Origin of the sequence: Sphingomonas aliaeris, from assembly GCF_016743815.1 — a bacterium.
Taxonomy (GTDB): domain Bacteria; phylum Pseudomonadota; class Alphaproteobacteria; order Sphingomonadales; family Sphingomonadaceae; genus Sphingomonas; species Sphingomonas aliaeris.
Genome location: NZ_CP061035.1, coordinates 2933993 through 2986261, shown reverse-complemented (window position 1 = coordinate 2986261; position 52269 = coordinate 2933993). Strand labels below are relative to the sequence as shown.

At 62.8% G+C, this 52269-nt stretch carries 70 protein-coding genes, 1 tRNA gene and 1 pseudogene (1 of these 72 running past the window's edge); 32 read left to right on the top strand and 40 right to left on the bottom strand.

Annotation, left to right across the window (positions count from 1 at the left end; translation table 11 throughout):
- Window positions 1-609: 609 nt before the first annotated feature.
- Window positions 610-1104 carry a hypothetical protein gene (locus tag H5J25_RS14055; RefSeq protein WP_202091989.1) on the bottom strand — a complete coding sequence of 165 codons (495 nt, stop codon included), beginning with the start codon at window positions 1102-1104 and terminating at the stop codon, window positions 610-612.
- Window positions 1105-1223: 119 nt separating this feature from the next.
- The gene (locus H5J25_RS14050; RefSeq protein ID WP_202091987.1) at window positions 1224-2564 is read right to left on the bottom strand and encodes an Nramp family divalent metal transporter; all 1341 of its coding nucleotides are present in this window, start codon (window positions 2562-2564) and stop codon (window positions 1224-1226) included.
- Window positions 2565-2701: 137 nt separating this feature from the next.
- Between H5J25_RS14050 and H5J25_RS14045 the strand changes: the two genes are divergently transcribed.
- Complete coding sequence (locus H5J25_RS14045) at window positions 2702-3121, top strand: DUF2147 domain-containing protein (RefSeq protein WP_202091981.1); 420 nt, start codon at window positions 2702-2704, stop codon at window positions 3119-3121.
- A 29-nt stretch (window positions 3122-3150) separates the two neighbouring features.
- On the opposite strand, the gene H5J25_RS14040 is transcribed toward H5J25_RS14045, so the two are convergent.
- Window positions 3151-3774: a DNA-3-methyladenine glycosylase family protein gene (locus H5J25_RS14040; protein ID WP_202091979.1), complete on the bottom strand. Its 624-nt coding sequence runs from the start codon at window positions 3772-3774 to the stop codon at window positions 3151-3153.
- Window positions 3775-3843: 69 nt separating this feature from the next.
- On the opposite strand from H5J25_RS14040, the gene H5J25_RS14035 reads away from it, so the two are divergent.
- Window positions 3844-4161 carry a 2Fe-2S iron-sulfur cluster-binding protein gene (locus tag H5J25_RS14035; protein WP_202091977.1) on the top strand — a complete coding sequence of 106 codons (318 nt, stop codon included), beginning with the start codon at window positions 3844-3846 and terminating at the stop codon, window positions 4159-4161.
- A gap of 51 nt (window positions 4162-4212) precedes the next feature.
- Here H5J25_RS14035 and rlmB read toward each other — a convergent pair whose 3' ends face one another.
- Entirely contained in the window at window positions 4213-4962 is a 750-nt protein-coding gene (rlmB, locus tag H5J25_RS14030) for a 23S rRNA (guanosine(2251)-2'-O)-methyltransferase RlmB (protein WP_202091975.1), read from the bottom strand.
- A 199-nt stretch (window positions 4963-5161) separates the two neighbouring features.
- Here rlmB and H5J25_RS14025 point away from each other — a divergent pair.
- The 3 genes from H5J25_RS14025 to H5J25_RS21695 all read left to right on the top strand — a co-directional run bounded on the left by H5J25_RS14025 (window position 5162) and on the right by H5J25_RS21695 (window position 7003).
- A tRNA-Tyr gene (locus H5J25_RS14025) sits at window positions 5162-5247 on the top strand.
- 165 nt (window positions 5248-5412) lie between these two features.
- Window positions 5413-6696, top strand: coding sequence for a tyrosine-type recombinase/integrase (locus H5J25_RS14020; protein WP_225883129.1), 1284 nt, complete (start codon window positions 5413-5415; stop codon window positions 6694-6696).
- 64 nt (window positions 6697-6760) lie between these two features.
- Window positions 6761-7003: a DUF6894 family protein gene (locus H5J25_RS21695; protein ID WP_202091973.1), complete on the top strand. Its 243-nt coding sequence runs from the start codon at window positions 6761-6763 to the stop codon at window positions 7001-7003.
- On the opposite strand, the gene H5J25_RS14010 is transcribed toward H5J25_RS21695, so the two are convergent.
- The 3 genes from H5J25_RS14010 to H5J25_RS14000 are packed head-to-tail and all read right to left on the bottom strand — an operon-like array spanning window position 6926 to window position 8775.
- A complete protein-coding gene (locus H5J25_RS14010) occupies window positions 6926-7402 on the bottom strand; it encodes an HIRAN domain-containing protein (protein WP_225883128.1) in 477 nt (158 codons plus the stop codon). The two genes, H5J25_RS21695 and H5J25_RS14010, sit on opposite strands and share 78 nt — an antisense overlap.
- A 9-nt stretch (window positions 7403-7411) precedes the next feature.
- Complete coding sequence (locus tag H5J25_RS14005) at window positions 7412-7996, bottom strand: hypothetical protein (protein ID WP_202091971.1); 585 nt, start codon at window positions 7994-7996, stop codon at window positions 7412-7414.
- A 29-nt stretch (window positions 7997-8025) separates the two neighbouring features.
- Window positions 8026-8775, bottom strand: coding sequence for a hypothetical protein (locus H5J25_RS14000; protein ID WP_202091970.1), 750 nt, complete (start codon window positions 8773-8775; stop codon window positions 8026-8028).
- A 328-nt stretch (window positions 8776-9103) separates the two neighbouring features.
- On the opposite strand from H5J25_RS14000, the gene H5J25_RS13995 reads away from it, so the two are divergent.
- On the top strand, window positions 9104-9379 hold the full coding sequence (locus H5J25_RS13995; RefSeq protein ID WP_202091968.1) for a hypothetical protein: 276 nt from the start codon (window positions 9104-9106) through the stop codon (window positions 9377-9379).
- Here H5J25_RS13995 and H5J25_RS13990 read toward each other — a convergent pair.
- Window positions 9376-9522, bottom strand: coding sequence for a hypothetical protein (locus tag H5J25_RS13990; protein WP_202091967.1), 147 nt, complete (start codon window positions 9520-9522; stop codon window positions 9376-9378). The two genes, H5J25_RS13995 and H5J25_RS13990, sit on opposite strands and share 4 nt — an antisense overlap.
- A gap of 237 nt (window positions 9523-9759) precedes the next feature.
- Between H5J25_RS13990 and H5J25_RS20795 the strand changes: the two genes are divergently transcribed.
- From H5J25_RS20795 to H5J25_RS13970, 4 genes are all read left to right on the top strand, one after another.
- On the top strand, window positions 9760-10587 hold the full coding sequence (locus H5J25_RS20795) for a PEPxxWA-CTERM sorting domain-containing protein (protein WP_225883127.1): 828 nt from the start codon (window positions 9760-9762) through the stop codon (window positions 10585-10587).
- A 200-nt stretch (window positions 10588-10787) separates the two neighbouring features.
- Window positions 10788-10946, top strand: a complete 159-nt coding sequence (locus H5J25_RS13980; protein WP_202091965.1) for a hypothetical protein — start codon at window positions 10788-10790, stop codon at window positions 10944-10946.
- Complete coding sequence (locus tag H5J25_RS13975; RefSeq protein ID WP_202091963.1) at window positions 10943-11158, top strand: hypothetical protein; 216 nt, start codon at window positions 10943-10945, stop codon at window positions 11156-11158. Before H5J25_RS13980 ends, H5J25_RS13975 begins: the two co-directional genes overlap by 4 nt.
- A gap of 54 nt (window positions 11159-11212) precedes the next feature.
- Window positions 11213-11938, top strand: coding sequence for a Crp/Fnr family transcriptional regulator (locus H5J25_RS13970; RefSeq protein WP_225883126.1), 726 nt, complete (start codon window positions 11213-11215; stop codon window positions 11936-11938).
- A gap of 129 nt (window positions 11939-12067) precedes the next feature.
- On the opposite strand, the gene H5J25_RS13965 is transcribed toward H5J25_RS13970, so the two are convergent.
- The 10 genes from H5J25_RS13965 to H5J25_RS13920 all read right to left on the bottom strand — a co-directional run bounded on the left by H5J25_RS13965 (window position 12068) and on the right by H5J25_RS13920 (window position 23165).
- Window positions 12068-12610: a response regulator transcription factor gene (locus H5J25_RS13965; protein ID WP_202091958.1), complete on the bottom strand. Its 543-nt coding sequence runs from the start codon at window positions 12608-12610 to the stop codon at window positions 12068-12070.
- On the bottom strand, window positions 12607-12900 hold the full coding sequence (locus H5J25_RS13960; RefSeq protein WP_202091956.1) for a hypothetical protein: 294 nt from the start codon (window positions 12898-12900) through the stop codon (window positions 12607-12609). Before H5J25_RS13960 ends, H5J25_RS13965 begins: the two co-directional genes overlap by 4 nt.
- Window positions 12890-13312 (bottom strand): hypothetical protein, encoded by a 423-nt coding sequence (locus H5J25_RS13955; protein ID WP_202091954.1) that lies wholly within the window; start codon window positions 13310-13312, stop codon window positions 12890-12892. The genes H5J25_RS13960 and H5J25_RS13955 overlap by 11 nt, the downstream gene beginning before the upstream one ends.
- On the bottom strand, window positions 13309-13554 hold the full coding sequence (locus tag H5J25_RS13950; RefSeq protein ID WP_202091952.1) for a hypothetical protein: 246 nt from the start codon (window positions 13552-13554) through the stop codon (window positions 13309-13311). The genes H5J25_RS13955 and H5J25_RS13950 overlap by 4 nt, the downstream gene beginning before the upstream one ends.
- Window positions 13551-14048 (bottom strand): D-Ala-D-Ala carboxypeptidase family metallohydrolase, encoded by a 498-nt coding sequence (locus tag H5J25_RS13945; RefSeq protein ID WP_202091950.1) that lies wholly within the window; start codon window positions 14046-14048, stop codon window positions 13551-13553. The genes H5J25_RS13950 and H5J25_RS13945 overlap by 4 nt, the downstream gene beginning before the upstream one ends.
- Window positions 14045-14305, bottom strand: coding sequence for a hypothetical protein (locus tag H5J25_RS13940; RefSeq protein WP_202091948.1), 261 nt, complete (start codon window positions 14303-14305; stop codon window positions 14045-14047). The genes H5J25_RS13945 and H5J25_RS13940 overlap by 4 nt, the downstream gene beginning before the upstream one ends.
- Window positions 14306-14330: 25 nt before the next feature.
- Complete coding sequence (locus H5J25_RS13935) at window positions 14331-14885, bottom strand: hypothetical protein (protein WP_202091946.1); 555 nt, start codon at window positions 14883-14885, stop codon at window positions 14331-14333.
- Window positions 14886-14988: 103 nt separating this feature from the next.
- The gene (locus H5J25_RS13930; protein WP_202091945.1) at window positions 14989-15624 is read right to left on the bottom strand and encodes a hypothetical protein; all 636 of its coding nucleotides are present in this window, start codon (window positions 15622-15624) and stop codon (window positions 14989-14991) included.
- On the bottom strand, window positions 15621-19304 hold the full coding sequence (locus H5J25_RS13925) for a hypothetical protein (protein ID WP_202091943.1): 3684 nt from the start codon (window positions 19302-19304) through the stop codon (window positions 15621-15623). The genes H5J25_RS13930 and H5J25_RS13925 overlap by 4 nt, the downstream gene beginning before the upstream one ends.
- Window positions 19305-19700: 396 nt before the next feature.
- The gene (locus H5J25_RS13920; RefSeq protein WP_263973932.1) at window positions 19701-23165 is read right to left on the bottom strand and encodes a phage tail length tape measure family protein; all 3465 of its coding nucleotides are present in this window, start codon (window positions 23163-23165) and stop codon (window positions 19701-19703) included.
- A 3-nt stretch (window positions 23166-23168) separates the two neighbouring features.
- On the opposite strand from H5J25_RS13920, the gene H5J25_RS20790 reads away from it, so the two are divergent.
- A complete protein-coding gene (locus H5J25_RS20790; protein WP_225883551.1) occupies window positions 23169-24155 on the top strand; it encodes a hypothetical protein in 987 nt (328 codons plus the stop codon).
- Here H5J25_RS20790 and H5J25_RS13910 read toward each other — a convergent pair.
- From H5J25_RS13910 to H5J25_RS13835, 16 genes are all read right to left on the bottom strand, one after another.
- Complete coding sequence (locus H5J25_RS13910; RefSeq protein ID WP_225883125.1) at window positions 24152-24619, bottom strand: phage tail assembly chaperone; 468 nt, start codon at window positions 24617-24619, stop codon at window positions 24152-24154. The two genes, H5J25_RS20790 and H5J25_RS13910, sit on opposite strands and share 4 nt — an antisense overlap.
- Entirely contained in the window at window positions 24583-24990 is a 408-nt protein-coding gene (locus H5J25_RS13905) for a hypothetical protein (protein WP_202091933.1), read from the bottom strand. The genes H5J25_RS13910 and H5J25_RS13905 overlap by 37 nt, the downstream gene beginning before the upstream one ends.
- A gap of 115 nt (window positions 24991-25105) precedes the next feature.
- A complete protein-coding gene (locus H5J25_RS13900; RefSeq protein WP_202091931.1) occupies window positions 25106-25555 on the bottom strand; it encodes a hypothetical protein in 450 nt (149 codons plus the stop codon).
- A gap of 71 nt (window positions 25556-25626) precedes the next feature.
- Window positions 25627-25824, bottom strand: a complete 198-nt coding sequence (locus H5J25_RS13895) for a hypothetical protein (RefSeq protein WP_202091929.1) — start codon at window positions 25822-25824, stop codon at window positions 25627-25629.
- 11 nt (window positions 25825-25835) lie between these two features.
- Window positions 25836-26237 carry a hypothetical protein gene (locus tag H5J25_RS13890; protein WP_202091927.1) on the bottom strand — a complete coding sequence of 134 codons (402 nt, stop codon included), beginning with the start codon at window positions 26235-26237 and terminating at the stop codon, window positions 25836-25838.
- Window positions 26234-26764, bottom strand: coding sequence for an HK97 gp10 family phage protein (locus H5J25_RS13885; RefSeq protein ID WP_225883124.1), 531 nt, complete (start codon window positions 26762-26764; stop codon window positions 26234-26236). Before H5J25_RS13885 ends, H5J25_RS13890 begins: the two co-directional genes overlap by 4 nt.
- Complete coding sequence (locus H5J25_RS13880; RefSeq protein ID WP_202091923.1) at window positions 26764-27120, bottom strand: head-tail adaptor protein; 357 nt, start codon at window positions 27118-27120, stop codon at window positions 26764-26766. Before H5J25_RS13880 ends, H5J25_RS13885 begins: the two co-directional genes overlap by 1 nt.
- Window positions 27117-27647 carry a head-tail connector protein gene (locus tag H5J25_RS13875; RefSeq protein WP_202091921.1) on the bottom strand — a complete coding sequence of 177 codons (531 nt, stop codon included), beginning with the start codon at window positions 27645-27647 and terminating at the stop codon, window positions 27117-27119. Before H5J25_RS13875 ends, H5J25_RS13880 begins: the two co-directional genes overlap by 4 nt.
- Before the next feature lie 41 nt (window positions 27648-27688).
- Entirely contained in the window at window positions 27689-29650 is a 1962-nt protein-coding gene (locus H5J25_RS13870) for a hypothetical protein (protein ID WP_202091919.1), read from the bottom strand.
- 24 nt (window positions 29651-29674) lie between these two features.
- Complete coding sequence (locus tag H5J25_RS13865) at window positions 29675-30196, bottom strand: hypothetical protein (RefSeq protein WP_202091918.1); 522 nt, start codon at window positions 30194-30196, stop codon at window positions 29675-29677.
- A 67-nt stretch (window positions 30197-30263) separates the two neighbouring features.
- On the bottom strand, window positions 30264-31535 hold the full coding sequence (locus H5J25_RS13860) for a phage major capsid protein (RefSeq protein WP_202091915.1): 1272 nt from the start codon (window positions 31533-31535) through the stop codon (window positions 30264-30266).
- A 35-nt stretch (window positions 31536-31570) separates the two neighbouring features.
- Window positions 31571-33505 carry a phage portal protein gene (locus tag H5J25_RS13855; protein WP_202091913.1) on the bottom strand — a complete coding sequence of 645 codons (1935 nt, stop codon included), beginning with the start codon at window positions 33503-33505 and terminating at the stop codon, window positions 31571-31573.
- Window positions 33498-35198: a terminase large subunit gene (locus H5J25_RS13850; protein ID WP_202091911.1), complete on the bottom strand. Its 1701-nt coding sequence runs from the start codon at window positions 35196-35198 to the stop codon at window positions 33498-33500. The genes H5J25_RS13855 and H5J25_RS13850 overlap by 8 nt, the downstream gene beginning before the upstream one ends.
- Window position 35199: 1 nt before the next feature.
- Window positions 35200-35463 carry a hypothetical protein gene (locus H5J25_RS13845; RefSeq protein ID WP_202091909.1) on the bottom strand — a complete coding sequence of 88 codons (264 nt, stop codon included), beginning with the start codon at window positions 35461-35463 and terminating at the stop codon, window positions 35200-35202.
- Window positions 35464-35712: 249 nt separating this feature from the next.
- A complete protein-coding gene (locus H5J25_RS20785; protein ID WP_225883123.1) occupies window positions 35713-35925 on the bottom strand; it encodes an HNH endonuclease in 213 nt (70 codons plus the stop codon).
- A gap of 444 nt (window positions 35926-36369) precedes the next feature.
- Complete coding sequence (locus tag H5J25_RS13835) at window positions 36370-36570, bottom strand: hypothetical protein (RefSeq protein ID WP_202091907.1); 201 nt, start codon at window positions 36568-36570, stop codon at window positions 36370-36372.
- Between H5J25_RS13835 and H5J25_RS13830 the strand changes: the two genes are divergently transcribed.
- Window positions 36569-36832, top strand: coding sequence for a hypothetical protein (locus H5J25_RS13830; protein ID WP_202091905.1), 264 nt, complete (start codon window positions 36569-36571; stop codon window positions 36830-36832). The two genes, H5J25_RS13835 and H5J25_RS13830, sit on opposite strands and share 2 nt — an antisense overlap.
- Window positions 36833-37179: 347 nt before the next feature.
- Here the strand turns inward: H5J25_RS13830 and H5J25_RS13825 are convergent, their stop codons facing one another.
- From H5J25_RS13825 to H5J25_RS13810, 5 genes are all read right to left on the bottom strand, one after another.
- Complete coding sequence (locus H5J25_RS13825; protein ID WP_225883122.1) at window positions 37180-37971, bottom strand: hypothetical protein; 792 nt, start codon at window positions 37969-37971, stop codon at window positions 37180-37182.
- A gap of 112 nt (window positions 37972-38083) precedes the next feature.
- Entirely contained in the window at window positions 38084-38371 is a 288-nt protein-coding gene (locus tag H5J25_RS20780; protein ID WP_225883121.1) for a hypothetical protein, read from the bottom strand.
- Window positions 38368-39162 (bottom strand): YdaU family protein, encoded by a 795-nt coding sequence (locus H5J25_RS13820; protein ID WP_202091902.1) that lies wholly within the window; start codon window positions 39160-39162, stop codon window positions 38368-38370. The genes H5J25_RS20780 and H5J25_RS13820 overlap by 4 nt, the downstream gene beginning before the upstream one ends.
- Window positions 39155-40585, bottom strand: coding sequence for a replicative DNA helicase (locus H5J25_RS13815; protein ID WP_202091900.1), 1431 nt, complete (start codon window positions 40583-40585; stop codon window positions 39155-39157). The genes H5J25_RS13820 and H5J25_RS13815 overlap by 8 nt, the downstream gene beginning before the upstream one ends.
- A complete protein-coding gene (locus H5J25_RS13810; protein ID WP_202091898.1) occupies window positions 40582-41613 on the bottom strand; it encodes a CHC2 zinc finger domain-containing protein in 1032 nt (343 codons plus the stop codon). The genes H5J25_RS13815 and H5J25_RS13810 overlap by 4 nt, the downstream gene beginning before the upstream one ends.
- Before the next feature lie 333 nt (window positions 41614-41946).
- Here H5J25_RS13810 and H5J25_RS13805 point away from each other — a divergent pair, with 333 nt between their 5' ends.
- From H5J25_RS13805 to H5J25_RS13720, 18 genes are all read left to right on the top strand, one after another.
- Window positions 41947-42627 carry a S24 family peptidase gene (locus H5J25_RS13805; protein ID WP_202091896.1) on the top strand — a complete coding sequence of 227 codons (681 nt, stop codon included), beginning with the start codon at window positions 41947-41949 and terminating at the stop codon, window positions 42625-42627.
- Window positions 42628-42794: 167 nt separating this feature from the next.
- Window positions 42795-43115 (top strand): hypothetical protein, encoded by a 321-nt coding sequence (locus H5J25_RS13800; protein WP_202091895.1) that lies wholly within the window; start codon window positions 42795-42797, stop codon window positions 43113-43115.
- Window positions 43112-43372, top strand: a complete 261-nt coding sequence (locus H5J25_RS13795) for a hypothetical protein (RefSeq protein WP_202091893.1) — start codon at window positions 43112-43114, stop codon at window positions 43370-43372. Before H5J25_RS13800 ends, H5J25_RS13795 begins: the two co-directional genes overlap by 4 nt.
- Window positions 43372-44097 carry a hypothetical protein gene (locus H5J25_RS13790; RefSeq protein ID WP_202091890.1) on the top strand — a complete coding sequence of 242 codons (726 nt, stop codon included), beginning with the start codon at window positions 43372-43374 and terminating at the stop codon, window positions 44095-44097. Before H5J25_RS13795 ends, H5J25_RS13790 begins: the two co-directional genes overlap by 1 nt.
- Window positions 44097-45038, top strand: coding sequence for a hypothetical protein (locus tag H5J25_RS13785; protein ID WP_202091888.1), 942 nt, complete (start codon window positions 44097-44099; stop codon window positions 45036-45038). Before H5J25_RS13790 ends, H5J25_RS13785 begins: the two co-directional genes overlap by 1 nt.
- A 271-nt stretch (window positions 45039-45309) precedes the next feature.
- A complete protein-coding gene (locus tag H5J25_RS13780) occupies window positions 45310-46284 on the top strand; it encodes a hypothetical protein (protein WP_202091887.1) in 975 nt (324 codons plus the stop codon).
- The gene (locus H5J25_RS13775) at window positions 46281-46502 is read left to right on the top strand and encodes a hypothetical protein (protein ID WP_202091885.1); all 222 of its coding nucleotides are present in this window, start codon (window positions 46281-46283) and stop codon (window positions 46500-46502) included. The genes H5J25_RS13780 and H5J25_RS13775 overlap by 4 nt, the downstream gene beginning before the upstream one ends.
- On the top strand, window positions 46499-46951 hold the full coding sequence (locus H5J25_RS13770) for a hypothetical protein (RefSeq protein WP_202091883.1): 453 nt from the start codon (window positions 46499-46501) through the stop codon (window positions 46949-46951). Before H5J25_RS13775 ends, H5J25_RS13770 begins: the two co-directional genes overlap by 4 nt.
- Window positions 46945-47157 (top strand): hypothetical protein, encoded by a 213-nt coding sequence (locus H5J25_RS13765; protein WP_202091881.1) that lies wholly within the window; start codon window positions 46945-46947, stop codon window positions 47155-47157. Before H5J25_RS13770 ends, H5J25_RS13765 begins: the two co-directional genes overlap by 7 nt.
- Window positions 47154-47474, top strand: coding sequence for a hypothetical protein (locus tag H5J25_RS13760; protein WP_202091879.1), 321 nt, complete (start codon window positions 47154-47156; stop codon window positions 47472-47474). Before H5J25_RS13765 ends, H5J25_RS13760 begins: the two co-directional genes overlap by 4 nt.
- Window positions 47474-47725 carry a hypothetical protein gene (locus H5J25_RS13755; RefSeq protein WP_202091878.1) on the top strand — a complete coding sequence of 84 codons (252 nt, stop codon included), beginning with the start codon at window positions 47474-47476 and terminating at the stop codon, window positions 47723-47725. Before H5J25_RS13760 ends, H5J25_RS13755 begins: the two co-directional genes overlap by 1 nt.
- Window positions 47722-47931, top strand: coding sequence for a hypothetical protein (locus H5J25_RS13750; RefSeq protein WP_202091876.1), 210 nt, complete (start codon window positions 47722-47724; stop codon window positions 47929-47931). Before H5J25_RS13755 ends, H5J25_RS13750 begins: the two co-directional genes overlap by 4 nt.
- Window positions 47928-48164 carry a hypothetical protein gene (locus H5J25_RS13745; protein WP_202091874.1) on the top strand — a complete coding sequence of 79 codons (237 nt, stop codon included), beginning with the start codon at window positions 47928-47930 and terminating at the stop codon, window positions 48162-48164. Before H5J25_RS13750 ends, H5J25_RS13745 begins: the two co-directional genes overlap by 4 nt.
- Entirely contained in the window at window positions 48161-48439 is a 279-nt protein-coding gene (locus tag H5J25_RS13740) for a hypothetical protein (RefSeq protein WP_202091872.1), read from the top strand. Before H5J25_RS13745 ends, H5J25_RS13740 begins: the two co-directional genes overlap by 4 nt.
- Window positions 48436-48639: a hypothetical protein gene (locus H5J25_RS13735; RefSeq protein WP_225883120.1), complete on the top strand. Its 204-nt coding sequence runs from the start codon at window positions 48436-48438 to the stop codon at window positions 48637-48639. The genes H5J25_RS13740 and H5J25_RS13735 overlap by 4 nt, the downstream gene beginning before the upstream one ends.
- Window positions 48636-48869 carry a hypothetical protein gene (locus H5J25_RS13730; protein ID WP_202091868.1) on the top strand — a complete coding sequence of 78 codons (234 nt, stop codon included), beginning with the start codon at window positions 48636-48638 and terminating at the stop codon, window positions 48867-48869. Before H5J25_RS13735 ends, H5J25_RS13730 begins: the two co-directional genes overlap by 4 nt.
- Window positions 48866-49123 carry a hypothetical protein gene (locus H5J25_RS13725; protein ID WP_202091866.1) on the top strand — a complete coding sequence of 86 codons (258 nt, stop codon included), beginning with the start codon at window positions 48866-48868 and terminating at the stop codon, window positions 49121-49123. Before H5J25_RS13730 ends, H5J25_RS13725 begins: the two co-directional genes overlap by 4 nt.
- On the top strand, window positions 49120-49347 hold the full coding sequence (locus tag H5J25_RS13720) for a helix-turn-helix transcriptional regulator (RefSeq protein WP_202091864.1): 228 nt from the start codon (window positions 49120-49122) through the stop codon (window positions 49345-49347). Before H5J25_RS13725 ends, H5J25_RS13720 begins: the two co-directional genes overlap by 4 nt.
- Window positions 49348-49478: 131 nt before the next feature.
- On the opposite strand, the pseudogene H5J25_RS13715 reads toward H5J25_RS13720, so the two are convergent.
- Window positions 49479-51028 (bottom strand): annotated as a pseudogene (locus H5J25_RS13715) (cryptochrome/photolyase family protein).
- Between the two features lie 225 nt (window positions 51029-51253).
- Here H5J25_RS13715 and H5J25_RS13710 point away from each other — a divergent pair.
- The gene (locus H5J25_RS13710; protein WP_225883119.1) at window positions 51254-51736 is read left to right on the top strand and encodes a DUF4142 domain-containing protein; all 483 of its coding nucleotides are present in this window, start codon (window positions 51254-51256) and stop codon (window positions 51734-51736) included.
- 379 nt (window positions 51737-52115) lie between these two features.
- On the top strand, window positions 52116-52269 hold the 5' portion of the coding sequence (gene glf / locus H5J25_RS13705) for a UDP-galactopyranose mutase (RefSeq protein WP_202096377.1). Its footprint extends 2036 nt past the window's final position; the window shows 154 of its 2190 coding nt (coding positions 1-154); its start codon is at window positions 52116-52118; the stop codon falls past the right edge of the window.

The following is a 52269-nucleotide window of genomic DNA, read 5'->3' as shown; positions in this document are numbered from 1 at the left end:
CTGACTGGCCGATTGTGGTGGATATTCGTCGATCACTTTGTCCTGTGCTGACTAGTAAGCGGAAGGATATATCGCGTCGGGCGCGAGCGGCGTTGCGCCAATCTCTGTCCAAAGAAAGTCCACGCGAATTTCAGTCACCCTGCCGTCTTTCAAACCGGGTCCCCGAACAACGATTAGGCCTCCCTGGTGCCCCCAGCAACCGACATCCACCGAATCTACGCCCTGCAAAGGTGCAAGAATGTTCTTTATTGCTTGCCGGTCCGCGGGCGAACTGGAGCGGCCCATGCCCTGAACGGTGAAAGATTTGTTAGTCGAATCTTCAAAAGAATTAGCCGATATACGACCGACCTTCGGACACACGCTCGACACTCGAAGCGACCTTTCAGTTGGAAAAACCCAACCCTCATTGACTGTTGGCAAAGATGGCGGGACTGACGCCAAAGGAACCGACTGAAACAATATCGCCCACAGCATCGACCACTCCTTTGCTCCGTGGACTCGATTACGTGGCGGATCCGGTGGCCGACCGCAATTGGGCGTTTCCGGCCCGTTCGCTTTAAGCAGTGCCCTCGATCGCGCCAAACGTCCGATCGTGGCGGCAAGCAGACGCTAGAACGCCTTAATGAGGATCGCCGCGAGAAGCAGCGCGGTTGCCGCGAGAAGTGCTAAGCAGCCCGGCACAAACCAGTCGCGTGGGGCAGTCCAGGGCAACCCGATGTAAGCGATAAGTCCGTCGACGGTGGTCGGCAGTGAACCCGCCTCTTCCGCCGCGCTTAAAATCGCCCGCCCATCCTGTGCCACGCGCTTACGAGCCTCCAGAGCGGTTTCCGCGAGCGACATCAACCAAGTCACAACAATGGCGGGGCCTTCGGCACATTCCTCCCGAGAGGCGACTGTCACGAGGCCATTATCCTCAGCCGTAAGCACAAGCCGGACGCCGCTCGCGGTAAAGGCGTGACCTTCGCCATTCTTCACCCACCAGTATTCGAGGGCTTCGCAAGCATCTCCGATGCTACGGTAGAGCGAGACGTCGCCGGGAAGCCGCTCCTCCTTGCTCTCGTTGACGATCACGATCTCGTCCAGCCAGTTCCTCGGGTCGTCCATTCGTGCAGGCTAAGCGACTTTCGCGATGTCCGCTATTGGGCGCAAACGGTCGTTCGCTTTTATGGGTTCACGACCTGGAAGTGGACCGACCTTAAGGCATCCTGCTATTAAGCCTCCGATCAGGAAAAGAAGAACCCGATCAGCAGTTTGACGTTCAGCACGATGACGATCGCGGCGATCACACAGGCGGCGATCTTCAGCCACCACGGATTGGCGAAAACGCCCATCTGCCCGCGGTCGCCCGTGAAGCGGACCAGCGGCACGATCGCGAAGGGCAATTGCAGGCTCAGCACGACCTGGCTCAGCACCAGCAATTCGGTCGCGCCTTCCGCGCCTTTCATGCCGACGACGATCACGGCGGGAATGATCGCCAGCAACCGCGTGACCATCCGCCGCAGCCACAGAGGCAGGCGCAGGTTGAGGAACCCTTCCGCGACGATCTGACCCGCCAGCGTTCCCGTCACGGTCGAATTCTGGCCCGATGCGAGCAATGCGATTGCGAAGACCACGCTGGCCATTCCTGCGCCGAGCGTGGGCGAAAGGAGCCGATACGCCTGATCGATCTCCGCGACATCGGTCCGGCCGTTCACATGGAAGGCGGCAGCGGCGAGGATCAGGATCGCCGCATTGATGAACAGAGCGAGGAACAGGGCCACGGTGCTGTCGATCGTCGCATGGCGCACGGCGTCGCGCTTGCCCGCTTCGTCCCGGTCGAAGGCGCGCGTCTGCACGATCGAGGAATGAAGATACAGGTTATGCGGCATCACCGTCGCGCCGAGTATTCCGATCGCGATGTACAGCATGGCCGGATTGGTGACGATCTCGGCGCGCGGGATCAGCCCGGCGGCAATCCCGGCGATGCTGGGCTGTGCGATGGCGAGTTCGAATGCGAAGCAGCCTGCAATGACGATCAGCAATGCGACGATGAACGCTTCCAGCTTGCGGAAGCCGAAGCGTTGCAGCGCGAGGATCAGCATGACGTCGAACGCGGTCAGGCACACGCCGGCGATCAGCGGCATGCCGAACAGCAATTGCAACGCGATCGCGGTGCCGAGCACTTCGGCGAGATCGCAGGCGATGATCGCCAGTTCGCATAGCAGCCACAGCATGAAATTGACCGGACGGCTGTAATTGCGACGGCACGCCTGTGCGAGATCGTGTCCGGTGACGATGCCGAGTTTCGCGGACAAGGATTGCAGCACCATCGCCATGATGTTCGAAATCAGGATGACCGACAGTAATGTGTATCCGAATGCCGATCCCCCCGCGAGGTCGGTCGCCCAGTTGCCCGGATCCATATAGCCGACCGCGACCATATAGCCGGGGCCGGCAAACGCACCGATCTTGCCCCAGAACCGTCCCTTGCCGGTCGGCACGCGCACCGATCGATAGCTTTCGGCAAGCGAGGGGCGGTGACCTTGCGGATCCATGTAATCTGAGGCGGTTGGCGGCGGAGACATCGCCTTTCCCCTCTCGTAACCATCCCGTGCCGTCAATCGCGAACCGCAGTCGCGCGCGAAAGTGTCGTTATTTCGCCATCATGCGCTGCCAGGGATCGGCTGCGCCGCTGCGGGGTGCGGCGTTTTGGGGAAGTTCGATGCGCAGATTGGTCAGTGCGATAGCCTTGTCGTCGGTCGCGCTCGTCCCGGCAGCGCAGGCCGCGCAGCCGGTCGCCGGGCGGTGGATCACCCAGAACAAGAAGGCGATGATCCAGATCGAACCGTGCGGACACGGGATGATGTGCGGCCGTATCATCAAGCTGCTGCCGGCCGCCGATTACGGCAAGACGGTCGACGAGCGGAACAACGATCCGAAGCAGCGTCACCGCCCGCTGGTCGGCCTGCCGCTGCTGCTGAACTTCACCGATGGGGGTGAGAAGTGGCACGGCAATCTCTACGATCCGCAGTCGGGCGACACCTATACGGCGACGCTCGACCGCTATCCCGACGGCGCGTTGAAGATCCGCGGCTGCTTCTTTATCATCTGCAAGACGCAACGCTGGCCCAAGGCGGACTGAAGAGGGCTCAGGGTCGGAGGGCGGATCGGTCAGATCACCTTCATGTCGCTGCCATAATGGTGCCACGTGAACACCGCCGCCGCCCCGCGATGCGGACGCCACGCCTCCGCCACCTCGCGGGTCAATTTTTCCGATGGCCGTACGTCATGGCCCAGGATGCGCCCGATCTCGATCTGCACGGCGAGGTCGCCCGCGGGCCAGATATCCGGACGGCCTTCGGCGAAGAGCAGATACACTTCCGCCGACCAGCGCCCGATGCCCTTGACCGCGACCAGTGCCTTGATTGCGTCCTCGTCGTCCTGCGGGAGATTGGCGAGATCGAGCCGGCCGCTCGTCACTTCGTCCGCCAGACTGCGGGCATAGCCTGCCTTTTGTCGCGAGAGACCGGCGGCGCGGAGTTGTTCGTCGCTGAGCTGCGCGATGCTGGCGGGATCGGTCAGGTCGCCGGCGATGCCTTCCAGCTTGTTCCACACCGCCTGCGCCGATTGCGTGCTGACCTGCTGCCCCAGGATCGTGCGCAGCAAGGTGGCGAAGCCGCGCGGATTGATGCGCGGCAGCGGATATCCGACGCGTGCCAGCGCGGCGGCGAAGGCGGGTTCGGCGGCGCACAAGGCGTCGATCGACGTTCGCAACTGTTCGGCGTTCAGGCCCATGCGGGATATCCTTGATCGGTGCAGCATCGCACGGCATGGCGGATGGAGAAACGTTGCCGGGAGACTAGAATGCCTAAGCTTATCGTCGTGACGCGTGAAGGTGAAGAACGCGAGATCGATGGCCAGACGGGCCTGTCGGTGATGGAAGTGATCCGGGATGCCGGCATCGACGAGATTCTGGCGCTGTGCGGTGGGTGCTGTTCCTGCGCGACCTGCCATGTGCATATCGACCCGGAATTTGCGGCCAAACTGCCGAAGATGAGCGAAGACGAGAATGATCTGCTCGATTCGTCCAGCGAGCGCGACGCGAATTCGCGCCTGTCGTGCCAGGTGCAGATGACCGACGATCTGGACGGGCTGCGCGTCACGATCGCCGCGGAGGACTGACGGAGGGGGCGGGTTGGCCCGTGGCCCGCCCGCGCCGTCACCCCCGGATCTTCACGCCCGCGTCGTCACCGCATACAGTGCGATGGCGGCGGCGTTCGAGACGTTGAGGCTCTCCACCTTGTGCGAGATCGGCAGCTTGGCGAGTTCGTCGCAATGCGCGGCGGTGTTGTGCCGCATGCCTTCGCCTTCCGCGCCTAGCACCAAAGCGATGCGCGCCTGTTGACCGATCGCCTTGTCCAGCGTCTGCGTCGCTTCGCCAGCGAGGCCAACGCGCCAATAGCCCGCTTCCGCAATCTCATCGAGCGCGCGGGCGAGATTGACGACGCGGACCCACGGCACGACTTCCAGTGCGCCGGAGGCCGACCGTGCGATCGTCCCGGATTCGGGCGGCGCGTGGCGATCCGGCGTGATGATGCCAAGCGCGTCGAACGCCGCCGCCGAGCGCAGGATCGCGCCGACATTGTGCGGGTCGGTCACCTGATCGAGCACCAGCAGGGGCCGGTTGTCGTCCGCGCCCTGCTGCAACAGGTCGCCCAGCCAGATATCCTCCAGCGGATCGACTTCCGCCACCAGCCCCTGATGCGGGGCGTCGCCTGGCACCATGCGACCAAGATCCGCGACGTCGGCAAAGACGATCGGCACGACGGGCGGGATTTCGAGCTGGCTCATCGCTTCGCGCGTCGCCCAGATCTTGCGTACGACGCGTTCGGGATTGGCGAGCGCGGCGATGACCGCATGCCGCCCCCAGAAACGCGGGCGGCCATTGCCGGCTTGCGAGGGGCGGTGTCCTTTGCGGGCCATCGATCGATCTCTTCAACTATGCTGTTCTGTCACCGGCCTGCGGATACGGGCCGTCGGATCGCCGTCCTTAGGCTTTCGACCGCGGGAAAGGAAGGACGGCGCGTCTTTCCCACGGTTAAAGCGCCGATCGCACAGAACGGACGTTGACAGGGGCTCCCCGTCTTGGCAGGGGACCGCCTCGCTTTTTGGCGGCCCAACTGGACAGGTGGCCGAGTGGTTAAAGGCAGCAGACTGTAAATCTGCCCGTGCAAGCGTACGCTGGTTCGAATCCAGCCCTGTCCACCAAGGCTCCATCCGGCGGCTTCCGATATTGCTCGAGAACGTCTATATAACCCGCAGAAACGCGCGGGTTTGATCGTCCAGCATTGTCCGACACGATCCGGCCCAAGCGTACCCCCTGTCGGGGTATCGGCGGGGGTAGGCTCAGGACCGGGGGTAGCGGATACCCCCATGCGGGGTAGCATGCTGACGGATACGCAAGCGAAGAAGGCCAAGGGCGGCGAGAAGCCCTACAAGCTGGCCGATGCCGGCGGGCTGTTCCTACTGGTGTCGACCACCGGGAATCGGTCGTGGCGCATGAAGTACCGGTTCGCCGGGAAGGAGAAGCTGCTGACGTTCGGAATATACCCCGACGTGTCGCTGATCCAAGCGCGCGAGAAGCGAGAGAAGGCGAAGGCGATCCTGCGCGACGGTCGCGATCCTGCCGTTGAGAAAAAGCAGGAAGCGGCAGCGCGGACGCTCGGCGCCTGGAACACATTCGAAGCCTGCGCACGTGCGTGGCACGAACTGAACAGGCCGCGATGGAGTGCTGTGCACGCTGGCAACGTGATCGTCAGCCTCGAGAACGATCTCTTCCCGTCGATCGGCGCGATGCCGATCAAGGATATCACGGAGGCGTTGCTTCTGGAGGCGTTGCGGAAGGTCGAGCGGCGCGGGGCGATCGAGACTGCACACCGTATCCGCCAGCGCGCGTCCGACGTGTTCGCCTATGCGGCGGCGGGCGGGATGCGGTCCGGCGATCCGGCCGCGGTGGTCAAGTCGCTCCTGAAGCCGAAGCCGAAGGCGACGAAGCAGCCGGCGCTGACCAACCTGGTCGAATGCCGCCAGTTGATCGCAGACGTCGAAGCTGAGAACGCCAGCCCCATCACGAAGCTGGCGAACCGGCTGATCGCGCTGACCGCCGTCCGATCGGCCGTGCAGCGGCATTGCCGATGGACCGAACTGGAGGGGCTGGAAAGCGAGAACCCGATCTGGCGCGTTCCGCCGGGCACGATGAAGCTGGCCCTCCGTCTGAAGGACGATATCGAGTTCGAACATATCGTGCCGCTTTCCCGGCAGGCGGTCGAGGCAATCGAAGCCGTGCGCCCCCTGACGGGGCACCTGCCGTTCCTCTTTCCGAACGATCGCCACGCCCACCGGCCGATGTCCGAGAACGCCGTCCGTGCGCTGATCATCCGCGCGAACGGTGCCATCTATAAGCACCGGCATTGCGCGCATGGCTGGCGATCGTCGTTCTCGTCGGTGATGAACGAATGGCGTCGCCGCGAAGGCCGTCCCGACGACCGGGAAGTCATCAACCTGATGCTGGCGCACGTTGCCGAAGATAAGGTCGAGGGTGCCTACAACCGGGCGGCTCATATGGAGCGTCGTCGCGAGCTGGCGCAGGTCTGGGCCAACTTGATCCTGAACGATGCACCGCCTGCGGTAAGCCTGCTCGACGGCAAGCGAAATTGAAGCGGTTTTTCCGGCAGTTATAATAGGTTATGGTAGGGTCCGATAATCGCAGTATTTTCCGGGGATGCCAAACTATCAGTTCATCACCGTCGAGAACGGAGTGCCGACATCCGGCGCTGTATTTGAGATGCCGAATCACAAGCAAGCTGGCGAGACGCTAAAGCAGTTTGCGGGCGAGATGCTTAAAGAGCGCGACATAGACGTCTTCGATACGGATATCTCTGTCGAGCTAACTACCGAGGACGGGATGATTCTGTATTCGATCTCGATCTTCGGCGCGGTGGCGCCCTCGATGCCACGGTTCTAAAATCATGCCCCCCACTCCGACCCTTCCGGGTCGGGGGTAGAACCCGTCCGTCCAGGCCGGCGGCTGCTCGCGCTGGACGGGTAGGGTAGGGGCACCGCCGCCGAACCTGATGCGGACATAGGCGGCGGCGGTTAGCCCCTGAAACACCGCGACGAACTCTTCGCCGGCCGCCAGCTTCGATCCGATCCAAGGCGCGCGCTCCGCGGTCAGGTAGCCAATCTGGACGCCGCGCTCGGTGAAGACCGCCACCGCGTTGTCGTCATGCTTGTTCTTCGGCTCGCGGTGCAGGTGGATCGGATCGCCGGGAGCGCATAGCTCGACCTCGAACCGCCGGTTGCCACCGTCCGCATTCTCGTAGTTGATGCCGACCACGGCAAGGCTCAGTTCGCGATCGTCCATCCGATTTGCTCAAGGCTGGTGAATGCGCTCTGTCAAAAAGAACATCCCGTGCAGCGTGGTAACCAGCACGCTACTCGCGATCGCCGAATAGATAATGATACCGAGCGCACGAGCGATTGCCCATGCGCCCCCATAGCCGTCCGCGACGAGGCTCTCTTTCCATGACAGTAGAGTAGGCGTTGCTGCCGCTAGCGCGAGGGAAACGACACAGAGACCAAACGACAGGAGAACAAGATAGGCGAACAGGTAGGAGAGAAACTGCCGACGGCTAAGATCGATGGTGGATTTGCCGCCGCCGACCCGCACACCGATGCGTGCTGGCGGGTTAGGCATCACGGCGTCCATATTGAGGCCGCTGAACGTCGCAACGGCTGCCAGCCCGGCGAAAAAGAACCCCGGGAGCGTCGAGATCACGCTCAAGCTCGCGGCGACAAGCCCGTCTTTCCCTAACAGCGTGGGAGGGCTTGGAAGAAAGATCATCACCCCGCTGACCACCAGGGTGCAGACTAACGGTATCGTTCGCGTATACCAGTGCATGTCAGGATGCTTGATCGCCCGGTAGGCCAGGCCTCTGCTGAGCTCGTAGCCGATCATATTGCTACCTTATATGCTCCGTTCGGCGATTAGAAGCGGCAACACGCGCGTGACGAAATGGCGAACCACCTGTCGAGCCGACTGCGCCATCGGGGGTTGATATTTACCACGTCGAAAGACTGGAAATACATCTCATTGAGCGGCGAGCCGGTCGCAGTGTCGACCTCTAAGCTTACCGTTTTTTTCCGAGCAGGTAGTTTGATCCCGATCTGCGCGGAGGGATAGGTGCCCGCTTCCGCTGCCAAAGCTCGACGGACATCACCCCAGATGTTGGCGGTAAGGTGCCCCTGATCGATTTCGAGCCGAAGTGTGGCTTCCTTTTGCGTGATAAAAGGCACGCCACCTACCGGGGTGTGCGGCACAGCGCGCTTCAGTACAATTCCGGTCAACCTTCCGTTCTGAACATCGTCAGCCAGACGTTGCGAGGGGCGACCATCGATCTCCAATCGCGGCAAACATCTCTCCATCGCAACCTTGCCCGCACGGGTCCGCTGACCGCCCGGGTGGGGATAGCTAAACGATGTTGGGTCTTCATCGTATTCGTCGTGGATAAGTCGATTCAAAAACCGGCGGATCGTTGTCACACTGATGCCCGCCGCTTTTTCAATGATGCAGGTGTAGCGATTCGGAATCGCGGCTTCAGGTGCCAAGGAGAGGAAGATGTGGACTCCAGTTTCGCCGCCCTCGGCCGCGCCTTTCGCGTGCGCGGTGAATGTGTCGCTGAGGATATCGCTGTAAACTGACTCGGCCGAATGTTTGTCTGAGTGGCGGACCAGCAAGGTCGCAGTTTGGTCCCCGGCCCCGAGAACAATCGGGGCAAGCGTAAGATTTATATCACCCCCTCGATCGGCAATGTTGCGCGACCGGCGACCCGCCGCCGTTCAAGTATGTGGATGAGATCAATTAAATCTGGGAGGACCGCAGCCTTACGCGCGGTAGTTACATCAAAATTATAGACGAATACCTGCCGAAAATTTGCTTTCATAACGCCCCTGCGAATCACTCGCCGGGAGGCTACACACAAATGATGATATGGCGAGTCGCCGAAGCGACGCGCCCGCTTGAGCGCTCCTCGTAGATCGGATCCAGACGACTTATATTAGGCGGATGGTACGAGACATCTTTACGCGCCGCCTGTCGATCGACGAGATGATCGAACAGAACAAGGCGCCGCGCGAGCGGTTGGACGGGCTCGTGACGATGCACCGAGAGACCTATGCGGCCCTGTCCCGGCTGATCGACCGGGATGAGGGATACCTCCAGCGGTACGTCTCGCGGGGCGTGCCCAACAGCCTGCGACGGGAAGAGATCGCGCTGCTGTCGCGGTATTTCCGGGTGCCGCCTGAGGATCTGGGCGGCACGCCGACGAAGCCAGCCACCTAACCCGGCAGCGGGAAATTCGAGATCAGCAGCTCGCCGACGCGCTTACCCGATCCCGCCGCCGACGAGATCGTATAGGTCGTCTCGACGTCGACCTGGTGGAAGGCGGCGAACCGGATGCGAATAAATGCGGAAGCGACCGCCAAGCCTTATAGTACCAAAACGAACTCTTCGGCACCGTTATTCCAAGATCGTTTGTAAGACTGTCGCCAGGGCTTACACATCGCCAACCGGCCAACTAAAAAACGTCGGAGATACGCCGATGGCATAATAATTGCTTGTAAAGCAAATCGAAATAGGGGGAGGCAACTATGAGATTTTCTACATCGAATTTGCACGCGATCCGCGGGCTACTGACGCTATCTGTCGCATCGACCTTGTTCGTGAGCGAGGCATCAAGCGCTCAAAATTACGCCCAAACTGCGGTCAAAAATCAGATCGGTCACATCACTAACCGACAGGATATAATACAAAGTTCGGTGACGGGTACGATTTATAACTACGACGGAGTTATCACCTCGGACAGTGATTTCCGGCCTAGCCTCCTACTGGAGTCGAGAGTTGCCCAGGACGACTATGCGGTGTCATATGCAAATTTAGCGTCCGGTAAAATTGGGGCCTTTGTATCGACGTCGGGTAATGCAGATGGAAGCCAGAACGGCGGTAGTACCGCGTTCGCTTCGTATCAGGATCTCCTTACATTCAATGTTGCAGGAGCAGATGACGATACCGTCACCGAGCTAAAATACAGAATAACCCTTCATGGAGTTGCGACACTTGGTAGTGGGACGTTATTTGGGTTAAGAAATCAACTCGGGTTTTCGTCGTTCGTGTATAACGGAAGCCGTCCGAGCAATATCACTTATTATCAAACCAATTTTTCAGATTTAAAATATACCGTCGGTGTCGATTCCGCGTATTTCGATGTCACAAGCAATATCACTGGGAAAAGCTACACTCAAACCTTTCTGCTCGCTCTAGAGGTTTTAGCTGTACCTGGCAATATCGCGGATTATCTCCACACGGCATCGATCAAATTTGATTTGCCGCAGGAAGTTACGATGTCGTCATCATCGGGCATTTTTCTTACCGCGACTGATATAGGCAGTGTACCAGAAACTGCCACCTGGGGAATGATGATTGCCGGTTTCGGCATTATGGGAGCAGCGATGCGCACGCGTCGCCGCAGCGCGAAGGTCTCGTTCGCCTAAAGCTTTCCTGCGGGAAGCGCTAAGCCGCTGGCCGAAAGGCTGGCGGCTTTTTGCTTCCGGACGGGCGTTGAGTGAGGGCAGAAGCAGGCCTCGTGCACTTCGGCGCGGTTTGATATAGATAGGGCAATCGCTGCGACTCGCTAACGGCATGGCGGCGACTGAGAGACGCTGGAGCGCTCCCGCTGAACGGGAGTATAACTATGGCCGATACGATCGAAGTTGCTCGCTTGCGGGAATTGCAGAGACAGGCTCGAGAGCAGGGCGAGAAGAGCAACAGCATCACCGCGCGAATAGCCCATTACGCCAGAGCTGACGCCTATGCGGCCGAGATCGAAGCGATGCAGGTTGTCACAGCGTGACGGAAGAAACGCCAGCACCCAACCCGCGCGAGGGGGCAATACGGGGCATTTCCGACGCGCTGACGTTGACAGATCGCGTCGGCGACACGCTTTTGACCGCCATGTTGGCGGACTGCTTGGACGTAGCGATTAAGCATCGCTTCGACGTTCCATCGAACCAAGTCGGTCACTCTCTTGATCATCTTCCCGAGCCGAAGAGTGACGCGCTGTGAGACCCTCCGCTTTCGCCTATCGGGAGCATTGTCATGATATTTGACTCTAATTGGGTGCTTGAGCCGCTCGTCCGCAAGCTCGATCTAAGGAACAGGCTGCTAACGGTTGATAAGGACGCCATCCTCGGACTACCCTCAGTTGTGAAGAGTATCCGGCGCAATGACTTCGTTGTGAAAGAGGGCGAGAAAGTCTCGCAAGCCTGCTTTCTTATGTCCGGGTTCGCTATGCGTAACAGGCTTGTCGTAAATGGCCGGCGACAGATCCTGGCCATTCATATGAAAGGCGATCTGGTCGACCTACAGAACTCCTTCCTTGGAGTCGCCGATCATAGCGTTCAAACGCTGACAGATTGCGAAGTTGCGGTCATTCCTGCGGCGGCTATCAAAAAGCTTGCGTTTGACTTTCCTCGCGTCGGCCTTGCTCTGTGGATTGATACGCTCATAGACGGGGCGATTTTTCGCGAATGGATCGTCAATGTCGGTCGGCGAGATGCCGTTACGCGCATCGCGCATTTGTTATGTGAGTTATCCGTCAGGCTTGAACTTGCAGGGTTAGGCGAAGCTTTGCGTTACGAGCTGCCGTTGAGCCAGGAGCAGATCGGAGATGCGACCGGCCTGACGTCTGTGCATGTCAACCGCATGCTAAAGGAGCTGGTCGCGGAGGCTTTAATCAGTCGAAACGGCAGCCGGTCACTGGTGATAGACGACTGGCAGCGGCTGGCAAAACGGGCTGAGTTCGATCGAAATTACCTTGATCTGCGCACCCGCGCAAACGCCTAGCGGCGGGACCATCGAGCTAGCTCCCAAGATCGTCGCTCGTCATCTCATGAACGCCCTGCGCGACGACGCCTTCCGTCACGACCAGCGACGCGACGATGACAGAAGGTGTCACCCACGGCTTGCGCTCGGTCATGCCTCAGGCTCTTCGGCATGGGCCTTCTTTGCATTTTGCGCAAAGAACTCGGCCGTTCCCGCGATCGACCGGCCGAGAATGGCGAACGTCGCCATTCCGTCCACTGTCGAAAAGGCTTGCGGCTTGTTATCCGCCGATATCGACAGCACGACATAGGCCAGGGTGTCTTCGGGCAGCGCGTCAAGATGTTCGGACGCGCGTTGTTTCAGGTCGTTCATGTGTTCCTCCGTAATGGTGAGTTCGTAGCCAAAGCCCCGGATGGGCTTGATCTCGACGCCTTTGGGCAGTTGCCGGCGCAGGAGGCTGATCTGGACGCTGACCGTGGACGCGCCGCTGTCTGGGCCACTCCCGGCTATTGCGATCGCAAAGTGGCTGGCCCGGCCGCGAGAGCAGAGCAGGTGCAGGATGCGCAGCCGATACCCGACGATCGGGAGCAGCTTGCCGCGCCAGTAGGCGGCGTCGGGGTCGATCTGGACCGTCAGCGGACCGCGGCTAACCCGCTGCGCGCTATGCGCCCCGCACTCGCGGCAGACGGTCACGGCGTGCAGCCACTCAGGATCGCGACCAGTTCGACGCCCCAGCTGCGGAGCCGGACTGCCGACGCGGTCACAGTGTCGAGATCACGCCGTGCGTCGCCGGTCAGCTTGCCGCTGATCTTCGGCGGCTCGGCCGGGATCGCCGACCGCTTCACGCACGGCACCGGCACCGGCCGGTCGATCGTGACGGTCCGCACTTCGACGGCCGGGGAGCCGCCGCCGGGCGCGCTGCGCAGGCGGATAGGCAGGCCAGCGCGAGCGCGGCCGAAAGCAGTCGGATAGTCATAGGTCACCTCGCTGGTTCCAGAACACGTCGCTTGGCGGGCATTTGTCCGCGCCGGGCCGCACAGCCGCCGCAGACGCGTCGAGCGCCTTCGCTCGCACCTCCGCGGCCTTGCCTGCCTCCTGTGCCGCCGCCTGCGCCTTCAAAGCCGCCTGCTTCCGCTGATCGCCCAGTGACGCGAGATCGCTGACCATGCGCGACTGGATGTCGAGTTCGCGTTGGACCGAGCCGAGCGACTGCCGGGTGATGGCGTGAGCCTGTTCCTCGCTCTTCAGCTTCGCAGCCGTGGCATCCGCCTGGGCCTTCCACTGTCCGGCGCGGATATGTTCGCGGACGCCGTAGATCGTCGCGATCGTCAGCAGGATCGCCATCACGCCGCCGAGGATCTTCTGCGGCAGCGAAAGGAGCGAGAGGCCCATCATCGCGATGCCCCCGTTCCGTCGCCGACGTTCACGTCGCCGTTGTCCGTCGTCGCGACCGGCGATCGGGCGGACGGGAAACGGAGGACGCCGATCAATCCGCCGGTGACCGTGCCGAGGCCAAAGACCTCCATCTTCCCCATGACCTCGGGCACCCATGCGGCAATCAGCAACGCGACGATGATGACGAGAACCAAGGCGGTGAGGGTCGCGATGTACGCGACCAGCTGCTCGCGCGCGGTCATGCGTTGATGCCCGAAGTGTAAGTCGCGCCGTGCGTACCGAGCGTCATGGTCAGGACCGAATTGACGCCCTTCGAACCGCCGCGCTTGGCAGTGCCGCTCCACGAGACGTGAACCCATCCCGACCCGGCGACGCCCTTGCGGTAGTTTTCGAGAATCACCTGATCGAAGGGGAGCGTATCGCGGATCCACTTCGCCAAGTCCGCATTCGACACGCCTTCGATCTCGATGTCTGCGGCCTGGCCCTTGCGATGCTGCGACGACGGCTTCGATCCGACCGTCGCGTTGACCTGCTGCGACCGGAAGCCGCTATTGACCCGCACAGCCTTGCCGAAGTGCGCGCGCACCGGCTCCAGCACGTTGAGACAAAGCGCGGTCAGCGCCTTCACCTCGTCCGGGTTCGGCGCGTTCGGCAGTTTGTGCGAGGTGGCCGTCATTTCGGCCAGGGTGAAGTGCGGGGACAGCCGAATGCTGCCGCCGGCGGATGCCGTCGTCATGATTTTTTTCCTTTCATCGCTTTCGCTCGCGCTTCGGCGTCAACCACGAGGATCTGGCGAGCGAGCGCTACCCAATCAGACCACGGGCCTTCCGCGTTTTCGTTGTCATTCCGGGGGGACCAAGGGACGTAAAAGCTCGGCAACCATACCGACCGCTGGATGCCGCACCGCTTTGCCCCTTGGATGTATTCGGGGAGGTGGCCTTCGATGTCGTCGTCGGACACGGCAGTGCCGCCGCCGACTGGTGCCGTCGTCATGGTCGTTTCTCCGATGTCGATTGGTTCAGTCTGGCTTGGTGCCCGTTGCGATGATTTTCGCACCGGCCACGGCGCCCTTTTCCGCAGCCTCCGCCAACTCCTGCTCGGCACGCATCTTGCGGACCTCGGCAACGACCTCCGGGATATTGTCGGGGCGCTTTTCGGCCATCCACAGGAACGCAGAGAGGCATGCTTCCAGATTGCGGACTTTGTGCCGGCTGAGCATCTCCGCCGCTTCGTGCCGCGCGCGCTCTACCTCCAGCTTGGTCTCGTATAGCTCGCGCTGGCGTTCCATCTTGTTTTCGAGTTCGCGGCGATCGTCCGCGCGACCGCTCCGCTCGCGATCGAGCTGCTCTTCGACGCGCTCGACCCGAACCAGCAACGTATCGCGGAGGCTTTCTTCCTTCTGCGCAGCGGCGTTCCGCTCGCTTTCCTCAGCCTGCGTCTCCAACTCCTTCATCTTCGGGCGCTGGAGGGCGACGATCCGGCTAAGCTGGATCACCCCGCCGATTGCCAGGATGCAGAGAAGCCACCCGCTGGCTGTGCTTCGCGAGACGAGCGCGGCAATCGTCGCCTCCATTATGCGATCGTTCGCGCTGATCGGCGTACGTGCGCCGAATGCATAGGCCCGCAGGCCCGCGGAAGCAGGTTCATGGTCAATCCTTTCGGTAGATGTCAGCGGATCAGGCCGACCAGTTCCAGTTGATCGCGTCGAAGATCGCCTGCTTCGCACTGGCGGTGGTCGCCAGCTTGATCGACCGGATGGCCTCCAGCTCGGTCGCCTCCCAGTCCGACACCTTCGTCTCGACCACATCGATCCTCGCCTCGATTTCAGCGATGATAACGTCGATCGACACGCCGCGCTTGGCAGCCTGCGATCTCGAAAAACGAAATCGCTTCTGCTGCTGCGCCGCCGTCAGCGCCTGAAAACCGGGTAGGAACAGCGACAGCGCGGCCGATAGCGGTTGCACGACCGGGATGCCCAGCGCGCCGGTCAGCGACCGGAAGTCCAGCACCTCCTGCTGCTTGCGCGAGTATTTCTTCTGCTTCCCGTAATTTTGCGAATAGACGCCGCGCACCAGCGCTTCGTTGGTCGCCTTGATGCTGACGATCAGCCGCGCTTCCAATTTCGCCGCATCGATCTCGTACAGGTGCGTCGTGGGGTTCCATGCCATGTCGGGAGTGACCCCGCCCATATCCTGCTCGCTGATCGCCTGCGTGGCGGCGTTGAAGGTGATCCCGGACTTGGCGAGGCGCGGATCCTCGGCGTAGCTGCCGAGCAGCGCGCCCGTCGAGGCGGTGTAGCGATGAAAGATCATGGCTGGCTCACCGTAAAGGTGCCGGACCAGTCAGCTGAGATCGAACGCAACGAAAATTCGCGGCGCAGGAAGAAGCCGACGACATAGGTGGTGTTCGCCGCAAGCCCCGTCTGCGTTTGCTCAATGTAGAGGCTCCCCTCGTCCGGCCGCTCGAACTGGCCGGGCGACGACGACGAAAAGCCGGACACCGGCCCTTGCGAGAAGCCGGTGAACGGCGCGCTCGACTCTGTCGGCCGATATCCAACGTATGCGGCGATGCTGAAATTATATGGTTGGGTGCCGCCGCCGCCGCCAGAAGCGTTCGCGAAGTAGGAAAGCGCCAGATTCGCGGCAAGCTGGCCGCTCGCATTCGTGCTGATCGTCAGCGTGGCCACCGGGGAGGCTGGATAGGTCGTGGTCGTAGCCTGGAGTTGTCCAGTCGGCGCCGACGAGAGCGAGGTGGCGCTTGCCGGGGGCGGGGCGTCTTTCGGTCGGGTCCAGTTGAAAGACTGATCTTGCGGAGTGACGCCGTTGAACGATCCGCGGACCGTTGCTTCCCCGGCCCCGGTTACGTCGGTGATCGTTACCTTGCCCGATGCATCGACGGCGACCGAAGCGCTGTTTGACGCACTGGTGATACTCCAGGTGGCCGCGCTGGTATGATCCTCGGTGCCTGTCTTATAGTTTGCCTGCACAAATTGCGGCTGTTGCCCGGCCTTCACCACGCCATTGCTGTCCGCCGCGAACGTCAGCGACGCCTTGTTCAGCGACACGACGCTGGGGCTGACGCCGGCCGCGCCGTCCGTGCCGGAAATACGCTGCGGCGACGTCCAAGGAGTGAGCTGCACGCTTTCGCGGAAACGCGCCGACGACTGCCAGATGAAACCAGTTCCCGCAGGCGGACCGTCGCTCCAGCCCGATGGAGGGTTGCCGGTGTTTGTTGCGGGCGTGGGCGGCACGGTCGATGCCCGAATAAATACCTGCGACGGGCTGATACCGTCCTCGCCGGTGCCGTCTTCCCCGACCACCCGGATGGCGGGGCCGTAGGTCGCTCCATTGTCGTTCGACTGCCGCTGATACACGTCGCCTTCGGCATAAGTGTCGTGCCAGCCGTTCGTGCCGTTCACCGACCACTGCACGCGCAACAGCGGTGCGGACGCGCCGGGCTGGCCGTCCAAGCCCGAGATGCGCTGCGGCGCCGACCAAGCCGTCAGCTGGGTGGAGCCGCGGAACTGTGCCGACGATTGCCAGATATAGGCCGTGCCAGCAGGAGGGCCGTCCGACCATCCCGGTGGAGGATTGCCCGTGTTCGTCCCCGGCGTGCCCGGAACAGTCGCCGATCGAAGGAATATCTGGGACGGGCTGATGCCGTCGATGCCGCCTTCCGCCGCCTCGCCAACAACTCGGACCGCTGCCCCATAGGTGACGCCATTGTCATTCGACTGGCGCAGATACAGGTCGCCAGTTGCGAACGTGTCGTGCCAGCCGCCCGTGCCCGTCGTAGACCACTGCGTCCGCAATAGAGGTGCGCTCGCACCGTCCAACCCGGAAATCCGTTGCGGCGTCGACCAAGGCGTCAACTGGACCGTTCCGCGGAACTTCGCCGAGGACTGCCAGATGTATGTGGTCCCGTCTGGCGGTCCGTCCGACCATCCGGGCGGGGGATTGCCGGTATTCGTGGTCGGCGTCGTCGGTACGGTCGCCGAGCGGCGAAAGATCTGGGCCGGGCTTATGCCATCGGCGCCGACACCGTCCTCGCCATCCTCGCCGATCGCGCGGACGGCGGGACCATAGGTGACGCCGTTGTCGTTCGATTGCCGCAGGTAAAGATCGCCAGCCGTATAAGCGTCGTGCCAGGTGCCGGTGCCGTTGACCGACCATTGCGTGCGGAGCAGCGGCGCGTTGTCGCCGGCCCGACCATCGAGGCCGGAAATGCGCTGGGGCGTAGACCACGGCGTAAGCTGGACGCCGCTGCGGAACTTGGCGGACGACTGCCAGATGAGATCGGTGCCGGCGGGGGGACCGTCGCTCCAGCCCGGAGGCGGATCACCAGTATTGCTCGTCGGGGTCGCAGGGACGGTCGCCGCGCGACGGAATATCTGGGATTGGCTAACGCCATCGACGCCGGTTCCCGACTCCCCGACAACGCGGATTGCCGGACCATAGCTTGCGCCATCGTCGTTCGACTGGCGCTGATAAGCATCGCCATCGGCATAGTCCGCGTGCCAGCCTCCTACGCCGTCAATCGACCACTGCGTTCGAAGGAGCGGCGCTGACTGACCATCCCCCCCGGCCTGCGCAAAAACGCGCCAGTATTGGTTGCGCGTCGCCGGCAGGGAAGGTGGGGCGTTCCCGGTCGATGCTTCGTCCGCCGCATATTCCCACGTCGAACCCTCGTATTGCGCAAGGTCGCCCGCGCCATAGGATGTGGCGTTGTCGTAAGCGCCGCGCGGAACCAGAACGATCGCCGTGACAGGTAGAGGCGCTGCCTTGCTCAGCCCTTCGACAGACAGCGACAGCTTGCTGACGCCTTCCCCCCGCTCGATCGAGAAATCCTTGAAGAACCCGTAGATCGTCAGGAGATCGAGGCCGGCACCGCCGATCCAGAGCGACGGGCGCGCGCGCACCGCGGCGATCCGGTTCGCGACCTGATCGATTGCGCTCGTGCGGATCAGAGCGTTCGCGGTCATCCGCTTCGCCCAAGCGCGCTGAACGACCTGAACGTCGCCGAACTCGTCCTGCACCTTGCGGCTGTAATCGGTGATGCCGGCGGTCGGCGACGTCTCGGTGACGCCCAGCTTGACGACCTTGCCGACGAGCAACGTGCCGACCTCTACCGTTCCGCTGCCGGTCACAGTGACCGTCACCACGCCCGTGGTCGACGGCATATCAAGGAAGGTGACCGTGCCTTTGGTCGCCGCGCGCGTCTCGTCGTAGCCGGCCGCTTGCACCCGGACGGTCGCGGCGACGACGTCGATCAGCGCAATTGCATCCGCCGCGGTGACGTTCAGATTGACGACCAACGGCGAGGGGGTTGACGTAGCGGTACCGAGCGCTTGGTCGAACATCGCCCAGCGGTTGGTGGGGCCGATGTCGATCCATTCGCCGGTGAGCGCGGCGGGGTCATGGTTCAGGTTGCCGCCGTTTGCGCTTTCATAGACCCGGTGAGTCGCGGCCTTCAGGACGCGCGCAGCCTGCGGGTAGGACGTTCCTGCCGACCACTCCGCATATTCGGTTTCAGCCGCAGTGCTGCTCGCCAGCGCGCTGTCCGTCACCGTTACCGGCTGGAGTAGTTGCAGCGACGACGACATGCCCGGTGGGGCCGGATCGCCGCCGATGTCTGGGACGATTTCGGTCTGGGCAAGGCCTTCGATCGTCAGCGTGCAGAAGCTGAGCGGGACCAAGGCCGCGTCGATCGAGAAATCCTTATAGAACCCCTGAACGCTCAGCCATTCGGAGGCGCTATCGGCGATCCACAGTGCGGAGGTAGACCGGAGATCCGTCAGCCGCTGGTGCAGCGTATCGACGCCGGACGCGGGGACGGCGAGCCGCACGGAAAGGCGGCGGCTGAAGCTGCGCTCAACGACCGTGGTCACGCCGAACTCGTCGGTCACCCGCCGGCTAAAATCCGTGATGCCGATCGTCGGGGTCGCCTCGGTCGTGCCGAGTTCAAACTCGGCGCCATTAGCTACGACCCTCATGCCGCGTCAGCCTGGACTATCGAGATCGCATCGCCGCCGCTTTGCGTCGTAATATCGTCCATCTTGCGGGCAATCTTTTCGTTGCTTGCGGCAATGCGTCCGAGCGCCGCATTCGTTTCCTGCCGGCTCGTCGCCATCTCAGCGCGCAGATCTGCAACGGCGAGCGCGGTGTCGTCGTTGGCAGCGGCCGGCGTGGCGGCCTGCACCGCAGCCGCGTTCGCCAGCGCAGACGTCGCGGTGACCGGAGCGCTGCCCGACTTGGTCAGCGCGGTGATCGCGCCGTAGGTCGCCTCTAGGCTCGCCGCAGTCTGGGCGCGGATACGCTCCAGTTCCTGACGACTGGTCGCCGCGTTGCCTGCCGCGGTCAGCAGCGCTTGTGAGAGACCGGGCAGCGACTTAGCGGCATCCTGATCGCCGCCGCGGGCCGCGATGTTCGCAGCGTTGAACTGGCTCAGCATCTGGGCAAAGCCGCCGCCAGTCGCCGTGTCGTTCAGCCCCCGAATGCGCTTGATCTCGGTCATGATCGTATCGCCGACCGACTTCCACGCGTCCGCGAGCGCCTGAGCGGTCTTCGCCGCTTCCTGCGCGTCCTGCATGTCCCAGATCTGCTGTTGCAGAGCGCGGTTGCTGGGATCGACCTTCGCCAGATCGAGCGCACGAATAGCCGCGGTGTCGCCGCGCAGCTGGAGTAGCTGGCGCTGGAGATCGTTGCGCTCGCTCGCGATGTCGGCCGCGCTCTTGGCGCCCTCCATCGACGCTTGCAGATCTGCGAACGCAGGGGCGAGCTGGAGCAGCGTGGCATAGGTCGCCTGACCCGCCGCCGTGTTGAGGTTCTGGGCCTCGACGAGCGCCCGGAACCCGGCCAGCGACGAAGGCATCGACACGCCGAGGCTGGCGAACACCTTCGTGAACTGCGCCGTCTTCGCCGCGGCCTGCTCTTCCGAAGTGTAAAACGCCTCGAAATACGAGCCGACCGCGCTGGTGAAGTCGCTGATGCTGTCGAACTGGTCGGCAAGGCCCAGCTTGGCGTCGATGCTGAGTTGGGGTGCCGCGCCTGCCATTTGGTCGAGCGCCGTGGTGACGGCCTCGGCAGTGGATGCAACGCGGACGAGCGTTTCGAACAGGCCCTCGCCAACCTTCTGGAATTGCTGAAGGCCCGGGAAGGCGGCGTTTGCCATGCCGTCCGCCGCCTTGCCGAACACCGCCGACAGCTTTTCTTGGATCTCGGTGCCCGAGAGACCCTGCAGATCGATGCGGCCGATATCGACCACGAAGCTGCGCAAGCGGCTCTGGATATCGAGCGTCGATTCTGCCGAGCGGGACAGCCGCCGCGGCGATCGCGTCGTTGAACGAGCGCAGGATCAAAGAGAACTGATTTTCGAGGTTCGGATCGGCGCCGCTATATTGCGTCGAATAGCTGGTGCCCGTCGTGATCCCGAAAAACTTCTTCTTCTTCTGGATGTCGCTGTAATACGACGCATCGAAACCGCCATCGAGGATCGACCCGACCGACTGCGCGCCGCCGTACAGGCCGCTGCCGGTGACCGTCGTCTTCGATCCGAATAGGCCGCCAAGGATGCCGCCGATCAGCGGGATCTTGCTAAGCAGGCTGCCGAAGCCGTTCATCTTGAACCCTTCGGTCACACCAGCATTCGCGTTGATGTCACCGGACCGGGCCACCAGCGATGCGACGCCACCGATCTGGTTGTCGATCGACCGGAGCGACGCGGCCATCTGGCGCGAATAGCTGTTCTGGAGCAGGTCGACTTCGCGCAGCGCATCGATCGCGTTCTTGATCGATTCCGACTTCGCTTCAGGATCGCCGAGAACGCTGCCTGTACCGGTGTTAGATACAGGGCGACCGGATGCCCCGCCGGCCCCGCCGCCGCCGCCGACCACGGCGATACCGGCTGCAACAAGCGCGGCAGCCGTTGCCGCCATTGCGGCGATATTGGCCGGGAAAGGCAATTTTGATTGAGTGGCGATGCCCTCGGCGCCGGCCGCAGCAGACCGGGCCGTCGAGTTGGCGACGAAGCCAAGCGTCTCGGCGGCGTTCTGGATCATGGCCTGCAGCGACATCGCGAACTGTGCGACGCGGTAGACCTTCTCCGCGGCGGCGAGCGCCTGATACCCTTTCGAGCCTTCCTTGAAAAACCCCTTCGCGGCGCCGACCATGTCGCCATACGCGGCAACCTGCGCGCCAGACGATTGCAGGGCGTAACGCCTGTTCTCGATCGCCAATTTGATCTGATTGTTCCCGGCCTTCGTCACCTCGGCATTGTGGACCGCCTCGGCGCGCGTCCGCTGTGCCTGATAGTCGGCGAAGATCGCGGCGACCTCGCCGATCGCGCGGCCGGATGCCCCGAATGCGTCCGCCATACCGCGCGCCGCCGAGGCGACCTTGTTCGCGATGATGTCCCACTCGTCCGCCGTTTGGGTCAGGGATGCGTTGTAGGCGTCCTGCGCTTGGGCATTGATCACAGCCTGAGCCGCGACGTCGCCCATAGTCTTCACGTAATCAGCGGCGTCCTTACCTCCCCAGCCGATCCGGGCTGCTTCCTGCGTTGCCTTCATCGTCGCGAGCGCTCGCGCGCGGGCCTCGTCGGTCGCACCGATCAAGCGAAGCTCTTCCTTGGCGAGAGCCAGCGACTCATTCGCCCCGTCTCTCGCGGCGAGCAGGCTGGCTTGCTTCTGAGCGTCGGTCAGCGCCACACGGGCCGCACGCTGCTCGTCGAGCGCCCGCGTTGCCGCTGCGGTGGCATTGATGCCCTTTTGACCCGACACCTGCTGGGCGGCTTCCACTGCGGCAAGGAGGGACAGGTCGGCAATACGATCGCGCAGTAACTCGCCCGCCTGAGCCGCAGGCGTGATCCCGGCACGCACCGAGTCATTCACTTGTTGCTGGATGGCTGCTTCGTCGCGCATTGCCGCCGCACCCGCTGCCGCGCTTTTCACGCGTTCGGCGATAGACAGGCGGATTTGACGCTCCACCATCTCTTCGATGTCCGCGCGGCCCTTGATGGCTGCGGACTCCGCTTTGACGCGGGCCTCAGCAATTAGCGCAGCGGCACCCGACACGCCGTAGGCATCAGCCAATTCATAGAGGTTTCGGATTTGAGCTTCGACGGCCTCTGCCTCACGCAGCAACTGCTCGGCATGCTTGTCCGTCTTCTCCGGGCGATCGAGTTTGATCTCATTCGCCTGCTTCCGCAGATCCTTGAGCTTGTTCGACCCGATCTGCTTTTCGACATCGGTGCCGAAGCGCTTCAGGGCGCCGTTGGCTTCATTGAACGCGCCGGTATAGGCATCGCCTGCCGCTGCCAGCATGCCATCGATACCTTTACCGGAGAAGCCTGCTTGAACGACCGCACTGACCGCGCGGAATGTCCCCACGAACTCGGCATAGATACCGGCGAGCGTCAGACGGCCCAGCTTCGTCATAAAGTCTAGCGCGTCAGAAAAGTATTGTTTGACGTTGCCCATGTCGAACCCGACCCGCTGGGCGATGACCTGGAACGTGGCCTTGATCACATCGCCGGAGGTCACTGTCGTGTTCTCGAGCTTTTTGATCTCGTCTCGCGTCAGGCCGAGGCCGGCAATCATCGCCTTCGTATCGACGCCCTTCGATACGGCGCGATCGAACAGGAGGAAACCGCCGACCGCTGCGCCGACGAGCGCGATTATCGGCAGGAATGGGGCAGCCAGCGCCACTAGGCTGGCCGCCATGCCACGCAGCCCAACGCCGGACGACGCCGCGATCTGGCCGATCTGGGCGCCCTGTTGCGCGAACACGGTCATGGGCTTCTGTCCGCCCATCAGCGACACGATCACATCGTTGATCTGATAGCCGAGGTTCAGCATGTCGTGCCGCGCCAGCCGATTGGCGGTTCCTACCTTCCCCGTACCGACCTCAAGCCGGTTCATTTCGCCGTTCAGCGTGCGAATGCGAGCGGCAAGTTCCGTCAGCCCCTTATCTTCGGCAGCTACTGCGCGCAGCTCTGCGCGCATGTTGCGGATCTCGCTCGCGCTCTTGCCGAACACGTCCACCTGCCGCTGCATCTGGCGGACCATAGCCTCGCCCGATTTTTCGGCCTGATCGGTTTCGCGCTTGATCGCCTGCATCTCGCGGGTGAGGGCGTTACCGAACGAGCGGATTTCCGCGGTGGAGCCGCTAAGGCCGAACCCGCCGCCCAGCGCCTTCTCCATTTGCTGGGCTTCGCGGTAGACCGTAGCCGCCGTCTCGCCGACGATATCGTCGAGCGTGCGCAGCTGGCCGAACGCATCGCCGAAATTGATCGCAAATCCTACCTCAAGGGTAGGCGAGCCGTCGTCCATATGGGTGGCCTCCACGGCTGGCTGACCGCGGCAGGCGCGTCAGGTATCGAATTTGCTTTTGTGTCAGCGGCGCGTGCTAGAACCGTCCGGGTAAAGGGAGGCAGCACGATGATTCTCGCGATGACGATGGCGGCAGCGTTGGCACTGAACGGGGACGAAATCCCATCAGCGAAAGAGGTGATAGAGCCGTCGTTCCGGAAGCTATGGTCATCTCAGCACGTCGGCTTGATAGATCAAGGCGTAGGGCGGGCCGAAGCGCGCCAGGTGTTTTCTTGGGGAGTGCTTCAGACTCAGCTAGGACGCTGCGAAAAGGTGACCAGCGCAGCAGATTTGAAATTCTGGCGGGGTTATATGCGGACGTCTCGCACGCGATCGGTGCCGCTGCTGCGCAAGATGATCTCGTACGGCGACGCGAATTTCGCGCAAGGCCGCGCCGAAGGTATCGGCGAACTGTCGCCGGCCGCCTGTAGCGTGACCATCGCCTCCCTAATATTGGAGGTAAAGCGGGACGACTAGCCGAGCAGCTCTTCCAACCGCGACTGCTCGACCTCAAGGTTACGGGCAGTCCAAGTGCCGCGCCACGGCGGTGGGCAATTCTCGCTTTCTGCTCGACTGCCTTCCGATAGGTACGCGACGGACAGGCTCCGTATAAGCCGCACTTCCCACGGCATCAGATCGATGCCGGTCAGTCTCGTCCACGCGTCGATCGTCGACCAGCTGAGAGGCGCCACGCCCATCCCGGCCTGCTCGTTCAACCCGATCTCGACCAAACGATCGACGATATGCGGCAGCGGGTTGGGCGGCATCTGCGGCTTGATCTTGTCGGCTTTAAACCGAGCAAGTCGCGAAACCTGCGCCACCTCGGCGCCGATCTGAGCGCGCTTCGTGCGATCGTCCGGCTTGGGCGTGGCATTGAGCCACGCCATCTGCCGGACAACCAGTTTCAGATCGCGTTCGACTTGGGCAAAAAATTGCCCCAATCCTTGATCTTCTTGTTAATCTGCGCCGGGATGTAGCCGAGTTCAGGATCGGCATAGACGGCCTGAAACAGTTCCGAGCCGGTCTTGTCATCATAGGTCAGATTTTCGAACTCGATCGTGACCTCGGCCAGATCCTCGGCCAGTTCCTGCCGACGCTCGTCGGCGGTCGGAGCGGTCATCTTGCCGTCATTGTCGTTCATGCGCTTCAGGAAGCGCGCGCTCTGCCGAGCCTCGACGGCGCTGAACGGACGACTGCCGGGGCCGTGGATCTTGATCTGGACCTTCTTACCGTCGTCGTACAGCGGCTCGCCGGCTGCGTTATTGACGTGGATCGTGGCGGTCGGAGCGACCTTGAGAGATTTTGCGTCCATTGGAATTTACCTCGCGGGCTGTAGGGGTTGCACCGACACCACCACGCGCCCGCGACAGCGGGGCAGTGTCGGTACATAGGGGGTAGGCCGACGTCGCGGGCGCCGGAACCGGGTGTTAGGCGGCGGGGCCGCGCACGACCTTCGTGCAGATCTCGACGGTCGGCATCGCCATCACGACAGGGTCGGCGCCATCGACGGTTTCCGGCCAGCCGAATACACGGCCTTGAAAATACCGCTTCGCGCCCGACTGGTACGTGACGCAGAACGAGTAGAGGGTGTTGTTCTCGTTATCGGCCGCCGTCTTGAACAGCGTCTGGCCTGCGTCGGAATCGTCCAGCGCGAACGACGGCTGAAGCGAACCATAATCGGCGCTGCCCTTCAGCTTTTCCTTCGCGCCGTCCAACGGCTGGAACTCGGTCTTTGCGAAGGTCGCGCCGATCGTGCCGATCTTTTCGCAGTTTCCGCCTTTGGTGTAGGTCAGCGTCGCATAGCCGGCGACGTCCTTCGTGGCAGGGGTGGCGACACTGATGCCGATCGTCGAACCTGCGCCGGTCATTAGACCCATGATCATTCTCCTTGGTGATGAGCCGTCGCGGTCCGGCGGGAATCCGCCCGGCGGGTGCCGGGCGAAACTGGTTATGCGGGCTTGTCGCCCTGCGGTTTGTCGGTGGGCTTCTTCGAAGACGGTGCTTCGTCTTCCTTGATCAGCCCTGCGGCGCGATAGTTCGCGATGGTGCCGTCATCGGCATCGATCGGCGCGTCGGCGGCGAAGAAACGCTCGGTGCCGGCGTCGGTGAAATCACGCGCAGCGATAGGGGGATTGGCGGAACTCATGGTCTTCTCCTTCAGGTTGGATCGTCAAACGAGACGCGGAAATCCTGCGTTCTTTCGAACGAGTTGCCTGGGCCGCGCAGATTGGGGCCTTGGCCAGCTGTAAGGATCGCGACGTTCGCGCCCCCGCCGATCGCGCCGATCATGCCGGCGCAGCACTTGCGCACCAGTCGGATGATCTCGCGGCGTTCTTGAGAATTGTTCGCGCGGACCTTCACCGCCACGCGCTCTGTCACCCGGACACTCGAACCGCGCTCAAGCTGCTGTCGATCGACGGAACTGACGCTGGTCACCAGCAGGTTGGGGATAGTCGCGCTGTCCGGCAGTTCGTCGAGCATGATGTTCTGCGCCTCGACGAGCGCCGTGAGCGATGCGCATTCGCGAAGCATGGTGCCAACGATCTCGTCGCCGGTCATTCGTCATCACCGTTCTCGGCGGTCCCGACTATTCCAGCCGGCGTAACGCGGCTGTTGATATAGCCCTGCGCAGCGGCGATGGCCTCGCTTTCGTTCGCGTCGAGCGCGGGCCGTAAAAACGGGTGGGCGTCGGTGCCGGGGTGGTACACGGTCTTGGCGAACTTGCCGTTGATCGCGAGGGCCTTGGCGCCGCCGAGCCGGTTGATCCGCCTTACGCTTTTTCCGCCCCGCTGCTCGTCCGCCACGCTGATGTAATGCGGCAGTGTCCCGTATTCGAGCCAAGGCGCGATGTAGGAGCCGGGGCCTTTCACCTGGACCTTCGCAACGACGGTCGTGTCGCCGCGCTTGGCGGCGGTGCGAACTTTCACCGCGGCGCTGACTTCCGCCGAAATCGACCGTTGCTTGGCGTCGTCCGCGACGACGGTGGCTGCAGCGCGAGCCGCGCCGCGCAGAAGCTTGGTTTCGATCTCGGCAGGCAGTCCGGTGATGAACCGGGCGACCTCGGTGCGGCCTTTCAGCGAAGCCATCACGCACCGTTCCCGGCTAGGCTGAAGTCCTCGACCATAAACTCGATTTCTTCTTTGAAACCGATCTCAGCCGGACCAGATATGATCTGCATGATCCGGCTCCCCATGACGAACCGCATCGCGGTTGTTATATCGGTTCGATAGTTCATGCGGACGCGCGCCGGACGCGTTGCGAGATTGATGCCGCCGTCGAACCGTTCCCCGCGGCTCGGTAGAACGTCCTGCACTTCCGCCCACACGCCGCCGACAGCCGTCCAAGTTCCGGACCCGGCACCTGTCAGAGCCGTGTTCGGCACCGGCTTTTCGATTGCGAGGCGGCGATTGTACCGACTTGCGCGGCCTTTCCCGACGCTCATACGAGGGCCAGGACGAAGGTTTCGCACTGCTTGCGCGCGGTTGCTTCCGACTTTTTGAACAGGTCGCCGCCTTCGCGGTCCTGATCGTAAGCCGTGATCAGCATCAGCATGGCGCGCTTCAGATTGCCGGGGATATCATCCTCGTCCCCGTAACCGGCTCGGATGGTCACGCTGAACAGCTGCTCGCTATCAACGAACGGCCAAAACGATCCGGAAGGCGGCAGCACCCGCGCAGGCCGGCCGCTGATATCGAGCCGGCCGGTCGCCGAGACCGGCGTGTCGTCGGCGCCAATATACGCGACAGCCGGGACAGCATCCGCCTTGATCGGCCACGCCTTGAGCGTCACCGGGCCGAACCCGCGGAACTGTTCGGTCACATCCCGCTCTTCAAGGATATGACCGGTTTCCCGCTCGACCCATGCGACAGCGTCCGCGACCCAATCTTTCAGTTCGTCGTCGCGGCTATTGTCTTCCGGCTCGATCCGGAGTTGGCGCCGGACACGCGGGAGCAGACCGATAAGCGCCATAGATCACCTCGCTCGTCGGGGTTTTGGAGTTGGTTCGCCACTCACCAGCCCGCGATGGACTGGGAGGCGGTGATGACAGTGTTCGCCTGGATAGTCTGTCCCGCGATCAGGAGGTGGACGCCATCGTTGTTCCAAGGAGCATAGGGCGCAGTGTTCGGGCACGCAGCGTCTCCGCCCAGCGATGTGGCCCAGATGTTTGCGAAGCCGTCCACCCCGAGCTGTGCCCAGTTGGCGACGATCTCGGTGGCCCACCCGCTCGCTGGAGGCGTGTAAATGTCGGTATGGTCGATGGGACCGCATGCGATCTGCTTGCTGTTTCCGGACCCCCACGCAGCCTTGCGGGCGGTAAAATAGTCCTTCGTCTGCTGGGACAGCGTACCCGACGCCGGGCTGGTGAGAGAGCCAACTGGGAGCGCCCGCGAGTTGTAGAAGTTCTCGAATACATGCCGGATCGGCACGGCGTATCGGGTAAACAGCCCGTCCAGTTCAGAGGGGGCCTTCGTGAGATTGTTTGCGGCAGTGATGCCACCAATCGCGTAGCACCCCCACGCGCCCACAGGATAACCCAAGCCGGTGGCGACAAGCTGCTGGTATGTACTGTTGATCCCAGCGCCAATAGCCTGCGTTGCGCCAACACCCACCGAACGACTGTCCCCGTCGATTGCGAGGAACTTGCCGAATGTCTTGGCTGGGTGCGTCTGCGCGAAATACGTGTCCATGTACGCCTGGATCGCGCGTACTTCTGCGACACTTTTCTCCCCGGCGAATACGAACAGGCGATGAAGGCGCAGCTTGGCCAGTCCCGACCCAGCACCGTTAGAGAACAAGCCTATGTCCAGTGGCGTTGTGCTAGGCGTGGCGGCGTTGTCGGTGCTGGTTGGGATGTTAATATTGTCGCTACTGAATGGCTCACCGTAGACGAATGTGCGGCCCAGATTCGAGGTTGATCCTCCAAGCGTAGTGGCATTGGTGGCCGTATAGGCGATGGTCGTGTAGGCCGTAGCTGGGTGAGTGATAGTGCTGCGACCGCCGGTTACCATCCCGACCTGCGCGCCATCTGCCGTCATATACAGCCGATTGTTGCCGCCCGCCCCAAAGAAGCAAGACTGAGAAGCGGCCTGCACCTGATCGACCACCGCGAATACCGTGTACTTCCGAGTATCCAAAGTCGTCTTGAGGATGCCCATATCGGCCGCGAGGCAGCGCATACCGGAGGCGTTGCCGGTGACGAATTTCTTGCCGTTGTAGCCGCCAGTGGTTCCCAGCTTCGGGTTCGTGTTGAATGCGGTAAAGGCAATACCGCTCTTTGCGTCGGTCCACGTCGGGACGTTGGAATTGTCGGCGCCGGTAAGCGTCTCAGGGTCGAGGTCGAGGACCATGTTGTCGAAGGCGGCGGGAAGGCCCGATGCTGCCGATACGGTGGCCGCGATCAGGTTTGACGCAACGGCACCGGCGAACTCTTGATACGTCAGCGCACCCGATGCCGTAGAAACGTAGGTCAGCGCGGTGCTGACAACTGTTCCAGCCAAGCGCCACTCGCGTCGGTCGATCGAGCCGTTTGCGACTGTTCCGGGTGTCGCGGTAAACGTCTGGCCCGCGCTGGCGCTTGCGGGCGCAACGGTCGGCTGTGCTGAAAACGTGGGCGTAGCGACCGCCGCAACGGTGACAGACCGGATCGTAGAGCCGACAGACCCCGCGAACTCCTGATATGTGAGCGTACCGGCGGCGCTGGGCGTAGCTGTTAGCGATGTGCTGATCGTCGTGCCGCCTAGCTTCCAAACGCGCGAGGTGACAGAACCGTTTGCGACGATCCCGGCCGTGGCGGTGAAAGTCTGTCCGACCGTGCCGGTTGATGCGCTGAGCGTTGGCTGCTGCGTGAACGAGGCCACAGGATTGCCGGTCTGGCCGGGGTAAGGGCCAACCGGGGCGCCCGGCGGGAAGATCGCCTTGCTCGGGTTGACGACGACGTAGCCGCGGGAACGGCCTGCTGGTTTACGTGCCATGATCGTTCCTCGCGGCTGGTCGGTTTACTTGGGCTTCGCGGCGTGCGGCTTCGCTGCTGCCTTCAGCGCATCGCGCTCGGTCGTCAGCGTGTCGCGTTCGGCGGTCAGTGCCGTCACCGTTTCGAGCGCAGTGGCGAGTTCGCCGCGCGCGGAATCGCGAGACTGAACCTCGTCGTTCATCTGGCGGTGCGCCTCGTCGCGTTCCTGCGTCAGGGCAGCGATCGTCGCCTGAGCGGTCGTCAGGTCGGCCCGTGCTGCGTCAAGGTCGCCCTTCAGCCCCTCGATTTCGGCGCCGAACGTAGCCTTGCTGTCTGCCAGCGAGGCGAGCGTGTTGTCCGCATCGACCTTCGTCGCTGGCTCGGCCTTGGCGCGGGCCTCAGCGCTGTCGCGCCATGCCTGTTCGGCCGCCTCGTCGTACGGCCCGAGGACCTTGTCGTTGAACAGGTGCTGGGCGTTGCCCGGCTCGTCGATCTCGCGCGGCTCGCCAACTTCATAGAGGTGGTTTGCGTCGCCGATATGCTGAGAAAGCGTCGTGAATTTCGTCATCATACTCTCCGAAAAAACGGGCGGCCGGTTAAGGCCGCCCGGAGGTTACCGCAGGGGTGGGCGGAGGTTAGAAGGTGCCCTTGATCAGCGCGGCTGCGCGCTTCACGGCCAGCGCGACGCGCTCTTCGCATCGCATGGTCAGGAGGTTCTTTTCGAAGTCGTCCGCGTTTTCGGACGAGATCAGAACTTCCGGCGTCAGGCGATCGTACAGGGTTGCGGCCTGCTTGAAGGCGCCGACGAGGAAGTTGCCCACCGTCATCGACTGCGTCTCGGCGATCGGCTTACCCCACAGGGTCGGGCCGGCCATCTGCAGCGGGTTGGCAAAGATATACCCGCCCGCGGCATCCTTGGTCAGTTCGATGTTCGCCCAATCGACCGGGCTGAGAACCGCGCCGTCCGGCGGGTACAGCGCGAGGAACGCCTGAAGATACGCCATACGCAGCTTGTCGATGCTGGTCAGCGGTGCGGTCGCTCCGGTCGGGAGGGCATACGGCGTCGCCTGCGGCATCAGGCCGTACAGGTTCTCGCCGGTGCCGTCGCCGAGCAGGATCTGCGCGTCCTCGACCAGCTTCAGGCCATACCGCATTTCGGCATCGACTTCGGCCTGGAGCCGGGGAGCGTCATCCATCGTCTGACGGGTCAGCTTCGCCAGATGGGCGATCGTCTTCACGTTGGCAGTGGCCTTCGTCCAGCCGTAGTTGCTGTACGGCTTGGTCGTGCCCTCAGCGACCGGGGCCGCGGCGTTCGTGCGCACGCTCTGCTTCGGATATTCGACCGAGCCGGTGGTGATCGGCATCACGGTGAGCAGATCGCGCAACACGACGTCAGGCCGGCGAGGAATGCCGACCACTTCGGTCTCGCGCTGGCTCATGATCAGGCCACCGCCGGAACCGCTGGCGGTCGTGATCGCCTTCAGTTCGATCCGGAGCGAGTTGCGCTCCTTGCTCGCCAGTTCCTTGATGCCATCGGCTTCGGCGACCTGCTGGCCGTAGCTCTTGGTTTCGCTGCCGCCTTCGCCGGCCGGACGTGCCAGCTTCTGATCAAGGTCGTCGAGACGACCCTTGACCTCGTTAAAGCCGGTCATCGCCTGATCGGCGAGTTCCTTGGCGCTCTTGGTCATGTCCTCGCCAGCGCGTGCGCGACCGATGGCGTCCTCGGCGATGGCCTTCACCTCGTCGAACTTCTTGTCGAACAGCGCCTTCGTTTCGCTCGCCAGCTCGGTCGCGGACTTGCCTTCGTGACCGTCCGGGCCGCGCATGTAGCGGCCACGCGACCGCTCGACAGCCGACATCGGCCCGAGCAGCGCCATCGCGCTGCCCATCAATCCAAATTTACGCATTTCATTCTCCGGGGATATTGGGGGGTAGTGTGAGGTCAGGCGCGAAACTGCGCCGCCATTGCCGACCAGAAGTCGGCGTCGGGTTCACTGCCGGGCTCACCCCGGAGCAGAGAGGACAGGCCTTTGCCCGCGATCGCGGAGGCCTGCGTCTTCGAGAACCCTGCCTCGCGCAGGAAATCCTCAAATTGCGGGAGGGTCGGCATTCCGCCGTCCTCGATAAGCGACTTGATCTGGCGCACGACGGCGCGGTCGTTCATGCCGACCGGCACCAGCGACACCTCGTGCAGCGCCAGTTCGTGCAACTGGCGGACCTTGCCCTCGAACTTGTGCCGGATCGTCTTGTAGCCGATCGACAGGCCCGGCAGCGCGCCGGCCTCGGCCAGCGCGTGCGCCTCGCGCCCGGCGGCCGACTTCATGGCGAAGCGACCCTCGACATTCAGCGATTGCGGGTTTTCGTCGAACTTCGCCCACGATCCGACCGGCTGCTTGTGATCGTGAAACAGGAGCATCGGGACGCTGGTGCGCCCGGCGATCGCCTTCGTCAGCGCGCCGGGCATGATCACGTCGCCGCCGTGATCGATGTTGCCATAGCCGGCCGCTACACCGGAGATGTAGCCCGCCTCGTCGATCGCTTTGATTTCGAAGCCGTAACCTAGTTCACTCATTGTGGTTCTCCAGCGGTGGCCCGCCGTTGTCACCGATGCCGCGACCGGAGAGGGGTTGATCCTGCATTTGGCGATAGATGACGTCGCCGCCGGGGACGGGGGCAGCCCTTCCAGCGCCCGAACCTCGTTGACCGTCATGAACTGCTTCATCAGGTCGTAGTATTTGGCGCGGCCGAGACTGTCGGCGCGCAGGAAGCCTTCAAGGTTAAACTTGATCGATATGCCGTTCCGGCGATCGCCTCGGGTCAGCAGCTGCTTTTCGAGCGCGCCTTCGATGCGCTTCAGCCGCTTGTGCATCTTGAACTTCACGAGCGAGAGCGTCTGATCGCCAATGCTGCTGCCGAGCTTCGTGTTTCCGGACGTGATACCGACGAGGTGCGGATCGACTTCGAAGATCTGGCAAACGATCTCCATGCCGAGGCGGCGCGCTTCGATCATTTCGGCATCGACCGGGCTGATCGATAGCGGCGTCCACTTCAGGTTGTTGTCCAAAAGCATCGGCCGACCAGCGTTATGGGCGCCGACGAACTTGTCCTGGAGCAGGGTTTCAAACGTTTCGCGCTGCTCCCTGTCGAGGCGCTGGTCCGTAGAAAGAACGCCGCTCGACCGCACCCCGTTCGAAAAGATCGTAGAGGCGGACGATTCCGTGGCCTGCGCCGAGCCAAGCGCGCGGCGATACAAGGAGAGGGTGGATAGCCCGCCCAGCGCGTCGCCGCCGCGACCGCGGATATGAAGCATCTCGCTTTGCGTGCGGACGTTGCTCCGGCCGTTCGCCCACCAGCGGTACTCGATTACGCCGTCGAGCCGGCGCTTTGCGGTGATGATCGTCGGATCGACGGGCGTAAGGGAGACGAGGGCGCCGTCTTCGCGGCGATCGAGCGTCGCATAGGCGTTCCCATGCCATTCGAGGGAATCGATCAGGTATTCCCAGAAGTCGAACGCGCTCTGGTCATAGTTCGGGCTGTCGTGGAGCAGCCAGTAAAGCGGATGATCCGGCGCCGCCGTGTCAACGCCGTTCGGACCTTTGCGCAGGACGTGCAGCGGAAGCCCCGCAATGTTACCCGACCAGAACGAGACGCATGCGCCGGCCGCCGATAGGCCGACTGCGGCACCGGCCGAACCGGTGGTGGCGTCGCTATAGGTCTGGATGGAAACGCGGTTCGTCTCGAAATCATTCCGGTTCGCAGCGACGGCTTCGCCAGGGAAACCGCTGACGACGATGCCTTTGCCCGGTCCGACACGCTCCGCGCGCCACTTGTTTTCGTTTGCCGCGGCTCGGCTCGACAGCCGATAGCCGTCAACCATAGCTGGCGATCCAAGCATCAACGTTGCCGGCGGTGGCTTCGGGATTTCGCGACATCAGCATCACCCCGTTGAAAAGTGCGATCAGAGGATCGATCTTCGCCTTGCCGGCGACCTGCTTGGTGATCAGGACGGCATTGCCGCGCTGTTCGGCTTTGGCGTTGCCGACGCACCAGTTCATGAGTTCCTGATCGGCGTGGATCAGGGTGCCGTCTTTCAGCTTTCGCTCCGATCCCCACACAGCGGGGGACAGCCGGAAGCCCTGCGTGATTGCCAGCATCTGCTTTTCCGTGAAGCCGCGTCCGACCAGCTCGTCGACGATCGCGGCGATGCCCGCAGGATCGAGCCCGATCGCGTATTCGTCTGGGAATAGCCCGGCGTCGTTCACCCGCTCCAGTATGTCTGCGAGTTCGATTAGATCCTGCGTTGCCGTTTCACACTTCGTCAGCGTGCCCTCGGCTATAAAATCCTCAAGCCGCGAAACGATGTCTTTGCGGCGCTCGAATACGTCCAGCTGCGCCCAAGCATGCGACCACGTCAGCCACTGCTTCGTGATCCGGTGCCTTCCGATCAGCGTCAGACCAAGCAGATCGTCCAGTCCGCCGCCATCGACTCCAGCGCACGCGACCTCGACGATCTCCAGAAACTGTTTAAGCGATCCGTCCCAGACTTCCGGCACAGCCGTCGCGCCCAGCCAGTAGAGTGCCCCGGCCCAAGCGTCGTGCCGAAGCCCGACACCGATCTCCACGTTCAAATGTTTCGCGTAGAACACGGCCTTAGGGCCGTCTGCTTCGTGATCTGCCTCGGCCGCTTTCTCTTCCAGCCACTCTTGCGTGACGGATCGGCCGATGTTCGGGTTCGTGACGTAGAAGTTTGCGGGTTTCAGATGGTCACCGGCCGCGACCATCTCGTCCGGATATTCGTAGAGGACCGGCAGCTTGCGGCGATCCTCGATGATGCCGTCGCGGACGTCCCGGAAATAGTTCAGCTTCTGCTTGAAGACGCCGGCCGGGGGTTTGTCCGACTGCGTCGTCAGATAGATCGTGTAGCCCTCCGGTCGGCTGACCTGTCCGCCGGTCGCTTCCTTCAGCATTGAGTCGGCGCCGTTCATTTCGCCGAACAGCCAAAGCTCGTCGATGAGTACCCGGCTGGCCTTCTTGCCCGCGACCGTGTTGCTGTCCGCCGCGACGACCTTCAGCGTTGATTTCATCTCGCGGTGCGTGATGAGCCTGAGATGTTCCTGCGGTTTAAGCAGATCGCTTAGCTCTTCGTCCGCAGCGATCATGCCCATCGCAGGACCGAAGCTGTTGGACGCGACTTCCTTCGTCGGTGCCAGGATCAGATTTTCGTAATAGGCGCGGAACCCGCACGCCAGTTCGGTCAGCATGATGCCCGCGGCCAGCGTCGACTTGGTGTTCTTCTTGCTGATCAGCAGCATGTATTCGTTGATGAGCTGCCGGTTCGTCTCCGGATCGAACGCCCCGAAGACCGCCGCGGCGAAGTCGAGCAGCCATTCGTCGCTGGCTTCGCCGAACGTCGGCTGGCCGGGCAGGTCCACAATCTTCAGAGAACTGAACACGGCCATCTTCGCTTCGGCAGATGCCGGGAACAGCGGCGAGAACGGGATCAGCGAGCGCCGATCGCTAATGCGACGTTTCCAGTCGAGGCAGGCCGTCGACCAGACGGGCGCGGTCAACTTACTGCTTCACGACGCTCAGCGACGGCGTGCCCACCGGTCGAAACCGGTTGCCTCCCGCAACTTCGCGCGCTCGATCCTGCGCGGCAGCTTTCTTGCCGGCCTTTTCCTCGCCCGGCTTACCGTGGACGTAAGGCGCTGCGGCCTGCGCCATTTGCGCGCGGAATTTCAAATCGTGCGACGGGTCGTTCATTGCTGCCAGCATGAACTCCAGCGGCGACAGCTGGGCGGCGTCGGCCGCGTCTGCAATCTGCGCTTTCGTCATCGTCTTCGGCTTCGGATCAGCCGTTTTCCGCGGCCGGCCTGCGCCGGGACGGGCACCACCTCGGGCCATAAATCATCCTTTGAATTTCGGCCGATTTATTCAAACGACCGAAAATTATCTGCGCGTGGCACGGATGCGGTATTAGAAGGGCGGCGGTGCCCGGATTTCCGATACCCCCCCGGTCGGGGGCGGATCGGGTCGGGTCGGGGCTCCGGTCGCCTCGGCGGGAGGGGGCAGGGGGTGCCGCCGCTACAGGCGCCCGGCGATCTCGGCCCGCTGCTTCGGTCCGTCATGGCAGGGCTTGCACAGGGTCTTGATGCCGTCCTCGTCCCAGAAGATCACCGGATCGCCGTGGTGGGGCTTGTCGTGGTCGGCGACTAGCAGGGAGGTATTGCCCTCGACGCGCCCGCATCCCGGCCACTGGCAGGTGTACCCGTCCCGCTCGAATACCCGCAGGCGCACCGCGCGCCACCGGGGCGTGCTGTACCATGCGCGCCAAGGGTTCGCTTGGAAGCGCCCCTTATCCCCGGTGGTAAACGACGTCAGCCTTGGGGGCAGCGATGCGAGGCGGTTAGGTAGGGCGGTCAGCTTGACGATGGTGTCACCCCGCTACGCCGCCGGGCCGCAGCCCTGCGGCGCTGCCTCGTCATCGCGCCCGGATGCGGTGGGTGCGGTGGCGGTCGAAGATCCAGCGTACCAAGCAGGCCGTGATAGACCCTGCCCGGGACGCCATAGAGGAACTCGTCGTCGGTCATATCGTGCCGATCGTGACGCCTGCGCGCTCCAGCAGCTTGGCTATGCGGGCGCGTCGGTCGGGCTGGCCTCGGCTTCCTATCCATGCCCGTGCCAGCGCAGGTACGCGAACGCGGTTCGTGCTGGTCAGACGCCGGTTGAGCGTCGCCAGCATCATAGGCGAAAGCGACCGGCCGACCGTTTCGGCCCGGTTTGAATATCCGACTGGATGGCCTTCCAGTCCGCGTCGAGTTGCTCCCGCCACCGGCGGTGCCGCTGCGTCATCACGTACAGCGCGATCGGGGTGATGATGATCGACAGGATCAGGATGGCGACGACGATCCATCCGATCACCGTCCAAGGCGCGACGTTCATGGGCCACCTCATGATCTGGATCATTGCCGCATCGACGGAATGGGTTGATCGGCCCGGCAAGGGGGAATCGAAAATGACGCGACCAAAGAGCCGGGTGAAGGATGACTGGGACGACGAGCGTGTCGACCTTCGTATCCAGCTGCATATGCTCGAGCAGCGCGGGGTTCACGCCGGGCCACAGCATCTCGAACTGACCACGCGCATCAAAGAGTTGTCGCGTCTGATCAGCGAAAGCGTCGGGATCAGAGAGGCGCGCGGCTAAGGGAATGTCGGCCCGCCATGGTGGGATAGGCGGGCCGAGGGAGTTGTACGCTTGCCGATTTCTATCGGCTCCAGCCTATGTCGCACAATGACGTAGGAAACACAGCCCAGCAAAAATGGCCCACCTTTGGGGGATGGGCCAGTTGGCGGTGGGTCCGCACCGTCCCTGTAACGCAACCGGCTTCCCGCGAAATGACTGAGGATAATTAACGGCGGATATCTGCCATCCGCCGAAGCGGGATGGACAAAAAGAAACCCGCACGAGGCGGGTTAGGGAAGTTCGAGGAACTGCGTTGGACGCAATTGTTCCAAGGGTTTTTTGGCACTTTTCGTGGCCACCTGCAAGTCCTATTCGCTGAGTGCCGCCACCTTTTCTCGAACGATCCGGGCGATGTCCGCCCACGGCTTCAGGTGCCCCTTCTCGTCGAGGAAGTCGGCGTCGATCGCTGGCAGCAGATAGGGCTCGTCCGTGGCCTCGCGCCCAAACTCTTGGGCTCGGCTCTGATCATAGCTCGGCTCGCTGTCATTTCCGAATGGATGCGGGGTAAGCCGGACTGGTGCTTCGTCGAGACGGTTCATGGCATCGACCATGCCCTGGTCGATCGCACTGAACGCCGCCGCCACGGACATAGGCCACCGGGCAATTGCCTCCAGCAGCAGCCGCTTCGCCTTCCGGTTATGGACCCGGTGACGTACCGCGGCGACCGTGTAGCCGATCGCGTCGCCCACGATCATGTCGAGGACCAGCGTCTTCGGGGCCGGCAGCATCTCGCGCCATATCCCGTAGGCGTGATGCATGCGGACGCGGTGGATCCGCTCCCCGACATCGCCGCCACGCGTCGACTGGTCGACCCGGGCTTCGAAGCTGGCGACCTTCACCACGACGTCCGACGCAATGCTGCGATGGACGTTCGCTATCTGCGCCGTCCATTCGAGTTGCTCCGCATTTATCGTCCCGTTCGCACAGAGCTGGGCAAGCGCGCCTTCATGCGTGTTCGATGCATGCTCGAGCGTCTCGGGCGTGCCCTGCTTATGCGCCCACTTAACGGACAGGGATTGTGCCGCCTGCGCCTCAGCTATGAGCTTTGCCTGTTCCCGCCTCCATACGCTGGCCGTCATGCCTTTCGGCTTCTTGAACACCGGCGGTTCAGGCAAGCGGCCCAGGACGCGCGTTTCGAACCGGTCCCGCTCGCGCTTCCGCGCAGCGTCAATCCTGCTCAGGCGAAGGTTGACCCTATCGACTGCGCCAGGATTAGCGGCAGCGAAATCGGCCAATGCTTGCCGTGCGCGGGCGATCCGCTGCGCCTGCGTTTCTTTCGATGTCATTCCGCAGCCCCCCAGACTGATCCCGAAGCCTTGCCACCTCGGCGCTGCCCGTTGCCGTTTGTTTCCCGTTATCGAGACGGATGATGCAGGGTGACGCCGCCGTAGCCATGTCCATGTCGATGGCGCCCGTCAGGCCGTGGATCGGCCAGCCCGGGGCGTCGACGCGCACCCGCACGCCCTTGTCGTAACGCCGCTCTTGCCGCCGCCAGGTCATACCGGCTCCGCTTTCAGCTGCTCGGCAGGCGGGCCGGGCATATCCATCTGGCGATACCGTTCCGCCCGCGCATGACTGATTTGGCGGGCCTCGTTTTCGGGTTCCTGCAGCGTGTTCAGGCGCTTCGTGATCCATTCGATCGGTTCGGACACGCCCCGGCTCTTCGCCGCCAGCACCGCGGACATCGCCTTCTCGTCGCCGAACTGCCGCCGCCACTTCCCGACGATCGAGCGCGACTGCTTATCGTTGGAACCGGCGTCCTTCAGCAGGGCGCTTGCGGTGTCGAACAGCAGCTTCACTGGATCGATTTCCGGCGCTGCGGCGCCCGTATCGTTAGATACGGAAGTGGGTGTGGGTATGGGTGGTACGCGTTCGCTGCCGATTTCGCTTGCTGGTTTGCTATCGGTTTGCTCGCCGTTTGCTACTAGGGTTGCTTGCCCTCGATCCTTGTTTTTCAATGAGTTAGCGATCCCACCGGCTTTCCCGTTGGCCTGCGCCTTGGCACTCCGCTTGGCGACGTACTCTTTCTCTTTGGATAGCCTTGCCTGCGTCCAATAACCGCCTTCGATCTCGAAAAAGGGTGCCAGGACAATGCGAACCCGCTTCCATTGCTTGATTGAACAACGCGCATATCGAGCAAGCCGTACGTCGTCGTCGGGCAGCTGAGTATCAGGCGATCGCCACGCGCTGATGAGCAGCAGCAAGTATGCGCCATGCTCTGTGACATCGAGGTGCATGGTGTCGCCAAGATAGGCGTCCGTCCAAAGGGGGAGCGCGGGAAAGTCAGCCACGTGGAGGCTCCTCAGAATTGCGATAGAAATCGGCGCTTCGCACCGCGGCATTGGCGCCGAAGAACCAGCCCATAGCCTTGCCTGACGGGCCATGACGGCGCTTCGGGACAAGGAACTCGACCTTGTTCCGAACGGCGTCCATATCCTTGCGCCATGCCTCATACTTGCCGCCGAACTGGTCTTCGGGTTCGGTGCGTCGGAGGTATTCTTCCTCGCGATAAACGAACAGGATCGCGTCGGCGTCCTGCTCGATCTGTCCGCTGTCGCGCAGGTCCGCCGGGATAGGGCGCTTGTCGGGCCGCTTTTCCACGTCGCGGCTGAGCTGGGCGACGGCCATGACCACGAGGTTCTCAGCTTTGGCGAACTCCTTCAACGCGCGGCTGACCTCGCTCGCATGCTCGTAGGGACTCATCCCCCGTCTGCTGTGTGCCATCATCTGAAGGTAATCGACGATGACGAGGTCGAGGGTCTGCCCCGCCGCGGCCAGCTTCCGTTTATGGCTTCGTGCTTGCCGGATCAGGGAGAGATAGGTGAGACCAGGCGTGTCGTTGATCTCGAGGGGCATAGCGTCGAAGCGCGTTTTGGCTGCCCGTACGGCGTCAATTTCGGCGCCCCTGACTGTGCCGTCTCGCACGCGCTCGTAAAGCACGCCGCCGCGCACCGAGAAGCACAGGTCGGACAGCATACGACGGGTTAGCTGATCCGCGCTCATCTCCAGCGAGAAGATCAGCACACCGCTACCCTGACCCGCCGCGCCGATCGCGTAGGACGTGACGAGTGACGTCTTGCCCATGCCAGGGCGCCCGCCGACGACGATCAGGTCGCTGGGCCGCAGGACGCCGAGAGCATCATCCAGCGAGCCGATCAGGCCGGACCTTACCCCGACAATCGGGCGGCCGAAGCTGTCGATCACGACTTGAGCGTAAGTCCCGACCGAAGCCTGACGGGTTTCGATCTGCTCAGCGATCTCTGCCACCGCTTCGTCGGCGTTGGAAACCAGCTCTTCCTTGGTCACCTCCAGATTTGCGGCAGAGGCGATAACGTCGTGCAGCCCGGCGATCAGTCTGCGACGGCTCGAAAGCATCGTGATCTGGTTGAAATGGGCTTTCGTTCGGGCGCGCGGCCCGGCGTTCAGCGCCGCCGCCGACAGCACCGCGAACGTGCGTGACCAGTCGTCTTCCTCACGGAAGAAGGGTGCGAGCGTAATCGCATCGACCGCCCCGACCGGGGCCTGCTCCAATATCCGGCTGAATATCCGGCCGTACAGCGGCACCGAGAAGTCGGCACCGCGCAGCCGGTCAGCAACGTGGTCTATCAGCCGATTGTCGGCAAGAAGATCGCCTAGCAGGCTAAGTTCGGCCTCGACGTTGTATAGGGTGGACCCGCTGGCGGCGTCCAATTGCTCCGAAAACGGGCTGCTCATGACTTGATACCACGCAGCATGTCGTTCCAATCTTTATAGCCATCCGCCGGCCACATGGCGCGGACTGCCAATCCGCGTTCGCCGAGGGCGGTGATCGCCGTTTCAACCGCGAGCCGCCCGGCGGCGTTATTGTCTCCGGCAAGCACGACGCGCCGGATGCGCGCCGGCATTTGCAGCTGGGGCATCAGAGCGGTTCCGCACGCGACCCACGTCGACCGGTCGGGAAACTCTTGCGCCAACGTAAGTCCGTCTTCCGGACCTTCGCAGACAACGATCTCGTCCCCGATCGGCGCGGTCATGCCGCGTGTCCTGAACGCCGAGCCGACGATCGCCCCGAAACTCAACTTCGCTTTCGCCGTGCTGCCGTCAGGTCGGAGCCGCTCGAACTTCCGCTTGCCCCCGTCCGCCAGGAACACGCATTGCACGCCGACGACGACGTCGTCCGCGTTCTGCAGGGCGCAGACCATCGCTGGGTAATCGCGTCCGATTTCGCCAGTCTCGTCATTCCGGTACCGGGCAGTCATCACGAATCGGACACTGTCCGGAAGCGGCCCGGTGATCCCACGCTGACGGGCGTAAACTTCGGCGGCGGTCCCCTCGGGCGGGACGGAGCTGTCCCATATCTCCCGCGCGACAGCGATGCGGCGTGACAATGCCTCAGCGTCTTCCCGTTTTCGCTTCGCCTGTTCCTCGGGGCTGACCAGCGGGAACGCGTCGCCAGCCAACGCCTGATAGGCGTCGCGGAACGACATGCCGTCGCGCTTCATCAGGAACGACATTGCGTCACCGCCGACGCCGCAGCCCCAACAGTGATAGGTGCCCTTCGTGTCGTTCACCTCAAAACTCGGGCTCTTCTCGGAATGAAAGGGGCATAGGCCGACCATCTCGCGACCGCCGCGCCGCTTAAGTTTCGTGTGTCGCCCGATCACGTCGGACAGATTATGTCGTGCCTTCGCTTCATCGACGAGCCGCCGAAACTCGGCCTCGTCAACGCCGCGGCGCCGAGGTGTATGACGCGGGGTTGCCACGGCCTATGCTTCGGCCAAGCAGGGGCTTTGTCGTGCCGCCGGCAGCGACTCCGTATTCGGATCGAAGGTCCGCATAAATTTCCGGACGCGGTCGGCCGTCTCTGGCCAGACGCGCCGCCCCAGCCGTAGCTTCCTGACGAAGTGTCGGTCGCGGGTCGCACGGATGCTGAAGGTCGTGGGCTTCATGCCCGTAAGCCTGAGAAAGGCTTCGATTTCGTCTCGTAATGGGTCAAGCATCCCGAATTTATAGGGTGTGCCGTAACACATTGGCAAGGCTAAAGGTGTGATACATCACCTGCTAGCGCGACGGACGGCAAAATGAGAAACGGGATCATGACTTCAGAAGCTGCAATTGAGACCCTTCGCTTTCGACTTTCCAAGGCGATCGAGTATCGCGGCGTTAGCGCGAAAGCGCTGGCGCGCACCGCGGGGCTGGGCGAAACGGTCGTTCGCGACATCCTCCAGGGGATGACGAAAGACGTAAAGCTCGGGACCGTGGAGAAGCTGGCTCGTGCCCTCGGGCTTTCGCTTGCGGATCTGCTCCCATCGGCCCTTCAAGCGACCGGCGCACTCGAGGCTGAACGCGAGACCGCATATGGCGACGACACTGCCGACATCGTCTCGCTTGATCTGTCGCTCTCTATGGGGCCGGGCACGCTGATCGAGGAATTTGTCGAAAGCGAGCCGGTGCGAATGAGCCTTTGGCTTATCCAATCGATCACGCGAACGCCGTCCGATAGGCTGCGTCTCGTCAAAGGGATCGGAGATAGCATGGAGCCGACCCTGCGTGCTGGGGACCGCGTCCTGATCGACATCAGCGAGCGGGCGCTGTCCCGTATCAACGGGATCTACTGGATCGACTTTGGAGGGTCGCACGGGATCAAGCGTCTTCGTCCTGCAGGCAGCGGACGCGTTGTCGTATCGTCGGACAACCCGGTAGCCGGCGATTTCGAAGTCGCCGCCGACGAGATACGGATTGAGGGTCGCGTGATCTGGTACGGCCGCGAATTATAGAAAAGTGTGCCACGGCACATTAACCGTGTTGACAGTGTTTTACAGCACACCGTAAAAGAGCGCATCAGCTGATCTGATGCGACCCGCTATAGTGCGACGCCGCGGTCCCAGCTGGTAAGCCGGGAGGCGGTTTGCCTCCCTTGTTATCACAGCAGGGAGGTTGACCAATGGTCACCCAGACACGGCGCGCGCCACGAGTGGTGCGCGAACATACGAACATGGCTGCCGCCAGCGCGGCCATCCTCACCCGACTGAAGGAAGAAGCGCGGGCCGAACGTCGCGCCAAGCTGAGCCGCGTCCTCGCTGCGATCGAGCCTTGGTATGATTGGGGCACCGTCGAAACCTTCAGCTTGAAGCTGCTCAGCGATAAGTCCGCAGGCCGGTTCGGCGACGAGAGCATGGGCGAGGTCCGCTTCTTCACCTTCCAGTGGTTGGGGCTGCATCTTCATTTTGAGATCGGGCGTACCCCGAAGACGGTGCGGTCGTGAGCGCCGCCATCCAGCCTGCGCCCGCCACGATCAACGATGCCTTCACCGCATTCGATGATCTGGCGGCCCGCCTTGAGCGGATCGAAATCCTGCTGGAATCGAACAACGACGATCTCGGGGAGGCCGTTCACCAGCGGCCAGCGTCAATCGAATACCGCGTCTGGTGCATCTTCACCCTCGCGGGAGAAACGCTGGCCGGCGTACGCCGCGACCTTCACGCGGTACAAAACCGCCTGATCGAGCTGGGGGCGTTCTGATGAACATCACCAGCATCCCGGCATTCGATCCGGACAGCCCCGACGTCGATATCCTTTCCGCATACGAACGGATCCGCGCCAATAAGGAATGGGCATATCGCTACGATGACGTGCCGGAAGATCTCTGGCCGGTCGCCGAAATGGATAAGCGCGACGAGGCCCAAGCTGCCGACGAGGCGATAATTGAAACCGCGTTTCCGGTGACGACGGGCGGGGCGCTTCCTCGACTGCTGCTCGGGTTGACGAAGCAGCATCCGGATCGCTGGCTTGACCGGGCACTCGCCGAGGGCGGCGTGTTGGCGCTTGTTGCCAACCGAGGCGACCTAGACGGTCACGCTCAACAGCTACTGGCGGCTGCCGTCGACCTTATCCGGATAGATTGGGCACAAGCCCTTTTCCACGCTGAGCGCTCAACGGGGACCTACGCCAGCCTGTTTCATCTCAACGACTTAGTCGACACGGAAGAGTTCCGGCAAAAGGAAGGCGGTGGCGTATCACAATTCGTTGCCGATCTTTCGGTAGCGAGTGACCAGCTGCGCGACGTCGTCACCGATGACTTTCCGCTTCGAAGGTTGATCCGCACCCTCGCGCCTGACGAAGCCGCGTACCTCCGAAAATTCGAAATCGCCGCCGCCGAAGGGCTGCTGGACGAGGCCGCGCCTTGGCTCGCTCGCGACACGAAATTCCTTCTTGGCGCGACCGCGCGCCCATCGGGAGAGATCTGATGCAAATCCACACGACAGCCGAGTTCGCTGAAAAGCGCGCCGCCTATGACCAAGCCTACGCTGCCTTTGACCGTCTCGCGGTCGAGGGGCGGGAGTGGGACGCAACCTCCAAGGAATGGGCGCCTGAATGCAAGGCCGAGGACGATGCAATGGAGGCTTTGCTGATGCACCCGGCGGCGACCCCTACAGAGGTAAAAGAGAAGCTGGCGTTCATGCTCGATCGCAATATCGACGCCGGCTGGTCTGACCACCATCCGCGCTACATGGCCCAGATCCAGCGGGATTTGATTGAACTGCAGCGGCCCTGCGTAAGCCCCTCGGTCAAGGCCCTCTTTGAGAATTGGCGTCAGGCGCGACTTACCTTTGAAGCGGTCGCCGCTGCTGAGCCGGTAGATCCTATCGCCGAGACGGATCTCTGTCTCGCGGATGCGGGCGCATACATCGCAATGATTTCGGCACCCTGCGCCACGCCGGGCGACCTTATTGTGAAGCTCTACGGCGAAATGCTGGGCGAGCATGGCCCCACGGACTTCCTATTCGAAGTCGATCAATCTGATCTCACAACAGCGTGCGGATCGTGTGACGGAGCGGCCCAGGTCGCTTTCGTTCGCGACCTTCTGAACTGCGACCTTGGTCGGTGCTTGTTCATGATGGGGCGGGTGGATTTCGACGCTGAAGATTGGATTGCGGCGACGAGGCGAGCGCACATGCGCGTGCATCTTGTGATCCAACCGGATGGTGCTCGCGTATTGATCACAAGCGAGCCGGAAGACAATCTCGCCGACTATGACCACGAGCGTTTCGCCGCCTGCCAAGCATTAATTGCCGGAGGCCTTGGCCCAATCGGGTACGATCGCCGCGTGGCGATCGGCGCGGCGATCGAGGTGAACCACCCCGAGATGCTGATCGATACTCGGCAGGCGCTGGGGCTGGCGGCATGACCGAACAGTGCAACAAATGCCGGTTCTGGAAAGAAGACCCTCGGTATAGCGATCCCAACGACGAGGATTGGGGTTTCGGGCTTTGCCGCCGCCGCCCGCCGATCTTGGCCGACGCCATGCTCTCCGCGACCATGCCGAGGCCAGCCTACGGGGAACAGGTCGATTGCAGCATCGACGCGCTTGGCTTGATGCCCGCCAGCTTGTGGCCAGCGACCCATAGCCAAGACTGCTGCGGCGACTTTGGGCACCGGCGCGGGGAGGCACCTGGCGTATGACACAGGCGCTCAACTTCACGACCAAGGCGATCGAGTGCCTGGAGGGGATTAATTCCCCGCACCCGGGCGTGCAGCAGGGGTTCCGCTATATCGCGGAGAAGCTGCGCGAAGCGCAGGTTTTCGTACTCCCTGATTACGGCACACTGCTCGATCGTTCGAAAGCTCCAGTCGAGCTGCCGGGAGAAATGTACCACCCGCCTTTTCCGGTCGTCGCGCTCGAATACACCGCGCGAGGGGATCGAGGACGATGGAACGGGCAATACACGGCCCTGAAATCGTCCCGTCGCATTGCGCTGGCGTTCGATTGGCAGAACGATCTTCCGCCGATCGCTCGGATGATGGCTCCCCAGCAAGCCACGCCGGGCTTCGTCGTGATGTCGATCTTCTATAACGATGAGGACCAGATGTGGATTCCGGTCAGCGCCGGGATACGGTTCGACTACGACCAAATGAACTTCCGCAATGACCTTCCGTCGTTCCCGTTTCGCGACGCCATGATCGCCTCAGGTCGAATGAACAAGGCGGCGGTCAAGTCGGGAGCGCCGGCAGGCACCTTGGTGCCAATTCTGCCGGAGGCGATCATCCTGGCCGGCCAAGTCCACGGCGTCCCGGTAACGATGGATGCAATCTCTGCGGACCTGATGGACGAGGTGAACGCATACTTTGATCTGTGTGCAGCGCTTGGATGCCGCAACGTACAGAGCGACCGCCACGCCCCGCCCGACAAGCTGAACCGTCAGCGCATGAAGGCTGGGAAGCCGCTGCTCTCCGACTTCCTGACCTTGTCGCTGGATGGCGATCAGGGCGGCGGGGGGACGTTCGAGGCAGCAGGGTCACGACGCTCGCACCTGCGACGCGGACATATCCGCCGGCTTTCCGCTGACCGTATCACTTGGGTGAACCAGACGATGGTCACCGGGCAGGGCGGCTTCAAATCAAAAAGCTACGTCATGAAGGGAGCCGGGCAATGATCCGACTGGCCGCAGACAATACTCCCGTCGAAGCCGCATGGGCCGCGTTCGATCACGCCGCGATCGTGTTCAACCGGCTGTACCGGGACGACAACCTGATCACTGATAGCGCCGAGGCGCGCGGACGGCGCATGAAGCAGGCCGAAGAGGTTCTTCGACTGTGGAACGCATGGCGCGCTCTCTACCTCGGCGATGATAGCCCGAGGCCGGCGGCATGAGCGCGAACGAATTTCGTCTGCGCCCGCGCCACCGGTGGCCGGATCACGCCGAACGTCTGGCGCTGTATCGCGCCGGCTGGTCGGATGGGGCAATCGCGCGGAAGCAGGGATGCAAGCGCTCGGCGGTGCTGCAATGGCGGAAATACCGCGGATTGCCGACCCTGAACGCGGCCGAGCCGATCGGCGCCAACAGCACCCGCCGGGAATTGTACGATCTCGGTCTTTCCGACCGGAAGATTGCGCTGTTCGAGGACGTGACGCACCAGACGATCGCGGAGTGGCGGAAGCGCCACGGCCTGCCCGCGAAGTGCAAACACGGCCCGAACTATGGCCGTCGCCTGATCTGCTTGGACGCGACCCTGCGCGACAGCCTGATGTCCGTCCACGAGACGATCGGAGATCCGTCGTGGTCGGGCTGGCTGGAAGAGATGGGAGCGACGGTATGGTGACCGAAGCAACCGCCGCCGATTTCCTATGGCTGGGTGATTTGCGCGCCCATCGCGCCCGGTTGATGCGATCGCCGCAAGGCATGCTGCTCGACGAGCCACAATGCGCCCGGCGATGCCCGCAATGCTGCCTCGGCTGCGCGATGGCGAACGCCATGATCACCAAGCTGGAGCAGTCGCTCGGCGAAGATGGGGGGACGGTACATTGACCGACCTATTCAGATATCCGCATGCGCCCGGCGCGCAGGATCGCGACACGTCGCGGGATGCGGCCGACGCCGCCGCCGTCACGGCACCCATGCTCCGCGCGCAGGCGTTGGCCGTCGTCGAGCGGTCCAACGGCCTGACCGCGGACGAGGTCGCCGGACGGCTCGGGCTATCGATCCTTTCGATCCGCCCGCGCCTGACCGAGCTGTCCCGGCTGGGGAAGGTTCGCGACAGCGGCCAGCGCCGGAAGAACGCCAGCGGCAAGCGCGCGATTGTCTGGGCACCGGTGAACCCGGCTCGGTTGAAAGGGCAGCGGTGATGGGACGCACGATCGAAGTTGACGTCGATATCCACGACTTCCCTGACGCGGACATTCTGTCAGCCGCAGACCGTATCCGGGGCAAGCTCGGACAGATCACCGGCGACGCGGAAGGGCAGGACATGCGCGAATTGATACGCGCGATCATCAGCGGCGATCAACGCGAAGCGCTCACCGTGCTGGAGCGTGCCGTCTCGGAAAGCGCGGCACTTGTCCACCTTGTGCAGACTGCCCGGGCGAGGGCGCTATGACCCCGACCGAGTCCGCCTGCGCATTCGTTCAGATCGTCGCTCAAGCCGACCCTTACCCGGGCAACGATCTAGACCGCGGCGTCATCAACGCCGCCCGCCTGATCACGCGGCGGCTTCACGCTGAAAACAACATCTATCCCGGCCTCGGCCGTCCTCTGGCGCCAGTCGCTGCGTCCGGCATTCCCATCACCAGGAGCAAAGTATGACCACCGATAACCCTTTGCGGGCGACCACGAACAAGAGAGACGGCGCGTTCCTGCTGCACAAAGAAGCGACCAATCGTCATCCCCACCAGACGTTCGAAGCAGCAGAGCGCGAAGCCGTCCGCCTGCTGCGCGGCATGCCAGGCGAAACGTTCGTCATCACGCTGGAGGTAGCGCGGGTGAAGCTGAAGCCAGCCGCTGAGGCGCCCTTCGCGATCGGGGAGGTGCCGCAATGAAGGGCAAGATGCTGCTCGCCGCCGCCGCCGCCGCGCTGTCTGGATGCGATGCGCCCTCTGTCTCGGCCGATCCGCAATACAGCGCGAAGGTCGACGCCGGGATCGTGGCACTGGCGGCCACCGCGCCAGATGGGACGAAGCTCTGGGCTGTCACGCCGCCGGGATCTGGCCGGCGCGTCTATTTCTCGTCGGGCGGCACGCAGACGTCGCATAGCGAAAGCTGCGGCAAGAACTGCACCCGCCTCGTCGACGAGGCGGTCCCGGTCGCGCAATGACATTTGCGCGTATGATTATCCTCGCGATCACGACCGCTATGCTGTCGCATGCGTCTGGCACGACGAGGGCCGAACTTGTTTCCAACGTCTTGGGGATCGTCTGCCTCGCTTATGTCGCGTGGTGCTGGACGAAGGACCCGCTACCCGACGCCGTCGAAAAGGCGCTGGACCGGTATGCCAGCAAGTGGAGGAACCGGTGACGACGATTGCCATCGAGGTGAACCACCAGTGGTGTCAGCGCCTGCCGCTGCGCGACAACGTTCTGGTCTGCATAGGCTGCGAACAGACGAAGCCGATCCGCGCGCCACTTGACGGCATCATGCCGTGCGCGGACGTGAAGGCGTGGCAGACGCCCGGCGCAACGGCGAGCGGGGGTTATTTGATCATGCCCCTGCGTCTTGCGACGGCCGGGCAGGGGGCGGGGGCATGAACCGCTTCGAACGCGGATATCGCGCGGCGCTCGCGGACGTCACCGCCTTGCTCCGTCTCTACGGCGACGAGAATATGGCGATCTGCGGCGACAACATTCTGCTCGATCCGCTGCTGAGCGGGGAGCCGTTTACGCCTGAGAACATCAAACGTTCGGCGGATCACGGCGTGAGCAGCACAATTCATTCAGCACAGTATCACGCGTCGGAACACCTGATCGTGGCGATTGAGGCGATGCCTCGGAGGGCTTCATGAGTAACGCATCAATCGAGCGCAGTCGTTCTCACCGGCTTATTCGGCTGAAAGAAGTGCTTGATCTAGTCCCGTTGGGGCGCTCGACGATCTACGATCGCATGACCGCAGGGACCTTTCCGCAGTCGCTGGCGATGGGCGGCGGTGTGGTCTGTTGGCGCGAATGCGAAGTCCTCGACTGGATCGAGGCGCTTCCCAAACGGGACCGGAAAATAAAACGGGGGTAGGCGAGGGGGTAGCGGCTTAAGCCGCTTCCCTGAAACCCGCATAAAAGCGTTGTTTAAGGGCTTTCGTTCAATGGAAGCCCTGTCCACCAAGGCTCCAGCGGGACGACCGCTGGTTCCTGACTTCGCCCTGCCTAGCGCGCCCATCCTTTCGCTGCCGGTTCGATCGTGTCCAGAAACGCGGCGGCGCTTTCGCGGTAGGCATTTCGCTGGTCGGGCGTCATCCGGTCCCAGTTCGCGTACATCTGGATCATCCGGCGATTGCGGCGGAAGCGGCGTTCGTGCCGCGCGAGGAAATCCCAGTACAATGCGTTGAAGGGGCAGGCGTCCGGCCCCGTCTTCTTCTTGACGTCGTAGCGGCACGGTTTGCAGTGATCCGACATGCGGTTGATATATGCGCCGCCGCCCGCATACGGTTTCGTCGCGAGCCGCCCGCCATCGGCATGCTGGCTCATCCCGATCACGTTGGGCAGTTCGACCCATTCATAGGCGTCCGCATAGACGACGAGAAACCAGTCCGCGACCTCCTGCGGCCGGACGCCGGCCAGCATCGCGAAATTGCCCAGCACCATCAGCCGCTGGATATGGTGCGCATAGCCATTGTCGCGCGTGTTTCGCACCGCCTCCGCGAGGCACAGCATCTCCGTATCGCCGGTCCAGTAGAATTCGGGCAGCGGGCGGGTCGCGCCGAGCGCGTTTGCGTCGGCCACGTCGGGCATTTCCATCCAGTAATAGCCGCGGACATATTCGCGCCAGCCGATCACCTGCCGGATGAACCCCTCCGCGGCATTCAGCGGCGCGTCGCCCGTGGAATAGGCCTGCGCCGCCGCCTGCGCGACCTCCAGCGGCGTCAGCAGCCCCAGGTTCATCGCGGGGCTGAGCCAGCTGTGATACAGCCAGTCCTGCCCGGTCACCATCGCGTCCTGATAGGTGCCGAAGTCGGGCAGGGCGGTGCGCACGAAATGTTTCAGCGCACGCTGCGCCTGCGCCGCCGTCACGGGCAGCGCGAACGTGTCCAACCGCCCGAAATGGCCCGCGAACCGGTCCTGCACCATCGCCATCACGTCGCGCGTGGTGTCGTCCGGGGTGAAGTGCATCGGTTCGGGATAGTTCAACCCACGCTTCGGCGGGGCGCGATTGTCCTTGTCGAGGTTCCATTGCCCGCCCTCGGGCTGTCCGTCGCGGGTCATCAGCAAGCCGGTCTTGCGACGCATCTCGCGATAGAAGAACTCCATCACGAGATCGTTGCGCGCCTGCGCCCAGGTCTGGAATTCCAGTATTCCGCAGATGAAGCGATCGTCGGGCAGCACATCGACCGGGACGCCGAATTTCGCCGCCCAGCCATCGATCATCGTCTTCACCCGCCATTCGCCCGGCTCGACGATGCGGATCGCGGATGGTGCGTGGCGCCGCACCGCGCGCTCCACCTCTCCGCTGAAGCTGCCTGTATTGTCGGGATCGTCGAGCCGGACATACTCGACGTTCCAGCCGTCCGACGTCAGTTCAGCCGCGAAATGCCGCATTGCGGAGAGGATCAGCGCAATCTTCGCCTTGTGATGCCGGACGTAGGTCGTCTCTTCCGCAACCTCCATCAGCAGGATGACGGCGTCGTCCTTCGGCACCCCCGGAGCGAGGCGAGCCCGTGCGAGAGTTGATCGCCGAGTATGGGAATGAGGATCGTCATAGCAGCGCCAACGCCCGGGTGCGGGGGAGGGATGCACCGCCGCAATCGATAGCCCATCGCGGGGTAGCCCCGCGGAAGAAGTCGCCGCCTAACTATTTGATTGATTGAGATTAGCGCCGCAGTTCTACTTGGAACATCTTCGTTGCCGCCCGGTTCATGGATCGGGCCGTGATGCATCGCGCATGCGGCATCCTGCTTTCAGACAAGCGGATCAGGAGAGATAGAATGAAGATGTTCCTTCCATTTGCAGCGGTCGGCCTCGTCATCGCGGCACCCGCATTCGCACAGGGTATGCCGGCGGCGGACTATGTGAAGAATGCCGGCGCAAGCGACCTGTTCGAGCGGCAGTCGTCGCAGATCGTCCTGCAATCGACGACCGATCCGAAGGTGAAGTCGTTTGCGAACATGATGATCAGCGCGCATGCGAAAAGCACCGCGGACGTGAAGGCGGCAGCGGCCCGGTCCAAGGTTCGGGTTGCACCGCCGGTACTGACGCCGGCACAGCGCGATATGATTGCGAAGCTGCGCGCGCAGACGGGCACGGCGCGCGACACGACGTACATCCAGCAGCAGAAGACCGCGCATGACCAAGCGCTCGCTTTGCAGCAATCCTATGCGTCGGACGGCAAGTCGGCGCCGCTCAAGGCGGTTGCTGCGAAGATCGTTCCGGTCGTGCAGGATCACATCAGGATGCTCGCGACGATGTAGTCGCCTGCGAATTCACTGGCCGGCCGGTGCGATCACCGGTCGGCCAGTGATTTTCGCGGTATGTTGGATCACGAAAATCAACCGCGTCGATCTTCGGCGGCGGCCGCATCGACGCGTCCGAAGACGATCTTAGAAAACGGCCAAGTAGTTAAGTAATCACGATAATTTTCCTGAAATCATAATTCAGAGCAACGACTCCGCGAGGCTGGTACCGTATTTCGGATGGCCCGCGGGAAACCGCCTTCAGCCAGATTGGAAAGCCGTGCACGGGACTGCCAAACCATCGAAATTCGCGATCAACGATGATGACCGCGCAGTCCCTCTGATCTGTTTCTCGCATCTCCGCTGGGATTTCGTGACGCAGCGGCCGCAGCATCTGATGCGACGGTTTGCCGCGACTCAGCCGGTCTATTTCTGGGAGGAGCACATTCCGTGCGACCATCCCCTGCCATATCTGGAACATCATCCGTTCGGCGATGACAATGTCGTCGCGTTGCGCCCGCGCCTGCCGCATTGGTGGTCCGCGCAGGAGG

Coding starts and splice junctions, on each gene's coding strand:
- H5J25_RS14055 (WP_202091989.1), bottom strand. CDS start 1,104: ATGGACGACCCGAGGAACTGGCTGGACGAGATCGTGATCGTCAACGAG.
- H5J25_RS14050 (WP_202091987.1), bottom strand. CDS start 2,564: ATGTCTCCGCCGCCAACCGCCTCAGATTACATGGATCCGCAAGGTCAC.
- H5J25_RS14045 (WP_202091981.1), top strand. CDS start 2,702: ATGCGCAGATTGGTCAGTGCGATAGCCTTGTCGTCGGTCGCGCTCGTC.
- H5J25_RS14040 (WP_202091979.1), bottom strand. CDS start 3,774: ATGGGCCTGAACGCCGAACAGTTGCGAACGTCGATCGACGCCTTGTGC.
- H5J25_RS14035 (WP_202091977.1), top strand. CDS start 3,844: ATGCCTAAGCTTATCGTCGTGACGCGTGAAGGTGAAGAACGCGAGATC.
- rlmB (WP_202091975.1), bottom strand. CDS start 4,962: ATGGCCCGCAAAGGACACCGCCCCTCGCAAGCCGGCAATGGCCGCCCG.
- H5J25_RS14020 (WP_225883129.1), top strand. CDS start 5,413: ATGCGGGGTAGCATGCTGACGGATACGCAAGCGAAGAAGGCCAAGGGC.
- H5J25_RS21695 (WP_202091973.1), top strand. CDS start 6,761: ATGCCAAACTATCAGTTCATCACCGTCGAGAACGGAGTGCCGACATCC.
- H5J25_RS14010 (WP_225883128.1), bottom strand. CDS start 7,402: ATGGACGATCGCGAACTGAGCCTTGCCGTGGTCGGCATCAACTACGAG.
- H5J25_RS14005 (WP_202091971.1), bottom strand. CDS start 7,996: ATGATCGGCTACGAGCTCAGCAGAGGCCTGGCCTACCGGGCGATCAAG.
- H5J25_RS13995 (WP_202091968.1), top strand. CDS start 9,104: ATGGTACGAGACATCTTTACGCGCCGCCTGTCGATCGACGAGATGATC.
- H5J25_RS13980 (WP_202091965.1), top strand. CDS start 10,788: ATGGCCGATACGATCGAAGTTGCTCGCTTGCGGGAATTGCAGAGACAG.
- H5J25_RS13955 (WP_202091954.1), bottom strand. CDS start 13,312: ATGATGGGCCTCTCGCTCCTTTCGCTGCCGCAGAAGATCCTCGGCGGC.
- H5J25_RS13950 (WP_202091952.1), bottom strand. CDS start 13,554: ATGACCGCGCGCGAGCAGCTGGTCGCGTACATCGCGACCCTCACCGCC.
- H5J25_RS13945 (WP_202091950.1), bottom strand. CDS start 14,048: ATGACGACGGCATCCGCCGGCGGCAGCATTCGGCTGTCCCCGCACTTC.
- H5J25_RS13940 (WP_202091948.1), bottom strand. CDS start 14,305: ATGACGACGGCACCAGTCGGCGGCGGCACTGCCGTGTCCGACGACGAC.
- H5J25_RS13935 (WP_202091946.1), bottom strand. CDS start 14,885: ATGGAGGCGACGATTGCCGCGCTCGTCTCGCGAAGCACAGCCAGCGGG.
- H5J25_RS13930 (WP_202091945.1), bottom strand. CDS start 15,624: ATGATCTTTCATCGCTACACCGCCTCGACGGGCGCGCTGCTCGGCAGC.
- H5J25_RS13925 (WP_202091943.1), bottom strand. CDS start 19,304: ATGAGGGTCGTAGCTAATGGCGCCGAGTTTGAACTCGGCACGACCGAG.
- H5J25_RS13920 (WP_263973932.1), bottom strand. CDS start 23,165: ATGCTGAACCTCGGCTATCAGATCAACGATGTGATCGTGTCGCTGATG.
- H5J25_RS13905 (WP_202091933.1), bottom strand. CDS start 24,990: ATGGACGCAAAATCTCTCAAGGTCGCTCCGACCGCCACGATCCACGTC.
- H5J25_RS13900 (WP_202091931.1), bottom strand. CDS start 25,555: ATGGGTCTAATGACCGGCGCAGGTTCGACGATCGGCATCAGTGTCGCC.
- H5J25_RS13895 (WP_202091929.1), bottom strand. CDS start 25,824: ATGAGTTCCGCCAATCCCCCTATCGCTGCGCGTGATTTCACCGACGCC.
- H5J25_RS13890 (WP_202091927.1), bottom strand. CDS start 26,237: ATGACCGGCGACGAGATCGTTGGCACCATGCTTCGCGAATGCGCATCG.
- H5J25_RS13885 (WP_225883124.1), bottom strand. CDS start 26,764: ATGGCTTCGCTGAAAGGCCGCACCGAGGTCGCCCGGTTCATCACCGGA.
- H5J25_RS13880 (WP_202091923.1), bottom strand. CDS start 27,120: ATGAGCGTCGGGAAAGGCCGCGCAAGTCGGTACAATCGCCGCCTCGCA.
- H5J25_RS13875 (WP_202091921.1), bottom strand. CDS start 27,647: ATGGCGCTTATCGGTCTGCTCCCGCGTGTCCGGCGCCAACTCCGGATC.
- H5J25_RS13870 (WP_202091919.1), bottom strand. CDS start 29,650: ATGGCACGTAAACCAGCAGGCCGTTCCCGCGGCTACGTCGTCGTCAAC.
- H5J25_RS13865 (WP_202091918.1), bottom strand. CDS start 30,196: ATGACGAAATTCACGACGCTTTCTCAGCATATCGGCGACGCAAACCAC.
- H5J25_RS13860 (WP_202091915.1), bottom strand. CDS start 31,535: ATGCGTAAATTTGGATTGATGGGCAGCGCGATGGCGCTGCTCGGGCCG.
- H5J25_RS13855 (WP_202091913.1), bottom strand. CDS start 33,505: ATGGTTGACGGCTATCGGCTGTCGAGCCGAGCCGCGGCAAACGAAAAC.
- H5J25_RS13845 (WP_202091909.1), bottom strand. CDS start 35,463: ATGACGAAAGCGCAGATTGCAGACGCGGCCGACGCCGCCCAGCTGTCG.
- H5J25_RS13830 (WP_202091905.1), top strand. CDS start 36,569: ATGGGCCACCTCATGATCTGGATCATTGCCGCATCGACGGAATGGGTT.
- H5J25_RS13835 (WP_202091907.1), bottom strand. CDS start 36,570: ATGAACGTCGCGCCTTGGACGGTGATCGGATGGATCGTCGTCGCCATC.
- H5J25_RS20780 (WP_225883121.1), bottom strand. CDS start 38,371: ATGACCTGGCGGCGGCAAGAGCGGCGTTACGACAAGGGCGTGCGGGTG.
- H5J25_RS13815 (WP_202091900.1), bottom strand. CDS start 40,585: ATGAGCAGCCCGTTTTCGGAGCAATTGGACGCCGCCAGCGGGTCCACC.
- H5J25_RS13805 (WP_202091896.1), top strand. CDS start 41,947: ATGACTTCAGAAGCTGCAATTGAGACCCTTCGCTTTCGACTTTCCAAG.
- H5J25_RS13800 (WP_202091895.1), top strand. CDS start 42,795: ATGGTCACCCAGACACGGCGCGCGCCACGAGTGGTGCGCGAACATACG.
- H5J25_RS13790 (WP_202091890.1), top strand. CDS start 43,372: ATGAACATCACCAGCATCCCGGCATTCGATCCGGACAGCCCCGACGTC.
- H5J25_RS13785 (WP_202091888.1), top strand. CDS start 44,097: ATGCAAATCCACACGACAGCCGAGTTCGCTGAAAAGCGCGCCGCCTAT.
- H5J25_RS13780 (WP_202091887.1), top strand. CDS start 45,310: ATGACACAGGCGCTCAACTTCACGACCAAGGCGATCGAGTGCCTGGAG.
- H5J25_RS13775 (WP_202091885.1), top strand. CDS start 46,281: ATGATCCGACTGGCCGCAGACAATACTCCCGTCGAAGCCGCATGGGCC.
- H5J25_RS13770 (WP_202091883.1), top strand. CDS start 46,499: ATGAGCGCGAACGAATTTCGTCTGCGCCCGCGCCACCGGTGGCCGGAT.
- H5J25_RS13765 (WP_202091881.1), top strand. CDS start 46,945: ATGGTGACCGAAGCAACCGCCGCCGATTTCCTATGGCTGGGTGATTTG.
- H5J25_RS13755 (WP_202091878.1), top strand. CDS start 47,474: ATGGGACGCACGATCGAAGTTGACGTCGATATCCACGACTTCCCTGAC.
- H5J25_RS13750 (WP_202091876.1), top strand. CDS start 47,722: ATGACCCCGACCGAGTCCGCCTGCGCATTCGTTCAGATCGTCGCTCAA.
- H5J25_RS13745 (WP_202091874.1), top strand. CDS start 47,928: ATGACCACCGATAACCCTTTGCGGGCGACCACGAACAAGAGAGACGGC.
- H5J25_RS13740 (WP_202091872.1), top strand. CDS start 48,161: ATGAAGGGCAAGATGCTGCTCGCCGCCGCCGCCGCCGCGCTGTCTGGA.
- H5J25_RS13735 (WP_225883120.1), top strand. CDS start 48,436: ATGACATTTGCGCGTATGATTATCCTCGCGATCACGACCGCTATGCTG.
- H5J25_RS13725 (WP_202091866.1), top strand. CDS start 48,866: ATGAACCGCTTCGAACGCGGATATCGCGCGGCGCTCGCGGACGTCACC.
- H5J25_RS13720 (WP_202091864.1), top strand. CDS start 49,120: ATGAGTAACGCATCAATCGAGCGCAGTCGTTCTCACCGGCTTATTCGG.
- H5J25_RS13710 (WP_225883119.1), top strand. CDS start 51,254: ATGAAGATGTTCCTTCCATTTGCAGCGGTCGGCCTCGTCATCGCGGCA.